General features: G+C 70.2%; 53 protein-coding genes, 1 tRNA gene and 5 pseudogenes. 27 read left to right on the top strand and 32 right to left on the bottom strand.

The annotated features are described in order from the left end of the window. The first annotated feature begins 104 nt into the window (after positions 1-104). A complete protein-coding gene (locus AB0D46_RS02240) occupies positions 105-1,397 on the top strand; it encodes a transposase (protein ID WP_362875335.1) in 1,293 nt (430 codons plus the stop codon). A gap of 58 nt (positions 1,398-1,455) precedes the next feature. Here the strand turns inward: AB0D46_RS02240 and AB0D46_RS02235 are convergent, their stop codons facing one another. The 10 genes from AB0D46_RS02235 to AB0D46_RS02190 form a co-directional block, all read right to left on the bottom strand. Further along, positions 1,456-3,387 (bottom strand): GAF domain-containing protein, encoded by a 1,932-nt coding sequence (locus AB0D46_RS02235; RefSeq protein WP_362875334.1) that lies wholly within the window; start codon positions 3,385-3,387, stop codon positions 1,456-1,458. A 109-nt stretch (positions 3,388-3,496) separates the two neighbouring features. After that, positions 3,497-4,222, bottom strand: coding sequence for a BTAD domain-containing putative transcriptional regulator (locus AB0D46_RS02230; protein ID WP_362875333.1), 726 nt, complete (start codon positions 4,220-4,222; stop codon positions 3,497-3,499). A gap of 102 nt (positions 4,223-4,324) precedes the next feature. Beyond that, complete coding sequence (locus AB0D46_RS02225; RefSeq protein WP_362875332.1) at positions 4,325-5,023, bottom strand: ScbR family autoregulator-binding transcription factor; 699 nt, start codon at positions 5,021-5,023, stop codon at positions 4,325-4,327. A gap of 328 nt (positions 5,024-5,351) precedes the next feature. Continuing rightward, the gene (gene fbaA, locus AB0D46_RS02220) at positions 5,352-6,374 is read right to left on the bottom strand and encodes a class II fructose-bisphosphate aldolase (RefSeq protein ID WP_362875331.1); all 1,023 of its coding nucleotides are present in this window, start codon (positions 6,372-6,374) and stop codon (positions 5,352-5,354) included. Between the two features lie 270 nt (positions 6,375-6,644). Further along, positions 6,645-7,208 carry an orotate phosphoribosyltransferase gene (pyrE, locus tag AB0D46_RS02215; RefSeq protein WP_362875330.1) on the bottom strand — a complete coding sequence of 188 codons (564 nt, stop codon included), beginning with the start codon at positions 7,206-7,208 and terminating at the stop codon, positions 6,645-6,647. 79 nt (positions 7,209-7,287) lie between these two features. Further along, the gene (locus tag AB0D46_RS02210) at positions 7,288-8,076 is read right to left on the bottom strand and encodes an aldose 1-epimerase (protein WP_362875329.1); all 789 of its coding nucleotides are present in this window, start codon (positions 8,074-8,076) and stop codon (positions 7,288-7,290) included. Positions 8,077-8,095: 19 nt separating this feature from the next. After that, positions 8,096-9,007, bottom strand: coding sequence for an SRPBCC family protein (locus AB0D46_RS02205; protein ID WP_362875328.1), 912 nt, complete (start codon positions 9,005-9,007; stop codon positions 8,096-8,098). A gap of 58 nt (positions 9,008-9,065) precedes the next feature. Then, entirely contained in the window at positions 9,066-10,706 is a 1,641-nt protein-coding gene (locus AB0D46_RS02200) for a polyamine aminopropyltransferase (RefSeq protein ID WP_362875327.1), read from the bottom strand. 233 nt (positions 10,707-10,939) lie between these two features. Further along, positions 10,940-11,458: a DUF2617 family protein gene (locus tag AB0D46_RS02195; protein ID WP_362875326.1), complete on the bottom strand. Its 519-nt coding sequence runs from the start codon at positions 11,456-11,458 to the stop codon at positions 10,940-10,942. 206 nt (positions 11,459-11,664) lie between these two features. Further along, the gene (locus AB0D46_RS02190; RefSeq protein ID WP_362875325.1) at positions 11,665-11,931 is read right to left on the bottom strand and encodes a hypothetical protein; all 267 of its coding nucleotides are present in this window, start codon (positions 11,929-11,931) and stop codon (positions 11,665-11,667) included. Between the two features lie 331 nt (positions 11,932-12,262). Here AB0D46_RS02190 and AB0D46_RS02185 point away from each other — a divergent pair, with 331 nt between their 5' ends. Further along, positions 12,263-13,456 (top strand): pyridoxal phosphate-dependent aminotransferase, encoded by a 1,194-nt coding sequence (locus tag AB0D46_RS02185; protein ID WP_362875324.1) that lies wholly within the window; start codon positions 12,263-12,265, stop codon positions 13,454-13,456. Between the two features lie 114 nt (positions 13,457-13,570). On the opposite strand, the gene AB0D46_RS02180 is transcribed toward AB0D46_RS02185, so the two are convergent. Together AB0D46_RS02180 and clpB are read right to left on the bottom strand one after the other, a co-directional pair. Further along, complete coding sequence (locus AB0D46_RS02180) at positions 13,571-14,116, bottom strand: YbjN domain-containing protein (protein WP_362875323.1); 546 nt, start codon at positions 14,114-14,116, stop codon at positions 13,571-13,573. Positions 14,117-14,239: 123 nt separating this feature from the next. Further along, positions 14,240-16,837: an ATP-dependent chaperone ClpB gene (clpB, locus tag AB0D46_RS02175; RefSeq protein WP_362875322.1), complete on the bottom strand. Its 2,598-nt coding sequence runs from the start codon at positions 16,835-16,837 to the stop codon at positions 14,240-14,242. Positions 16,838-16,994: 157 nt separating this feature from the next. On the opposite strand from clpB, the gene AB0D46_RS02170 reads away from it, so the two are divergent. Next, positions 16,995-17,399 (top strand): TIGR03618 family F420-dependent PPOX class oxidoreductase, encoded by a 405-nt coding sequence (locus AB0D46_RS02170; protein WP_362875321.1) that lies wholly within the window; start codon positions 16,995-16,997, stop codon positions 17,397-17,399. 159 nt (positions 17,400-17,558) lie between these two features. Here AB0D46_RS02170 and AB0D46_RS02165 read toward each other — a convergent pair whose 3' ends face one another. Together AB0D46_RS02165 and AB0D46_RS02160 are read right to left on the bottom strand one after the other, a co-directional pair. Beyond that, the gene (locus tag AB0D46_RS02165; protein ID WP_281208138.1) at positions 17,559-17,873 is read right to left on the bottom strand and encodes a (2Fe-2S)-binding protein; all 315 of its coding nucleotides are present in this window, start codon (positions 17,871-17,873) and stop codon (positions 17,559-17,561) included. Next, a complete protein-coding gene (locus tag AB0D46_RS02160) occupies positions 17,873-18,208 on the bottom strand; it encodes a hypothetical protein (RefSeq protein ID WP_362875320.1) in 336 nt (111 codons plus the stop codon). Before AB0D46_RS02160 ends, AB0D46_RS02165 begins: the two co-directional genes overlap by 1 nt. 84 nt (positions 18,209-18,292) lie before the next feature. Here AB0D46_RS02160 and AB0D46_RS02155 point away from each other — a divergent pair, with 84 nt between their 5' ends. Beyond that, complete coding sequence (locus AB0D46_RS02155) at positions 18,293-19,333, top strand: helix-turn-helix transcriptional regulator (RefSeq protein WP_362875319.1); 1,041 nt, start codon at positions 18,293-18,295, stop codon at positions 19,331-19,333. Between the two features lie 133 nt (positions 19,334-19,466). Here AB0D46_RS02155 and AB0D46_RS02150 read toward each other — a convergent pair whose 3' ends face one another. Genes AB0D46_RS02150 through dnaK form a run of 4 tightly spaced genes read right to left on the bottom strand, consistent with a single transcriptional unit; the run spans position 19,467 to position 23,663 of the window. Beyond that, positions 19,467-19,919: a helix-turn-helix domain-containing protein gene (locus AB0D46_RS02150; protein ID WP_362875318.1), complete on the bottom strand. Its 453-nt coding sequence runs from the start codon at positions 19,917-19,919 to the stop codon at positions 19,467-19,469. 1 nt (position 19,920) lies between these two features. Next, a complete protein-coding gene (gene dnaJ, locus AB0D46_RS02145; RefSeq protein ID WP_362875317.1) occupies positions 19,921-21,105 on the bottom strand; it encodes a molecular chaperone DnaJ in 1,185 nt (394 codons plus the stop codon). Between the two features lie 39 nt (positions 21,106-21,144). Beyond that, a complete protein-coding gene (grpE, locus tag AB0D46_RS02140) occupies positions 21,145-21,813 on the bottom strand; it encodes a nucleotide exchange factor GrpE (protein ID WP_362875316.1) in 669 nt (222 codons plus the stop codon). Beyond that, entirely contained in the window at positions 21,813-23,663 is a 1,851-nt protein-coding gene (gene dnaK, locus AB0D46_RS02135; protein WP_362875315.1) for a molecular chaperone DnaK, read from the bottom strand. The genes grpE and dnaK overlap by 1 nt, the downstream gene beginning before the upstream one ends. A 195-nt stretch (positions 23,664-23,858) precedes the next feature. On the opposite strand from dnaK, the gene AB0D46_RS02130 reads away from it, so the two are divergent. Continuing rightward, positions 23,859-24,404, top strand: a complete 546-nt coding sequence (locus AB0D46_RS02130; RefSeq protein WP_362875314.1) for a sugar transferase — start codon at positions 23,859-23,861, stop codon at positions 24,402-24,404. Positions 24,405-24,514: 110 nt separating this feature from the next. Then, a pseudogene (locus AB0D46_RS02125) lies at positions 24,515-26,731 on the top strand ((Fe-S)-binding protein); the annotation flags it as partial. Positions 26,732-27,547: 816 nt separating this feature from the next. Here the strand turns inward: AB0D46_RS02125 and AB0D46_RS02120 are convergent. Continuing rightward, entirely contained in the window at positions 27,548-28,615 is a 1,068-nt protein-coding gene (locus AB0D46_RS02120; protein ID WP_362875313.1) for a hypothetical protein, read from the bottom strand. Positions 28,616-28,848: 233 nt separating this feature from the next. Between AB0D46_RS02120 and AB0D46_RS02115 the strand changes: the two genes are divergently transcribed. Next, positions 28,849-29,763 (top strand): Yip1 family protein, encoded by a 915-nt coding sequence (locus tag AB0D46_RS02115; RefSeq protein ID WP_362875312.1) that lies wholly within the window; start codon positions 28,849-28,851, stop codon positions 29,761-29,763. Positions 29,764-29,836: 73 nt separating this feature from the next. On the opposite strand, the gene AB0D46_RS02110 is transcribed toward AB0D46_RS02115, so the two are convergent. Together AB0D46_RS02110 and dcd are read right to left on the bottom strand one after the other, a co-directional pair. Then, positions 29,837-30,337, bottom strand: coding sequence for a phosphoribosyltransferase (locus tag AB0D46_RS02110; RefSeq protein WP_266935795.1), 501 nt, complete (start codon positions 30,335-30,337; stop codon positions 29,837-29,839). Next, positions 30,334-30,921, bottom strand: coding sequence for a dCTP deaminase (gene dcd / locus AB0D46_RS02105; protein ID WP_362875311.1), 588 nt, complete (start codon positions 30,919-30,921; stop codon positions 30,334-30,336). Before dcd ends, AB0D46_RS02110 begins: the two co-directional genes overlap by 4 nt. A 506-nt stretch (positions 30,922-31,427) precedes the next feature. Here dcd and AB0D46_RS02100 point away from each other — a divergent pair. Continuing rightward, positions 31,428-31,501, top strand: a tRNA-Gly gene (locus tag AB0D46_RS02100). Between the two features lie 254 nt (positions 31,502-31,755). On the opposite strand, the pseudogene AB0D46_RS02095 reads toward AB0D46_RS02100, so the two are convergent. Together AB0D46_RS02095 and AB0D46_RS02090 are read right to left on the bottom strand one after the other, a co-directional pair. Further along, positions 31,756-31,929, bottom strand: a pseudogene (locus AB0D46_RS02095) (ester cyclase); the annotation flags it as partial. Positions 31,930-32,107: 178 nt separating this feature from the next. Then, positions 32,108-33,319: an FAD-dependent oxidoreductase gene (locus AB0D46_RS02090; protein WP_362875310.1), complete on the bottom strand. Its 1,212-nt coding sequence runs from the start codon at positions 33,317-33,319 to the stop codon at positions 32,108-32,110. A 205-nt stretch (positions 33,320-33,524) separates the two neighbouring features. On the opposite strand from AB0D46_RS02090, the gene AB0D46_RS02085 reads away from it, so the two are divergent. Further along, positions 33,525-34,166: a TetR/AcrR family transcriptional regulator gene (locus AB0D46_RS02085; RefSeq protein ID WP_362875309.1), complete on the top strand. Its 642-nt coding sequence runs from the start codon at positions 33,525-33,527 to the stop codon at positions 34,164-34,166. A 388-nt stretch (positions 34,167-34,554) separates the two neighbouring features. Here the strand turns inward: AB0D46_RS02085 and AB0D46_RS02080 are convergent, their stop codons facing one another. The 3 genes from AB0D46_RS02080 to AB0D46_RS02070 are packed head-to-tail and all read right to left on the bottom strand — an operon-like array spanning position 34,555 to position 37,609. Further along, positions 34,555-35,904, bottom strand: coding sequence for an FAD-dependent monooxygenase (locus tag AB0D46_RS02080; RefSeq protein WP_362875308.1), 1,350 nt, complete (start codon positions 35,902-35,904; stop codon positions 34,555-34,557). Continuing rightward, positions 35,901-36,863 carry a prenyltransferase gene (locus AB0D46_RS02075; RefSeq protein ID WP_362875307.1) on the bottom strand — a complete coding sequence of 321 codons (963 nt, stop codon included), beginning with the start codon at positions 36,861-36,863 and terminating at the stop codon, positions 35,901-35,903. The genes AB0D46_RS02080 and AB0D46_RS02075 overlap by 4 nt, the downstream gene beginning before the upstream one ends. Before the next feature lie 5 nt (positions 36,864-36,868). Continuing rightward, positions 36,869-37,609, bottom strand: coding sequence for a methyltransferase (locus AB0D46_RS02070; protein ID WP_362875306.1), 741 nt, complete (start codon positions 37,607-37,609; stop codon positions 36,869-36,871). Positions 37,610-38,250: 641 nt separating this feature from the next. On the opposite strand from AB0D46_RS02070, the gene AB0D46_RS02065 reads away from it, so the two are divergent. The 10 genes and pseudogenes from AB0D46_RS02065 to AB0D46_RS02020 all read left to right on the top strand — a co-directional run bounded on the left by AB0D46_RS02065 (position 38,251) and on the right by AB0D46_RS02020 (position 45,277). Beyond that, positions 38,251-38,700: a hypothetical protein gene (locus tag AB0D46_RS02065; RefSeq protein ID WP_362875305.1), complete on the top strand. Its 450-nt coding sequence runs from the start codon at positions 38,251-38,253 to the stop codon at positions 38,698-38,700. Between the two features lie 332 nt (positions 38,701-39,032). Next, positions 39,033-39,269 (top strand): hypothetical protein, encoded by a 237-nt coding sequence (locus AB0D46_RS02060; RefSeq protein WP_362875304.1) that lies wholly within the window; start codon positions 39,033-39,035, stop codon positions 39,267-39,269. 619 nt (positions 39,270-39,888) lie between these two features. Further along, the gene (locus AB0D46_RS02055; protein ID WP_112446604.1) at positions 39,889-40,092 is read left to right on the top strand and encodes a cold-shock protein; all 204 of its coding nucleotides are present in this window, start codon (positions 39,889-39,891) and stop codon (positions 40,090-40,092) included. A 318-nt stretch (positions 40,093-40,410) separates the two neighbouring features. Then, entirely contained in the window at positions 40,411-41,970 is a 1,560-nt protein-coding gene (locus AB0D46_RS02050; RefSeq protein WP_362875303.1) for a DEAD/DEAH box helicase, read from the top strand. A gap of 46 nt (positions 41,971-42,016) precedes the next feature. Further along, positions 42,017-42,433 carry a CBS domain-containing protein gene (locus AB0D46_RS02045; protein WP_362875302.1) on the top strand — a complete coding sequence of 139 codons (417 nt, stop codon included), beginning with the start codon at positions 42,017-42,019 and terminating at the stop codon, positions 42,431-42,433. Positions 42,434-42,483: 50 nt separating this feature from the next. Then, on the top strand, positions 42,484-42,798 hold the full coding sequence (locus AB0D46_RS02040; RefSeq protein WP_362875301.1) for an SCO5918 family protein: 315 nt from the start codon (positions 42,484-42,486) through the stop codon (positions 42,796-42,798). A gap of 218 nt (positions 42,799-43,016) precedes the next feature. Next, positions 43,017-43,461 (top strand): annotated as a pseudogene (locus AB0D46_RS02035) (alpha/beta hydrolase); the annotation flags it as partial. Positions 43,462-43,577: 116 nt separating this feature from the next. After that, positions 43,578-43,904: an STAS domain-containing protein gene (locus tag AB0D46_RS02030; protein ID WP_362875300.1), complete on the top strand. Its 327-nt coding sequence runs from the start codon at positions 43,578-43,580 to the stop codon at positions 43,902-43,904. A gap of 585 nt (positions 43,905-44,489) precedes the next feature. Then, positions 44,490-44,825 (top strand): helix-turn-helix domain-containing protein, encoded by a 336-nt coding sequence (locus tag AB0D46_RS02025; RefSeq protein ID WP_362875299.1) that lies wholly within the window; start codon positions 44,490-44,492, stop codon positions 44,823-44,825. A gap of 248 nt (positions 44,826-45,073) precedes the next feature. Then, positions 45,074-45,277 carry a cold-shock protein gene (locus AB0D46_RS02020; protein ID WP_008735947.1) on the top strand — a complete coding sequence of 68 codons (204 nt, stop codon included), beginning with the start codon at positions 45,074-45,076 and terminating at the stop codon, positions 45,275-45,277. 304 nt (positions 45,278-45,581) lie between these two features. Here AB0D46_RS02020 and AB0D46_RS02015 read toward each other — a convergent pair whose 3' ends face one another. Then, positions 45,582-45,851: a hypothetical protein gene (locus AB0D46_RS02015; protein WP_362875298.1), complete on the bottom strand. Its 270-nt coding sequence runs from the start codon at positions 45,849-45,851 to the stop codon at positions 45,582-45,584. 1,420 nt (positions 45,852-47,271) lie between these two features. On the opposite strand from AB0D46_RS02015, the gene AB0D46_RS02010 reads away from it, so the two are divergent. Then, complete coding sequence (locus tag AB0D46_RS02010; RefSeq protein ID WP_362875297.1) at positions 47,272-47,610, top strand: MerR family transcriptional regulator; 339 nt, start codon at positions 47,272-47,274, stop codon at positions 47,608-47,610. A gap of 259 nt (positions 47,611-47,869) precedes the next feature. Here the strand turns inward: AB0D46_RS02010 and AB0D46_RS02005 are convergent, their stop codons facing one another. Together AB0D46_RS02005 and AB0D46_RS02000 are read right to left on the bottom strand one after the other, a co-directional pair. Beyond that, complete coding sequence (locus AB0D46_RS02005; RefSeq protein ID WP_362875296.1) at positions 47,870-47,965, bottom strand: SpoIIE family protein phosphatase; 96 nt, start codon at positions 47,963-47,965, stop codon at positions 47,870-47,872. Then, positions 47,937-48,104 (bottom strand): hypothetical protein, encoded by a 168-nt coding sequence (locus tag AB0D46_RS02000; protein WP_362875477.1) that lies wholly within the window; start codon positions 48,102-48,104, stop codon positions 47,937-47,939. Before AB0D46_RS02000 ends, AB0D46_RS02005 begins: the two co-directional genes overlap by 29 nt. 146 nt (positions 48,105-48,250) lie before the next feature. Here AB0D46_RS02000 and AB0D46_RS01995 point away from each other — a divergent pair, with 146 nt between their 5' ends. Beyond that, positions 48,251-48,610 (top strand): PRC-barrel domain containing protein, encoded by a 360-nt coding sequence (locus AB0D46_RS01995; protein ID WP_362875295.1) that lies wholly within the window; start codon positions 48,251-48,253, stop codon positions 48,608-48,610. Positions 48,611-48,679: 69 nt separating this feature from the next. Here the strand turns inward: AB0D46_RS01995 and AB0D46_RS01990 are convergent, their stop codons facing one another. After that, complete coding sequence (locus tag AB0D46_RS01990; protein WP_362875294.1) at positions 48,680-49,465, bottom strand: hemolysin III family protein; 786 nt, start codon at positions 49,463-49,465, stop codon at positions 48,680-48,682. A 219-nt stretch (positions 49,466-49,684) separates the two neighbouring features. On the opposite strand from AB0D46_RS01990, the gene AB0D46_RS01985 reads away from it, so the two are divergent. Further along, positions 49,685-50,245, top strand: coding sequence for a hypothetical protein (locus AB0D46_RS01985; RefSeq protein WP_362875293.1), 561 nt, complete (start codon positions 49,685-49,687; stop codon positions 50,243-50,245). A 148-nt stretch (positions 50,246-50,393) separates the two neighbouring features. Here AB0D46_RS01985 and AB0D46_RS01980 read toward each other — a convergent pair. Then, positions 50,394-50,595, bottom strand: a pseudogene (locus tag AB0D46_RS01980) (site-specific integrase); the annotation flags it as partial. A 466-nt stretch (positions 50,596-51,061) separates the two neighbouring features. Between AB0D46_RS01980 and AB0D46_RS01975 the strand changes: the two are divergent. The 3 genes and pseudogenes from AB0D46_RS01975 to AB0D46_RS01965 all read left to right on the top strand — a co-directional run bounded on the left by AB0D46_RS01975 (position 51,062) and on the right by AB0D46_RS01965 (position 52,293). Further along, positions 51,062-51,265: a cold-shock protein gene (locus tag AB0D46_RS01975; protein ID WP_362875292.1), complete on the top strand. Its 204-nt coding sequence runs from the start codon at positions 51,062-51,064 to the stop codon at positions 51,263-51,265. 394 nt (positions 51,266-51,659) lie between these two features. Continuing rightward, a pseudogene (locus tag AB0D46_RS01970) lies at positions 51,660-51,842 on the top strand (ATP-dependent helicase); the annotation flags it as partial. 46 nt (positions 51,843-51,888) lie between these two features. Further along, positions 51,889-52,293: a CBS domain-containing protein gene (locus AB0D46_RS01965; RefSeq protein ID WP_362875291.1), complete on the top strand. Its 405-nt coding sequence runs from the start codon at positions 51,889-51,891 to the stop codon at positions 52,291-52,293. A gap of 288 nt (positions 52,294-52,581) precedes the next feature. Here AB0D46_RS01965 and AB0D46_RS01960 read toward each other — a convergent pair whose 3' ends face one another. Next, positions 52,582-52,941: a hypothetical protein gene (locus AB0D46_RS01960; RefSeq protein WP_362875290.1), complete on the bottom strand. Its 360-nt coding sequence runs from the start codon at positions 52,939-52,941 to the stop codon at positions 52,582-52,584. Between the two features lie 927 nt (positions 52,942-53,868). Between AB0D46_RS01960 and AB0D46_RS01955 the strand changes: the two genes are divergently transcribed. Next, positions 53,869-54,207, top strand: a complete 339-nt coding sequence (locus AB0D46_RS01955; protein WP_362875289.1) for a MerR family transcriptional regulator — start codon at positions 53,869-53,871, stop codon at positions 54,205-54,207. Between the two features lie 557 nt (positions 54,208-54,764). Next, on the top strand, positions 54,765-55,903 hold a 1,139-nt coding region (locus tag AB0D46_RS01950; RefSeq protein WP_362875288.1), incomplete at its 3' end, for an ice-binding family protein.

The following is a 55,903-nucleotide window of genomic DNA, read 5'->3' as shown; positions in this document are numbered from 1 at the left end:
TCCGGCCAAGTGCGGTGGCCGGCGCACCTCCCCGCGCGGGGGGTCCGCGACGGACGGTGGGGGTGCAGTCGATGCACGCTAGGGGGCATGTCGTGAAAACGATCATGAGTAGTACCGCCGTGGCACCGGGAACCGGCCCGGCCGCGGTGACGAGGCAGACCACCGAAACGGGAACGGGGACGCACGCGGGAACGAGCACGACAACGGGAACGAGAACCACCGGCGCCGGCACGAGCACCGGCCCCGCACTGATCCCCGCCCGCCGGGATCCCGTCCACGAGGCGGCCGAGGACCTCTGTTCCGTCGTCCTGGCCTCGCTGCGCCGCAAGGACCAGCGGGAGAAGGGGCGGCAGTACGTACGGGGTCTGCTCGCCCTGCGGGGCCGCAAGTCGATGCGCGGCATCGCCGGGCAGGTCGGGGGCCCCGCCGCGGAACAGAGCATGCACCACTTCATCTCCGGCTCCACCTGGGACTGGGAGCCCCTGCGCGCCTCCCTCTCGGGGTTCCTGGAGGCGACGACCCCGCTGACCGCGTGGGTGGCCCAGCCGATGGCCATCCCGAAGGGCGGCGACCGTTCGGTGGGCGCGGCGCACCGGTTCGACCCCCACCAGGGGCAGATGTTCCGCGGGCAGCAGGCCTTCGGGACCTGGTTCACGTCGTCCGCCCTGGTGACGCCGGTGGGCTGGCGGATGTTCCTGCCCGACGCGGAGGGACCGCACGGCGTCCTCGACGAGCACGCCGCGCCGGCGGCGTACGAGCAGTGCGCCGCGACGGCCGTCATCGAGACGGTGCGGCACAGCGGGAGCGGCCCGCGCCCGGTGGTGCTCGACATCAGGCAGATCGGGACCCGGTCCACGATGAACCGCTTCGCGGAGGCGGGGCTGCCGGTCATCGCGCGGGCGGCCTCCTCGACCCCGCTGCTCGTCACGGATCCGACCCTGCCGGGGTACGGGGCCGGGCTGCGCGGCGCGCGCGAGATCCTGCAGTCGGTGAAGGGGCTGGCCACGCCGGTGGAGTGGACCGATCCCGATCCGGCGCACCCGGGGGGCCGGCACCGCGGCACCCTGGCCGTCGCCGTGCGGGTGATGATGCCCGACCCGTCGCCGGCCCGACGCCGGCACCTGCTGCTGGTCGGCGAGTGGACCGACCCGCGGCGCCCTCCGACGCAGGTGTGGGTGACCGACCTCGTACGGCTCCCCGTGGGCCCGCTGCTGCGGCTGACCAAGCAGGGGCGTCGGGTGGAGTTCGCCGCGGAGCACGGTGGCCAGGAAGTGGGCCTGCGCGACTTCGCCGGGCGGGCCCTGCCCGGCTGGCACCGGCACGTCACGCTGGCGTCGGTCGCCCACGCGGCCCGCGCGCTGACGGCGGCGGGGACGGCGCACGGTCCGACGCCCTGAGGCCCGTCCGGCCCCCGGCGCCCCACCCGTCACCGACGGCCGGGGCGCCGGGGCGCCGCTACTGCGGCCGGGCGCCCGCCGTGCGGCGGTCGTGCAGGACCGTACGGGCCTTGCGCAGCCGCAGGGCCATCTGGATCTCCAGCGCCCGGCCGGGCTTCTGCCAGTGCGGGCCGAGGAGTTCGGCTATGCGTTCCAACCGCCGGGACACCGTGTTGGGGTGCACGTGCAGGGCCTCGGCCGCGTGCGTGGGGCTGCCGCCGGAGGCGAAGTACGCGTCGAGGGTGCGGGTGAGGCCCGTCATGCGGTCGGTGTCGTACTCCAGGACGGGTCCGATCGTCGACGCGATGAAGGACTCCACGTCGTGGTCGGCGGACAACAGCAGCCCGAGGAAGCCCAGTTCGCGCAGCGAGGCCGTGCCGCCCGCCCCGTCGAGGGCGGTCAGCGCGTCCAGGCAGCGCACGGCCTCCGCGTACACGCGGGCCACCTCGCCCGGCCCGCCGGTGGGGCCGGCCGCACCGGTGGAGACGGCGTGTCCGAGGAGCGGCGACAGTTCCGCGGAGGCCCGGTGCGCGGCGGCGGAGGCGTCCTCGCCCGGCAGGACGAGCACGATGCAGCCCCGGCGCACGCCCTTGAGCCCGCCCATCCGGTAGGCGTACGAGGACGCCCAGGCGACGGCCTTGCCGAGTTCCCCGCCCTCGGGCCGGGCCACGACGACGACGTGGGGCCGGTCGAGGTCGATGCCCAGCCGGCGGGTTCGCTCCAGCAGGTGCAGGTCGACGGAGTGGGGCCGTTCCAGCAGGTCGGCGAGGATTTCGTCGTGGACGGGCCCCTCGGCGGCGGCCGTGCCCCGCTGGATCAGCATCAGCGAGGCCACCGACTGCGCGGCCAGCTGGAGCAGCCGTACGTCCTCCTCGGCGAGCGGCGCCGACGCGCTCAGCAGCAACACCCCGAGGTCCTCGGCGCCGGCGAGGACGGGGGCCAGCCACAGCTCGCCGGGCAGCCGGACGGGCCGCCGGTCGATCTGCGCCTGGAGGGCGCCCTTGGCCACGGACTCCTCGTCCAGGTCGGGCAGTTCACCGGTCGCGGTCAGCGGCCGGCCGCCGGGGTCCCGTACCTGGAGCACGCCGTCGAGCGCGTCGGCGGTGGCCCGGGCGAGGGTGGCCAGGCCGGCCCCGTCGAGCACCAGCCCGGCCAGCCGGGCGTGACACTCCCACAGGTGGCGGACCCGGGTGAGGGCGGTGTTGGTGCGCGAACCGAACGCCTCCAGCTCGGTGACCTCGTCGCGGGTCTGCTCCAGCAGCCGGGCCTTCTCGATGGCGACGGCGGCCAGGTCGGCGAGGGAGAGCAGCACGCCGATCTCGTCGGGGGTGAACTGCCGTACGGCCCGGTCGGATCCGTAGAGCGCGCCGAGCGTGGAGTTCCCGCGCCGCAAGGGGACGGCGATGATGGCGCGCAGCCCCTCCGCCCGCACGACGGCGTCGATGCCGGGGGCGTGCGCGATGGCGCGATCGGCGAGGTAGTCGGCGGTCCACACCGGGGACCGGCGGTCCTGGGCGATGCTGCCCAACCCCTTACCGGTGCCCAGTTCGAGCCCCACGTTCAGGGCGGTGGTCTCGCCCTCGGAGGTGCACACGTACGCCGATCCGTCCGGGCGGGACAGCGACAGCCAGGCCATGTCGAAGCCGAGCAGGCGCCGGGCCCGACGGGTGATCAGGCGCAGCAGCCCGTGGATGTCGTACGGGGAGGTCAGGTCGTGCGCGGTGTCCACGAGGGCGGTGAGGGCGGCCTCGCGCTGCTTGACCCGGATCGCGTCCGCCCGTACGGAGCGGGCCAGCTCCACCGCGCGGGCGAGACCGGCGAGGTGCTCCTCCCCGGCGTCGGCGCAGCGGGCGTCCTCCAGCAGGGCCTCGTACCGGCCCTCCGGGGCGTCCGCCGCGAGCAGTTCCAGCACGGCCAACGCCCCCGGTGCCCCGCCGTCGTCCCCGTTCATCCGTCGCCCCCGTCCGACCAGCCCCTTTGTCCCGCGCCCCGAACCTAGGTTCCGTGCGACGAGGGGTCAAGCAGGGTACGGTTCCGGCCCCTCGGGACGCGACACCACGTCAGCACCGGACGGCGCCGGCCAGGGTCAGCCGGGGTGTCGTGCAGGTCGAACGGAGCGCCTCGACGCGTTCCTCGGCGCTGCGCAGCGCCGCCGGCCAGGGGCAGTCCGGGTGGGGGGCCGTCCTGCCGCCCGGGCCCGCGGGGCCGCGCAGGCCGGCGAGTTCCAGGCGCAGCTCGCGGTACCGGCCGAGGGCGAGTTCCGCTTCGACCCACTGGCCGAGCACGGCGATCCGGTCGGCGTCCAGGACCTCGATGCGGGCGCCGAGCCAAGTGCCGGCGTCGATGCCGTCCAGGGCGGGGCCGGTCCACAGGGCGAGGGCGCGGCGCAGCCGCGGGGCCGCCCGCTCGAAGTCGCCGCGCCCCATGGCGCGGTAGCCGGCGCCGGATTCACGGGCGAAGTCCCGGACGTCGGAGCGACCGCCACCGGTGTCGAGGAGATACCCGCCGGGCTGGGTGGAGAGCACGGCATCGGGAGTACGTACCGAGCCGGCCCCCAGCACCTGCGCGAACCGCTCCCGCAGCTGGCGCACGGCGGTGTGCAGGACGCCGCGGGCGTGCTCGGGGCGGGTGTGGACGGCCAGTTCGTCCGCGAGGACCGCGACGGGCACGACCCGGTCGGGCCACGCGGCGAGGACCGCCAGCACGTGCCGGGACTCCGGCGTGGGGGCCGTGATGGGCACACCGTTCTCGACGACCCGCGGCTCTCCGAGTACCTCAATGTCCACAGTGTTTCTCCCTGGGCAGGCCAGCAGAAAAATAATACCCGGAAGGATCTTTTAGGGAAGAGGTGGCGCGGACCGGAAGGGATGGGCGCGAAGGGCCGGCCGCTAGGCGGAAACCCGGTCCACCGGTTCGGCGGGCTCCGCCGCCCCCACCGGCACACCGCCCGGGCAGCCGTGCGCGCACGCGTGCGCGCCGCGGGGCCCGTGGAGCGCCCGCGCGCCCCGGCGGGGAGCGGTGTCCAGCCGGATCGCCACGGCCGGGACCACGATGCTGGGCATCACGTACGTGTAGAGCTCGGAGACCTGTTCCTCCAGGTCCAGACCCAGGGTGTGGGACATGGTGTTCAACCCGGCGAACGAGCCCACGATCATCCGCGAGGGCACCAGCGGGTCGACGTTCGGCAGCAGCTCGCCGCGCCGCTTCGCGTCCTGCAGCACCCGGACGTGCTCGTCGATCCAGGCGCGGTAGGGGGCCGCCTTGTCCAGGTTGCGGCCCGCCGCCTGGTCCAGGGTGAGCCGGGCGCTGGCGCGCATCAGCACCTCGTGCCGCAGCCGGTGCGAGAACACCATGCCCATGTCCAGGAACTCCTGGGCCTTGTACTCCTGCGGCAGGACCGTCGGCCGGTGCTCGTTCTGCGCGTCGATGACGGCCTGGGCCAGGCCTTCCTTCGAGTCGAAGTGGAAGTAGAGCGCGCCCTTGGTGACCCGGGCGATGTTGACGATGTCCGACAACTTGGCCGCGTCGTAGCCCTGCTCGTCGAAGACCACGGCCGCCGCTTCCAGGATCGCCTGACGCGTGCGCACCGCCCGATCCTGCTTCACCTGGGGTCGCTCTGTCCTCATATGCCGCGTCGCCTCTCCTGCCCCGGCGGATTTACATAACCCCGGGTACGTTTCTCTGAGTAGATTTCACACCATCACGAGGCCCCAGTCCACCGCCGTGTGCCACCTCGGGCGCTCCGGCACCGGGGAAGGACCCGCCCGGCCGCCCCCGCCGGCCCCCGCGCACGCTCCGCACGCAAAGGGGTCCGCCGGTCCGGGACGGACCGGCGGACCCCTTCAGGTCTGCGGTGCTGCTACTGCTTCGGCTGGGTACCGGTGGAGCTGGTTCAGCTTCGTACCGGTAGCGCTACTACTTCAGCTTCGTACCGGTGGAGCGCAGGTCGGCGCAGGCCGCGGTGACGCGCTTGGCCATGCCGGCCTCGGCCAGCTTGCCCCAGGTGCGCGGGTCGTAGGTGGACTTGGTGCCGACCTCGCCGTCGACCTTCAGCACACCGTCGTAGTTGCGGAACATGTGGTCCGCGACCGGCCGGGTGAACGCGTACTGGGTGTCGGTGTCGAGGTTCATCTTCACGACGCCGTTCTCCAGCGCGGTGGCGATCTCCTCGGCCGTGGAGCCCGAACCGCCGTGGAAGACGAAGTCGAACGGCGAGGACTTGCCGTACTTCTCGCCGACACCGACCTGGAGGTCCTTGAGGAGCTCGGGGCGCAGGACGACGTTGCCCGGCTTGTAGACGCCGTGCACGTTGCCGAAGGAGGCGGCCAGCAGGTAGCGGCCCTTCTCGCCCAGGCCCAGGGCCTCGGCGGTGCGCAGCGCGTCATCGACGGTGGTGTACAGCTCGTCGTTGATCTCGTGGCTGACGCCGTCCTCCTCGCCGCCGGTCGGGGTGATCTCGACCTCAAGGATGATCTTCGCGGCGGCGGCCTTGGCGAGCAGCTCCTGGCCGATGGCCAGGTTGTCGGCCAGGGTCTCGGCGGAGCCGTCCCACATGTGCGACTGGAAGAGCGGGTTGAGGCCGCGGGCCACGCGCTCGGCGGAGACCTCCAGGAGCGGACGTACGTACCCGTCCAGCTTGTCCTTCGGGCAGTGGTCGGTGTGCAGCGCGACCGTGATGTCGTACTTGGCGGCGACGACGTGCGCGAACTCCGCCAGGGCGACGGCGCCCGTGACCATGTCCTTGTTGTACTGGCCACCCAGGAACTCCGCACCACCGGTGGAGATCTGGATGATGCCGTCGCTCTCGGCCTCCGCGAAGCCGCGCAGGGCAGCGTGCAGGGTCTGGGTCGAGGTGACATTGATGGCCGGGTAGGCGAACTTGCCTGCCTTCGCCCGGTCGAGCATCTCGTTGTAGACCTCGGGGGTTGCGATGGGCATCTGTCCGCTCCTTGGATGTGCGGGGAGTGTGCTTATTACGGGCCCTGACCTGGGGGCGACGTCATCGTCGCGCCTATCTTTCCAGACTCGGCGCGACACTCCACCCCTCCGGTCGCCCCGGGAAGGGCGAGCCGGACGCGGTGTTTCACGTGAAACACCGCGTCGCTCCGCAAAACAGCAGGTCAGAACCGGAACAGAGGCTTCCCAGGACCTTCGTCACGAGTTGTTCCGAGCCGGTCCCGACCACGATCCGAGATGCCCGCAGGCGGTTCAGCCGAGGCCGAGGTCCCCGAGGCGGTAGCCGGTGAGGTAGGCCAGGCCCGCCTCGGCGATGGCGTCCGCGGCGCCGCGGTCCACGATGGTGGCGACGGCGACGACCTCACCGCCGGCCTCGCGAACGGCCTCGACGGCGGTCAGCGGGGACCCGCCGGTGGTCGAGGTGTCCTCGACGACCAGGCAGCGGCGGCCCTTGACGTCGGTGCCCTCGATGCGACGCTGCATGCCGTGGGCCTTCTGCGCCTTGCGGACGACGAAGGCGTCCAGCCGCTGTCCGCGCGCGGCGGAGGCGTGCAGCATCGAGGTCGCCACCGGGTCGGCGCCCAGGGTCAGACCGCCGACGCAGTCGAAGTCGAGCTCGGCGGTCAGGTCGAGCATGACCTGCCCGACCAGCGGGGCCGCCTGGCCGTCGAGGGTGATCCGGCGGAGGTCGATGTAGTAGTCGGCCTCCTTGCCGGAGGAGAGGGTCACCTTGCCGTGCACGACGGCCTTGTCCTTGATCTGCTGCAGAAGCGCATCGCGTGTGCCTTGCGGCATTACTTCGTTGACGTCAGTCATACCCCGAGCTTAAATGCGCCCCGGGCGCCCCCCGCACGGCCGGCCCGCACGACCGGCCCGCACGCCCCGGCCGTACGGGCTACGCCGGCCGCCGCCACGTCCAGGTGCTGGACATCTCCAGCGGGTCGACCGGCGTGACCAGGTGCGGGAGCGTGTTCAGCCCGTTCGGCGGGCCCGACTGGGGCTCGACGCAGACGGCCTCGGGCTGCTCGTCGTAGATGACCACCCATTCGGCCCGACTGGTGACCTTCAGCTCCAGCTGCCCGGGCCAGGTCAGGGTGACGTCCACGCCGTGGGGCATGCCGAAGCAGTCGTCCCAGGGGCCGGGGAGGGGGTCGATGCGGCGGCCGGTGGGGAGGTGGTCGTCGCCGCGCTCCTCCTGCCAGGCCGGGTCGAAGGCGAGCTGCGCCTCGGGGCCGCCGGCGGTCAGGGTCCGGTTGAACCAGGGGTGCCAGCCGGCCTGGGCCGGGAAGGAGTTCTCGTAGGTCTCCACGCCCAGGGTGAGGGTGAGGGCATCCTCGGACAGCTCGAAGATCTGGGTCACCCGGCCGGCGTACGGCCAGGGGTCGACGAGGTCGAAGGCGAAGGCGGCGCGGGTCTCGGAGACCCCGGCCGGCCGCCAGGACGTGTCCCGGCCCAGGCCGTGGATGGCGTGCGGCGGGTGGTTCAGCGGCAGCTGGTGGACGCTCGCGCCGTCCCGGAACCGGCCGTCCGCGGTGCGGCCGCACCAGGGGACCATCGGGAAGGCGCCGAAGTGCGGCCCCTGCCGCAGCAGCTCCGTCCCGTCGACGCGCAGACTGCTGATCCGGCAGCCGTTCTCCTGATCGATGGTGATGTCGGCGCCGCCGACGCTCAGTTGCGTGCTCATACGGCGACCCTACGGCGAGTCAGCGACGGCGGCGCAACGCCCTTCCGACCACGACGGCCGAGGCGATGGCGAGGGCGGCGGCCGGGGCGACCCAGCGCAGGCCGCCGGCCGCGGCGACGGTGGACGGCGCGGGGACCGGGGCGTACCGGCCGCGCGGCGGCGCGTGGTCCACCTCCTCGGCGCTGCGGCCGATCATCGTGCGGCGGGCGTGCGCGGCTTCGGCGGGCGGCCGGGCGGCCGCGGCGGGACCGGTGGTCCCGGCGAAGTCGCCCTCCAGGAAGGGGTCGACGGACGGGGCCGGCACCTCGGAGTCGAACAGCGAGGCGCTGACCGCGTCGGCCGGCCCGGCGGCGTCACCCGCGCCCCCGGGCCCCTCGGCGTCGGCGGCCTCCTCGGCTTCCTCGGCGTCGGCGGCCTCCTCGGCCTCGGCGACGGGGTCGTGCGGATCGAGGTCGGGGGCCGCGTCGCCCACCCCGACGGCCTCGGCTTCGGTCACGTCGGCGGCCGACTCCGCCGCCAGGTTCGCGCCCACCCGGTCCAGCAGGCGCCGACCGGCGACCGCGGTGGCGTCCGGGGCGAAGGCGGCGGCCCGCCCGTCGGCGGTGGCCCCGCCGGTGAACTCCAGGCGGGTCCCGACCCCGTCCGGGACCAGGGTCAGCCCGAGGGAGAGGGTGACGGTGCCGTGGCCGCGCACCTCGGTGCCCGCGCCCTCGACGGTGAACCGGTCCGGGCCGCCCTCGGCGACGAGCAGCGCCCCCCGGTAGGTCACGGTGTGCCCGCCGACCCGCACCTTGAGCCGCCCGGCCGACGGCCCGGCGGCGGCGTCGGCGTCCCGCTGGAGCCCGGGTACGCAGCGCGCCACGCGGGCCGGGTCGCGCAGCACGGCACGGAGGTCTTCCGCGGGGACCGGAACGAACACCTGATGCTCCATGCGGCCGAGCCTACCGAGGAGAGCCGCCGGTGCACACGGACACGACAGTCGCCGCAGCTCAGGAGTAGCGCGGGTAGGGCAGTGTCGAGGGCGGCAGGCCGTGGATCCGGGTCCGGGCGGCGTCCCGGGCCGCGTCCAGCAGGGCCCGCGTGGACACCGCGCGCAGCGCCGGCGTGTCCCGGTCGACCCGCAGCTCGGGCGTCCGTTCGCGGGAGGCGAGGACGAAGCCCCAGTCCTGCGGCGGCGCCCCGCTGCCGCCGAGCGTCCGGTCGGGTCCACCGGCGAAGCCGGAGAGCCGGCCGCCGGTGCTGTAGGGGGTGGTGAGCAGTCCGGCGGCGCGCAGGGTGGTGTCGACGGTCCAGTACGTACGGGCCCGGTCGGTGAGGGCCCCCGCGTGGACGGCGATCCGCCCGCCGGGGTTCAGGGCCCGCGCGGCGAGCCCGTAGAACTCCTGCGAGTACAGCTTCGTGCTCGGGGTGATGCCGGGGTCGGGCAGGTCGGAGACGATGACGTCGAACCGGTCCCGGGCGGCGGGACCCCGCAACCAGCCGAACGCGTCCTGCGTGACGACGCCGAGGCGGGGGTCCTCGAAGGCCCGCTCGTTGAGCGCGGAGAGCATCGGGTCGGTGCGGGCCAGCCGGACGACGCCGGGGTCGAGCTCGACGACGGTGACGGAGGCGACGTCCCGGTAGCGCAGCACCTCGCGGGCGGCCAGCCCGTCGCCGCCGCCGAGGACCAGGACACGGGCGTGCGGGCCGGTCATCGCCGGGTGGACCAGGGCCTCGTGGTAGCGGTACTCGTCGTAGCCGCTGACCCGCAGCCGGCCGTCGAGGTACAGGTCGAGGGAGCGCGGGGAGCCGCCGGCCGGGCCGGTGAGCACCAGTTCCTGCACGTCGGTCCGGACCGCGACGCGGACCTCTCCGCCGTAGACGGCGCGGCGGGCCACCCGTTCGAAGTCGTCGGCGAGCAGGGTCGCGGAGCCGAGCGCGGCGAGGACGGCAGCGTTGGTGGCGATCAGCAGCCAGCGGCAGCGGGGGCTGAGGTCGCGGCGGAACAGCCACAGGACGAGCCCGCCGCCGGCGAGGGCGTTGACGGTGCCGGTGAGCATGACCCCGTTGAGCTGGCCGAGCATCGGCAGCAGCAGGAACGGGAAGGCGAGGCCGCCGACGAGGGCGCCCACGTAGTCGGCGGCGAACAGGTCGGCGACCGCCCCGCCCGCGTCCTGCCGGCGGATCCGCTGGATCAGCACCATCAACAGCGGGATCTCCGCGCCGATCAGGACGCCGATGGCGAAGGAGAAGCCGACGAGCGCGGTCCGGGACTCGCCCAGCCAGGCGAAGCTCGCGTACAGGGCCATGGCGGAGAACCCGCCGAGCAGGGCGAGCGCGGCCTCGATGGCGGCGAACCCGAGGGCGGGCCGGCCGCGCAGCCGTTTCGCGAGGAGGGAACCGACGCCCATGGCGAAGACCATGACGGACAGCACCACGGAGGCCTGGGTGACCGAGTCACCGATCAGGTAGGAGCCGAGCGCGAGCAGCTCCAGTTCGTACACGAGCCCGCAGGCGGCGCAGACGAAGACGGTGGCCAGGACGAGGAAGCGGCCGGTCCGTGGCTGTACGGGCAGGGCGGCCGGGGCGCTCTGCGCGCCCCGTGGCTCCGGCGCCGGGAGCACCCCGTGGGGGGCGGATCGGTCGATCATGAAGCGAACCGTACGTTACCGCCCACCCACACCCTGTCACCCACATGGGTGTAAGTACCGGTTCAATCCCGCCAGTTGGCGTAACCGCACCCCAATCCGCCCCCCGAGCACGGCACGCGGAGGGCACGCGGAGGGCACGCGGAGGCCGAGCGGACAACACGCGGACGGCGTCCGGACGCCGTGCAGGCGACCCGGACCGAGCCGCCCCACGAGAGCGCGCGGGAGGAAACGCCCTAGACGGGGGCGCCCATGCGGACGCCCACCCGGGTGCGCGTGGCGACGAGCTGCCCCTCCTGGGGGTAGGCGTGCCAGGTCCGCCACCGGACCTGGCCCTCGTGGCGCTGGGCCAGCATGGCGGTGAAGGCGTGCGGGCTGCCGGGGAACGTGCCGGCCAGCCCGTTCGGGTGGTCGGCGACGAGGGCGAGGAGTTCCTGCGCGCGGCCCGCGAAGGAGCCCCGCGAGAGGTTCTCCACGCGGGCGGCGAACTCGTACTCCCAGTCGCCGACCCGCTTGGCCACGCCGAGCGGAAGCGGCGTACTGCTCCCGGGCATGCAGGCGACGGTCTCCGAACAGAGCACCTCCCCCTCCTCCAGGAGCACCTGGTGAGAGGCCCCGAGCAGGCGGAGCTCCACATTCGCGTCCGCGAGCTGGAGGTTCAGTACGGCCAAGGCGGGCAGCCGGTCCCGTCCCAGGGCCCAGGCGAGATCGGCGGCACGCGTGTCGGTGTAGGTGGTCTGGAGGGTCGTGAGCATGAGTCGGCTCCGCAAACGCGCGAGGGAGATGGGCCGGAGCCCGCCAGCGGTAGTCAACGGGTGGGGGGACACCGGCACGGGTCCACAGGAAGTCCAGGGAGGTCCGAGGACTGGTCTACTCAACCGAGGGAATCATGAAAGGCACGGCACTCACAGCGGATTTACCCAACTTGACGGGGTTTACATCCCCCCGGGGGCTACCCAGTTCACGTGTTCACCAGCATGCCGCCCGTACGCCGTAACGCCCGGCCGAACAAGTAGACGCCCGAGGGAAGTTGTCCCCCACGGGCGCCCTGTTCAACACTCGTCGGCGGGCCTTCCCGAAGGATCAGCTGGAGCCGCAACCGCCCCCGCCACCGCAGGAGGACGACGATCCGCCACACGAGGACGACGAGGACCCGCAGGAGGGCCCCGAGTCGGACGAGGACCCGCCGCAGGAGGACACCGCGCCCGTACCGCCGGAGGCCGCCCACCAGCTGTCGGAGCGGTCACCACCCGACCGGCGCGAGGAGGGCCGTGAGGAAGACCGCGCGGAGGACCGCGAGGAGGACCGCGAGGAGGACCGCGCGGAGCGCCGGCGGCAGGCCGCCGCCCGTTTCGCCTTCGAGACCAGGATCCCCGCTACGGCACCTGCCGTCACCACGAACGCCACCACCAGGACAAAGACCAGGACCACGGTCCTCGCCTCCTCTCGGAAGCCCGGTTCCCCGGGGTGCGGGATCCCCTCGTCCCGCATGACGGGGGGATCCCCTCCGGCCGATCGCGCCAAAGCACACTTGAGCAACTCCAGAGCTTCCCCGCAGGATGGCGCCCATGACCGCATCCGCGAGCAGCAGCAGCCGCCCCTTCCTCAACCGCCGCCTGGCGTCCTTCGGCACCACGATCTTCGCGGAGATGTCGGCGCTGGCCGCCCGCACCGGGTCGATCAACCTGGGCCAGGGCTTCCCCGACACCGACGGCCCCGCCGAGATCGCCGAGGCGGCGGTACGGGCCGTCCGCGACGGCCGGGGCAACCAGTACCCGCCGGGTCCGGGCGTCCCGGAGCTCCGTACGGCCGTCGCGGAGCACCAGCGGCGGTTCCACGGGCTGACGTACGACCCGGACACCGAGGTGCTGGTCACGGCGGGTGCGACGGAGGCCATCGCGGCGTCCCTGCTGGCCCTCCTGGAGCCGGGTGACGAGGTCATCGCGCTCGAACCGTTCTACGACTCGTACGCGGCCTGCATCGCGATGGCCGGGGCGGTCCGCGTCCCGCTCACCCTGCGCGCCCCGCACTTCCGCCCCGACCTCGACGCCCTGCGGGACGCGATCACCCCGCGCACCCGGCTGTTGCTCCTGAACACCCCGCACAACCCGACGGGCACGGTCCTCACCCGCGAGGAACTGACCGCGATCGCGGAGCTGGCCGTGGAGCGCGACCTCCTCGTCGTCACGGACGAGGTCTACGAGCACCTGGTCTTCGAGGGCTCGCACATCCCCCTGGCGTCCCTGCCCGGCATGCGCGAGCGCACGGTGACGATCTCCTCCGCCGGCAAGACGTTCTCCTTCACCGGCTGGAAGGTCGGCTGGATCACCGCACCGCCCGCGCTGGTCTCGGCGGTGCGCTCGGCGAAGCAGTTCCTGACGTACGTCGCGTCGGGCCCGTTCCAGTACGCGATCGCCGAGGCCCTGGCGCTGCCGGACGCGTACTACGACACCTTCCGGGCGGACCTCGCGGCCAAGCGCGACCTCCTCGCCGACGGCCTGACGGCGGCCGGTTTCGAGGTCTTCCGCCCGCAGGGCACGTACTTCATCACCACGGACATCTCCCCGCTCGGCGAGAAGGACGGCCTGGCCTTCTGCCGCGCCCTGCCGGAGCGCTGCGGCGTGGTCGCCATCCCGAACCAGGTCTTCTACGACAACACCGAGGCGGGCGCCACCCAGGTCCGCTGGGCCTTCTGCAAGAAGCCGGAGGTCCTCCAGGAGGCCGTGCACCGCCTGGGTCGGTGGGCGGGGTGACGGGGTGACGCGGGCCGCGCGCCTGCGGGAGCGGACGGGTCCGGGCGCGCGGCCGGCCACGCACCGGGTCGTGAATGACCTGGTGCGTGGCCGGGGTGGCGCTGTGTCGGGCGACTAGTTGCCGTCGCCGTCCTCGGGCTTCTCCTCGCCCTCGGCGGAGTCGACTTCCTTCTCCAGACCGAGCTGCTCGAGGAGCCACTTGTCGAACTCGATGGAGGCGCGGACCCAGCTGACCGTGGAGGACACGAAGTGCTCCAGGTTCACGCCGGTGCCGATCAGCATCTGCGCCTCACCGATCAGGCGGACCGAGCCGTCGTCGTGGGTGTGGCTGTAGACCTTCGGCCACAGGGTGCGGCGGTTCCAGTCGTCGATGGACTCCAGCAGCTGCGGCTTGTCCTCGATCGCGTGGGGGCGGTCGTAGAAGGTCCGCACGGAGAAGACCTGCTGCTCGTCCTCGCCGCGGAACATGAAGTACGTGCGGAAGTCCTCCCACGGCGCCGCGAGGTCACCCTCGTCGTCGACGACGTACTTGAGCTCCATCTGCTCCAGGAGCTGCTTGACCAGGTCCTGGTCGGGGACGACGGGGCCCGCCGGTCCAGTGGCCTGCGGATCGGGCTGCTGCCCTCCGAAGTTCGGAATCGAGGCCGGGTCGATGCTCACCGTGTACTTCCCTTCGTGCGGATACAGCCATCCTCCACCATCGCGCCCACCCCGTGTCCACCCCTGCACCCGCGATCCGCTCCGGGCGGACAGGAGTAGGACCGGGGTAAGGGGCGGCGCCCCTTACAGGGCCCGTCCGACCAGCAGGTCTTCGCCGGACACGTCGACGCGTACGGTGTCCCCTTCCCGCACCTCGCCGGACAGGATCTCCTTGGCCAGCCGGTCCCCGATCGCGGTCTGGATCAGGCGGCGCAGCGGCCGGGCGCCGTACGCGGGGTCGTTGCCCTTGTCCGCGAGCCAGGCCAGCGCCTCGGGCGTGATGTCGAGGGTCAGCCGGCGGTCGGCGAGCCGCTGGGCGAGGCGTCCGATCTGGAGCTCGGCGATGTGGGCCAGCTCGTCCCTGCCGAGGGCGGAGAAGACCACCAGGTCGTCGAGCCGGTTGAGGAACTCGGGCTTGAAGGAGGCGCGGACCACGTCCAGGACGCGGGCCTTCTTGTCCTCCGCCGAGGTCGCCGGGTCCGTCAGGAACTGGCTGCCCAGGTTCGAGGTGAGGATGAGGATGGTGTTGCGGAAGTCCACGGTGCGGCCCTGGCCGTCCGTGAGCCGGCCGTCGTCCAGCACCTGGAGCAGGACGTCGAACACCTCCGGGTGCGCCTTCTCGACCTCGTCGAGCAGGACGACGCTGTACGGGCGGCGGCGAACGGCCTCGGTGAGCTGGCCGCCCTCCTCGTAGCCGACGTAGCCGGGCGGGGCGCCGACGAGGCGGGCCACGCTGTGCTTCTCGCCGTACTCCGACATGTCGATGCGGATCATGGCCCGCTCGTCGTCGAAGAGGAAGTCCGCGAGGGCCTTGGCCAGCTCGGTCTTGCCGACGCCGGTGGGGCCGAGGAAGAGGAAGGAGCCGGTCGGGCGGTCCGGGTCGGCGATGCCCGCGCGGGTGCGGCGCACGGCGTCGGAGACGGCCCCTACGGCCTCCTGCTGGCCGATCAGCCGGCGGCCCAGCTCGTCCTCCATGCGGAGCAGCTTCTGGGTCTCGCCCTCCAGCAGCCGACCGGCGGGGATGCCGGTCCAGGCGCCGACCACGTCGGCGATGTCGTCGGGGCCGACCTCGTCCTTGACCATGCTGTCCTTGGCGCCGCCGCCCTTGGACGCGGCCTCCTCCTCGGTGGCCTCGGCCAGCTCGCGCTCCAGCGCGGGGATCTCCCCGTAGAGCAGTTTGGAGGCGGAGTCGAAGTCCCCGTCGCGCTGGGCGCGCTCGGCCTGGCCGCGCAGGTCGTCCAGGCGTTCCTTGAGCTCGCCGACCTGGTTGAGGGACTTCTTCTCCTTCTCCCAGCGGACGGTGAGGCCCCGCAGGTCCTCCTCCTTGTCGGCCAGGTCCTTGCGCAGCCGCTCCAGGCGTTCGCGGGAGGCCGCGTCGGACTCGTTCTTCAGCGCCAGCTCCTCCATGCGCAGCCGGTCCACGGAGCGCTGGAGCTCGTCGATCTCGACGGGCGAGGAGTCGATCTCCATGCGCAGCCGGGACGCGGCCTCGTCGACGAGGTCGATGGCCTTGTCGGGGAGGAAGCGGGAGGTGATGTACCGGTCGGAGAGGGTGGCGGCGGCGACGAGGGCGCTGTCGTTGATGACGACCTTGTGGTGGGCCTCGTAGCGGCCCTTGAGCCCGCGCAGGATCGCGATGGTGTCCTCGACGCTGGGCTCGGCGACCAGCACCTGCTGGAAGCGGCGCTCCAGCGCGGGGTCCTTCTCGATGCGCTCGCGGTACTCGTCCAGCGTGGTCGCGCCGACCATGCGCAGTTCGCCGCGGGCCAGCATCGGCTTGAGCATGTTGCCGGCGTCCATGGCGGAGTCGCCGCCCGCGCCCGCCCCGACGACGGTGTGCAGCTCGTCGATGAAGGTGATGATCTGGCCGTCGCTCGACTTGATCTCCGCGAGCACGGTCTTGAGGCGCTCCTCGAACTCGCCCCGGTACTTGGCGCCGGCGACCATCGCGCCCAGGTCGAGGGAGACGAGGCGCTTGTTCTTCAGGGACTCGGGGACGTCGCCCTTGACGATGCGCTGGGCGAGGCCCTCGACGACGGCGGTCTTGCCGACGCCGGGCTCGCCGATGAGCACCGGGTTGTTCTTCGTCCGGCGCGACAGGACCTGGACGACGCGCCGGATCTCGTGGTCGCGGCCGATGACCGGGTCGAGCTTGCCCTCGCGGGCCGCGGCCGTGAAGTCCGTACCGAACTTCTCCAGGGCCTTGTACTGACCCTCGGGGTCGGGGCTGGTCACCCGCCGTCCTCCTCGTGCGTTCTGGAAGGCGGACAGCAGCTTCTTCGCGGTCGCGCCCTGGGCGGAAAGGACCTCACCGGCCGGTCCGCCCTTGGCGGCGACGGCGATGAGGAGGTGTTCGGTGGAGAGGTACTCGTCCCCGAGCCGGCCTGCCTCGGCGTCGGCCTCGGCCAGTACGGCGAGCAGGTCGCGGCTGGGCTGCGGGGGCGCGACGGTGGAACCCGTGACGCTGGGCAGGGCGGCCAGCAGGCGTTCGGCGCCGGCGCGGACGGCGGCCTGGTCGGCCTCGGTCGCGGCGAGCAGGTCGGTGACGTTCTCGTTGTCCTCGCCGGCGAGCAGCGCCAGCAGCAGGTGCGCGGGGGTCAGGTCGGCGTGACCGTCCTTGACGGCCCTGCTGGTGGCGGCGTTCAGGGCGGCACGGCTCTTGTTGGTCAGCTCGGCGTCCACTTGCGGCTTCTCCTCTCCGACGGGAATGACGGGGTACGTGGTCCGGGACGCGCCCCGGGGCCAACTCTGACAGATTCAGCGTCTGCAAAGTTGAGTCTATTCCACTCAAGCCTGAGCGCGGCCCCTATCGACCGTGCTTCGCACGTACTCTCGGCCCATGTCCCATGACGTACTCAACCCGACGTCCGAGTACCTCGCCTTCTGGCGGGAGCGGCACGTCTGCACCCTGACCACCCCGCGCCCCGACGGCACCCCGCACGTGGTGCCGGTGGGCGTGACGTACGACCCCGAGGCGGGGCTGGCCCGGGTGATCAGCAACAGGCACAGCAAGAAGGTGCGCAACATCCTGGCGTCGCCGGACGGGGCCGCGAGGGTGGCGGTGTGCCAGATGGAGGGGCGGCGCTGGGCCACCCTGGAGGGCCGGGCGGTGATCCGCGCCGACGAGGCGTCGGTCGCCGACGCCGTGGCGCGCTACGCGGAGCGCTACGGGAGGGTCCCCTCGCCCAACCCCGACCGGGTCGTCATGGAGATCACCCTCGACCGGGCCATGGGCCGGGCCTGAAGGACCGATGATCCGGTTGAACCGGTGGTCCGGTTCAGCCGATGGTCCGGTTCAACCACTGGACGCGGACATCACAACGGCGCCATCGTGGTCAGGTCCACGATGGCGCCGTTGTGTGGGGGAAGCGCCTGGGCGATCTGCAACGACGGGGGGATCGCGTCAGGCACTGCGGGGGGTGGCGGCGGTGATATCGGGTTCGAAGAGCTGGTGGTCGCGCTGATCGAGATTGACGAAGACCATGCCGTAGCGAACTTCGCAACGAACGGGCTGCGGTGCGCCCCGGGGGCGGCGCAGGCAGCGGTAGGCACGGACGTCCTCGTCCTCCTCGCGCACGACGACGATCGGCTGGCCGAACAGAGTGACCATCAACGAATCGCCGGTGTGGGGAATGGCGGTGGCGAGATCGATGAACTGCCATCCGGACCGATAGGCGGAGGCCATCTCGCGGCGGAAGTCGCGGTCGTCGGGGGTCATCAGAGCGCCTTCACGGGCACGATGTTCCAGCCGCTGTCCGGCTCTCCGGCGGGCCGGGTGTTCCAGCCGCTGTCGGGTTCACCGGCGGGTGTGTCGTTCCAGCCGCTGTCGGGTTCACCGGCGGGAGCGGCGTTCCAGCCGCTGTCGGCCGGCGCGACGTTCCAACCGCTGTCCGACTTACCCTTCGGCACGATATTCCAGCCGCTGTCACTGGCCAGTGCGTTCCCCGCATCGCCATTGACGGCGCTGACTGCCCCAAATACCGCAACAGCGGAGAAAACAACGGCAAGCGCCGAGCGAAGCATTCTCTTGTACATGGTCGGCTTCGTCCTCACTTGATGGAATCCTCTCCCCCGCACGTCAGACCATGGCTCATTCAGGCACGTTACGGCCACAGGGACGATGCATCATGTTCTTGCATGTTCAGGACCCTGGGGGGTGGAGATTTGCCCATAAACGACACAAACCCGACACATCCCCACCCCGTCACATCCATGTGCGACGAGGGGGCTCGACTTTACGCGGCGGCACTGAGCACCGGCCGGGTACCTCGTAGTGAGGTGGAAAACATCCCCTGCCTGCTCGAATTCGCTCTGCTGCGCCCCGACCCGGATGACGCGAACCAGCTCCGCGCGGTTCCCCCGGCGGTCGCCCTCGCCCAGCGCCTGCATCCCCTCGAGCGGGAGATCCAGGACCGTCGGCGCAGCGCGATCGACCTCACCGATGCATTCGAGCCGTTCCTCACCATCAGTGCGCAGAACCCCGCCAACACGCACGCGATCACCGTGCTGGAGGGATTCGACCAGATCAACGCCGCCCTCGACCTGGCGACGGCCGAGTGCCACACGGAGATGCTGACGGTCCAACCCGGCGGCGCCCGGCCGTCCTACGCCCTGACCGAGGCGCTGGAACGGGACGCCCCGCTCATCGACCGCGGCGTCAGCATCCGCACCCTCTACCAGCACACCGCGCGGCACAGCCAGGGCACGCTCGCCTACGTGGACCGCATCTCCACGGGCAAGGTCGAGATCCGCACCCTCGAAGAACTCATCGAGCGGCTGATCGTGTTCGACCGCACCGTGGCGTTCATCCCCGTCAGCGACGACCGCCGGGTCGCCCTGGAACTGCGCCACCCCGGACTGGTCGACTACCTCATCAAGGTCTTCGAGCAGCTGTGGCGGCGCGCCGTGCCGCTCAGCCAGGAAGTTACCTACACGCACCGGCCCGACGGCATCTCGGGCGTGCAGCGCTCCATCGCGCAGTTGCTGGTCGAGGGGCACGTGGACGAGGCGATCGCCCGGCGCCTGGGGATGAACGTACGGACCTGCCGCGCGCACATCGCCAAGCTGGCCACCGCCCTGGGCAGCGGCAGCCGCGCCCAGCTGGGCTTCCTCATCGCCCGCTCGGGCATCCTGCGCGACTCGACGGGCCCGCCGCCGCCCCCGCTGCCGGAGCTCTGAGGGGCCCCGGGCGGCGCTCCCCGACCCCGAGGGCTCCATCGGGACGGCATATGCCCCGGCGCACGCGGAAGGCCCCGCCGGGAGCGTTCCTGGAGGGGCCTTGCGCGGATGCGGGCCGGGCCGCGCCCGGCGTTCAGCTCAGCGGGCGCTTCGGGCCGGGCCGCCAGACGACCAGGGCACTGCCCGGCTGCGGAGCCTGGTACGGGACCAGGTCGCGCCGGTACGAGGCGTGCACCTGGGCCTCGCGGGCCTGGAGGGCGGCGGCCGCCCCGTCCACGGCCGAGGAGAGTTCGGCGACGCGCTGCTGGAGCGCGGCCACCTGGTTCTCCAGTTCGATGATCCGCTTGATGCCCGCGAGGTTGATGCCCTCGTCCTGGGACAGCGCCTGCACGGTGCGCAGGAGCTCGATGTCCCGGGCCGAATAACGCCGGCCGCGGCCGGCCGTACGGTCCGGGGAGACCAGGCCGAGGCGGTCGTACTGGCGGAGGGTCTGCGGATGCAGGCCCGAGAGCTGGGCGGCCACCGAGATCACGTAGACCGGGGTGTCGTCGGTCAGCTGGTAATGGATCCTTCGGCGGCCGTCCATCTCATGCTCCCTTCACCGACTCGAACAGCTCGGCGCGCGGGTCCTCGGGATCCGTCGCGTCGCGATACATCTCCAGGGCCTCGCGGGCCTTGTCGGACAGCTCCGTCGGGACCGTGACCTCCACCGTGACGAGGAGGTCGCCGCGAGTGCCGTCCTTGCGGACCGCGCCCTTGCCGCGGGCCCGCATCGTACGACCGCCGGGCGTGCCCGGGGGGAGTTTCAGGGTGACTGCCGGACCGTTCAGGGTCGGCACCTTGATCTCGGCGCCGAGGGCGGCCTCCGCGAAGGTCACCGGGACGGTCACCGTGAGGTTGTCGTCCTTGCGGCCGAACACCGGGTGACCGTCGACGTGGACCACCACGTAGAGGTCGCCCGCCGGACCGCCGCGCTCGCCCGGGGTGCCCTTGCCGCGCAGCCGGATCCGCTGGCCGTCGAAGACGCCCGCGGGGATCCTGACCTGCATCGTCCGCGAACTGCGGGCGCGCCCACTGCCCTTGCAGACGTCGCAGGGGGTCTCCGCGATGAGACCGCGGCCCTTGCAGTCCGCGCAGGGGTCGGTCAGCGAGAACCCGCCGCCGCTGCCCCGCGAGACCTGACCGGTGCCGACGCAGGTCGGGCACACCCGGGGGGTGCCGTTCTTGTCGCCGGTACCGGAACACGCCTTGCAGGGCGACTGCGAGGACATCCGCAGCGGGACGGTCGCGCCGTCCACGGCCTCCGTGAAGGAGAGCGTGACCTCCGACTCGATGTCCTGGCCGCGGCGCGGCTGGGTACGGGTGCCCGGACCCTGGCCGGTGCCGCGGTTGAACAGGCCGCCGAAGACGTCGCCCAGGCCGCCGCCGAAGCCGCCGCCCGGACCCCCCTGCGGCTGCTGGCCTCCGAAGAGGTCACCGAGGTCGAAGTTGAACGAACCGCCGGCGCCGCCGGGACCGGGGCGGAAGCCCCCGTTCCCGAACAGCGCGCGGGCCTCGTCGTACTCCTTGCGCTTCTTGGCGTCCCCGAGGATGTCGTTCGCCTCGGAGATCTCCTTGAAGCGCTCCTCGGCCGAGGTGTCGCCCTTGTTGGCGTCCGGGTGGAACTCGCGTGCGAGCTTCCGGTACGCCTTCTTGATCTCGGCCTCGGTCGCGTCCTTCGGGACACCGAGGACCTTGTAGTAGTCCTTCTCGACGAAGTCCTTCGTGCTCATCCCCGGTGGCCCTCCTCTCGGTTCCCTACATGGTGGACGTCAGCCCTTGTCGGGGGCATCCGTGTCCTTGTCGGACGGCGTGTCGCCGTCGGCGGACTCGGACTTGCCCGCGGGTGCCGCGCCCGGCTGGGGCTCGGCGACCGCGACCCGCGCGGGGCGGATCGTCCGCTCGCCGATCCGGTAGCCCGGCTGCAGGATCGCCACGCAGGTGTCCTCGGTGACGTCCGGCGCGTACGAGTGCATCAGGGCCTCGTGGATCGTCGGGTCGAAGGGCTCGCCCTCCTTGCCGAACTGCTGCAACCCCATCTTGGCGGCGGCGCTCTCCAGCGATTCGGACACCGACTTGAAGCCACCGACCAGTTCGCCGTGCTCCCGAGCCCGACCGATGTCGTCCAGGGTCGGGAGGAGCTCCGTGAGGAGGGACGCGACCGCGATCTCCTTGACGGCGATCCGGTCCCGCTCCACGCGACGGCGGTAGTTCTGGTACTCGGCCTGGAGCCGCTGGAGGTCCGCGGTGCGCTCGGAGAGCGCCGTACGGGCCTGGTCCAGCTGCGCCAGCAGGGCCACGTCAGCTGCTGCGGAGTCCCCGGCCGGGGCCGCGGCCTCCTCCTCGGAGGAGGCCGCGGCCTTCGACTCGGCGGCGTCGTCGGGCGTGCCGTCGGCGGGGACTTCGGGCTTCTCGTCGAATCCCGGGGTCTCCTCCGGCATCAGGCAGCGCCACCCTTCGGCTTCTCGTCGTCGACGATCTCGGCGTCGACGACGTCGTCGTCGGCCTTGGCCTGACCGGCGTCACCGGCGGCGGCGCCGCCGGCGGCCTGGGAGGCCTGGGCGTCGGCGTAGATGGCCTGGCCGAGCTTCTGGCTGACCGCGGCGAGCTTCTCCGTCGCCGTGCGGATCTCGGCGGCGTCGTCGCCCTTGAGCTTGTCCTTCAGCTCGGTGACGGCCGTCTCGACCTCGGTCTTGACGTCGGCCGGGACCTTCTCCGCGTTGTCCGCGAGGAACTTCTCCGTCTGGTAGACGAGCTGCTCGCCCTGGTTGCGGGACTCGGCCGCCTCCTTGCGACGGGAGTCCTCGTCCGCGTACTGCTCCGCTTCCTGGCGCATGCGGTCGACCTCGTCCTTGGCGAGCGAGGAGCCGCCGGTGACGGTCATCTTCTGCTCCTTGCCCGTGCCGAGGTCCTTGGCCGTGACGTGCATGATGCCGTTCGCGTCGATGTCGAAGGAGACCTCGATCTGCGGGATGCCACGGGGCGCCGGCGGCAGGCCGGTCAGCTCGAACATGCCGAGCTTCTTGTTGTACGCCGCGATCTCGCGCTCGCCCTGGTAGACCTGGATCTGCACGGACGGCTGGTTGTCCTCGGCCGTCGTGAAGATCTCGGACCGCTTGGTCGGGATCGTGGTGTTGCGCTCGATGAGCTTGGTCATGATGCCGCCCTTGGTTTCGATACCGAGGGACAGCGGGGTCACGTCGAGGAGCAGGACGTCCTTGACCTCACCCTTGAGGACACCGGCCTGGAGGGTCGCGCCTAGGGCGACGACCTCGTCCGGGTTGACGCCCTTGTTCGCGTCCTGACCGCCGGTGAGCTCCTTGACCAGCTCGGCGACGGCCGGCATGCGGGTGGAGCCGCCGACCAGGACCACGTGGTCGATCTCGGACAGCTGGATGCCGGCGTCCTTGATGACGTTGTGGAACGGGTTCTTGCAGCGGTCCAGGAGGTCCGCGGTGAGCTGCTGGAACTGGGCGCGCGTGAGCTTCTCGTCCAGGTGCAGCGGGCCCTCGGCGGAAGCCGTGATGTAGGGCAGGTTGATCGAGGTCTCCGTGGAGGAGGACAGCTCGATCTTCGCCTTCTCGGCGGCCTCGCGCAGGCGCTGGAGCGCCATCTTGTCCTTGGACAGGTCGACGCCGTGACCGTTGGCGAACTGCTTCACCAGGTAGTCGACGACGCGCTGGTCCCAGTCGTCACCACCGAGGTGGTTGTCACCGTTGGTGGCCTTCACCTCGACGACGCCGTCACCGATCTCCAGGAGCGACACGTCGAAGGTGCCGCCACCGAGGTCGAAGACGAGAATGGTCTGGTCGTCCTTGTCGAGGCCGTAGGCCAGGGCGGCGGCGGTCGGCTCGTTGACGATGCGCAGGACGTTCAGACCCGCGATCTCACCGGCCTCCTTCGTCGCCTGACGCTCGGAGTCGTTGAAGTAGGCCGGGACGGTGATGACCGCGTCCGTGACCTTCTCACCCAGGTAGGCCTCGGCGTCGCGCTTCAGCTTCTGCAGGATGAAGGCGCTCATCTGCTGCGGGTTGAAGTCCTTGCCATCCAGGTTGATCTTCCAGTCAGTGCCCATGTGGCGCTTGACGGAACGGATGGTCCGGTCCACGTTCGTGACCGCCTGGCGCTTGGCCACCTCGCCGACGAGGACCTCGCCGTTCTTGGCGAAGGCGACGACGGACGGCGTGGTCCTGGCGCCCTCGGCGTTGGTGATGACGGTGGGCTCGCCGCCTTCGAGAACGCTGACGACGGAGTTGGTGGTGCCCAGGTCGATGCCGACCGCACGTGCCATTTTGATTCCTCCAGCTGACTTGAGTGGAACAGGCTCAAGAATGCCCCACCTTCGCCCGTCCGTCAACAGAGCTGAGCCGAGGCGACTCAACCTTTAGGCCTTCCTTACGCGCAACCCGGCAGCCGCAGGGCCGTGCGGGGGACCGCCGCCGCGCGGCGCGCCGGGCGTGCGCGGGCCGTCCGGCACCGTGCTGGCATGCCTCTGCTCCTCACGCTCCCGGCCCGCCGGTCGGCACGGTGGACCCTGCCCGCCGGGCCGCCCGCCAAGCGGGTGCTCGACCTCGCCGGCGCGACGGCACTACTGGCGGTGACCGTCGTCCCGCTCCTGCTGACCGCCGCCCTGCTGTACGCGGCCGGCCGCGCGGACGTCCTCGTACGCACCCCGGCCGTCGGACTCGGCGGCCGATCCTTTCGCACCTGGCGGCTGCGCACCGCGAACGCCGGGCCGATCGGCGCGGCGGTCCGACGGTGCGCGCTGGACGGGCTGCCGCAGCTGCTCAATGTGGTGCGGGGTGAGATGTCCCTGGTCGGGCCGCGTCCACAAGACGGTACGGACCGACCGGATCGACTTCTCGTACGTCCGGGTATGACCGGATTGTGGCAGGTCAGCGCGCGTTCCGACCTCCCCTGGGAGGAGATGGACCTGCTCGACCGGCACTATGTGGAGAGCCATTGGCTGGGGATGGATCTCGCGATCCTCGCGCAGACCCCTCGGGCGGCCTACCGACAGAGGCAAGCCTGAGCGACACAGATCACCGCACGCTCGTCTACATTGCGGCGCGGGGAATGGGTAACCTCAAGCCTTGACTCAATAAGTTACCGCTTAGTAAGTCCCGCCCGAGGAGCCCTCCCATGCAACTCGCCGCGATCATCGTGTCGCTGGTTCTGACCGTGGTCGGCGTCGCGCTGCTCGCCCGAGCCGTGGCGCAGATCTACCGCTTCGTGAGGCTCGGCCAGCCGGTACCGGCGGGCAGCCGCACGGACCGCCCGAAGGATCGAACGCTCACCCTGGTCAGGGAGTTCCTCGGCCACAGCCGGATGAACCGCTGGGGCATCGTCGGCTTCGCGCACTGGTTCGTCGCGATCGGCTTCCTGACGCTGCCGCCGACCCTCGCCCAGGCGTACGGCCAGCTCTTCCAGGCCGACTGGACGCTGCCGATCATCGGCGGCTTCCTGCCGTTCGAGATGTACATCGAGTTCATCGGCCTGATGACCGTCGTCGGCATCCTCGTGCTGATCGCGATCCGACTGCTCAGCCTGCCCTCGCGGGCCGGTCGCAAGTCGCGCTTCACCGGCTCGAAGGCCTGGCAGGCGTACTTCGTCGAGTACATCATCCTCACGATCGGCCTCGCGATCCTCGCGCTGCGCGGCCTTGAGGGCGCGATCCACCACGTGGACTCGTACGACCCGGCGTACTTCGTCTCGTACCCGCTGGTGCTGGCCTTCAAGGGGCTCTCGCTCGGCGCGCTGCAGAACGCCATCTACTTCACCGCGATGATCAAGATCGGCACCTCGCTGATCTGGATGATCGTCGTCAGCCTCAACACCAACATGGGTGTCGCCTGGCACCGCTTCCTCGGCTTCCCGAACATCTGGTTCAAGCGGAACGCCGACGGCGCCGTCGCGCTGGGCGCGCTGCAGCCGATGACCAGCGGTGGCAAGGAGATCGACTTCGAGGACCCGGGCGAGGACGACTCCTTCGGCGTCTCCCAGGTCGAGCAGTTCTCCTGGAAGGGCATCCTCGACTTCTCCACCTGCACCGAGTGCGGCCGCTGCCAGTCGCAGTGCCCCGCCTGGAACACCGGCAAGCCGCTCTCCCCGAAGCTCCTGATCATGTCGCTGCGCGACCACGCGCACGCCAAGGCCCCGTACCTGCTCGCGGGCGGCGGCAAGGACATGGAGGGCAACGAGAAGGCCACGGCCGAGCAGCTCGCCGGCGTCCCGGCCGCCGCCCTCGCGGAGGCCGAGCGTCCGCTGATCGGCACCGCCGAGGAGAACGGCGTCATCGACCCGGACGTGCTGTGGTCCTGCACGACCTGCGGTGCGTGCGTCGAGCAGTGCCCCGTCGACATCGAGCACATCGACCACATCGTCGACATGCGCCGCTACCAGGTGATGATCGAGAGCGCGTTCCCGTCCGAGGCGGGAACGATGCTCAAGAACCTGGAGAAGAAGGGCAACCCCTGGGGTCTGGCCAAGAAGCAGCGCGTCGAGTGGACGAAGGAGGTCGACTTCGAGGTCCCGATCATCGGGAAGGACGCGGAGGACCTCTCCGAGTTCGACTACCTGTACTGGGTCGGCTGCGCGGGCGCGCTGGAGGACCGGGCGAAGAAGACCACGAAGGCCTTCGCCGAGCTGCTGAACATCGCGGGCGTCAAGTTCGCGATCATGGGCGGCGACGAGAAGTGCACCGGTGACTCCCCCCGCCGCCTGGGCAACGAGCCGCTGTTCCAGCAGCTCGGCCAGGAGAACGTCGCGATGCTGAACATGGCGTTCGGCGAGGACGACGACGACCCGTCGACGAAGAAGCCGAAGTCGGCGAAGCGGATCGTCTCGACCTGCCCGCACTGCTTCAACACCATCGCGAACGAGTACCCCCAGCTCGGCGGCGAGTACGAGGTCATCCACCACACGCAGCTGCTCCAGCACCTGATCGACGAGGGCCGGCTCACGCCGGTGACCCCGGTCGACGGCCTGGTCACGTACCACGACCCCTGCTACCTGGGCCGCCACAACAAGGTCTACACGCCGCCGCGCGAGATCATGTCGTCGGTGCCGGGCCTGCGGCAGCAGGAGATGCACCGCCACAAGGAGCGGGGCTTCTGCTGCGGCGCGGGTGGCGCGCGCATGTGGATGGAGGAGCGGATCGGCAAGCGCATCAACAACGAGCGCGTCGACGAGGCCCTGTCCCTGAACCCGGACATCGTCTCCACCGCCTGCCCGTTCTGCCTGGTGATGCTGACCGACTCGGTCAACGGCAAGAAGAACGACGGCCAGGCCAAGGAATCCGTCCAGGTCGTCGACGTGGCGCAGTTGCTGCTGGAGTCGGTCAAGGCCCCGGAGCCGACGGCGGAGGAACTCGCCGAGGCCGAGGCGCTGGCCGCGCGGGAGGCGGAGGCGGCGGAGGCCGCGGCTGCTGCTGCTGCTGCTGAGAAGGCTGAGGCCGAGGCGAAGGCGAAGGCCGAGGCGGAGGCGGAAGCCAAGGCGAAGGCTGCTGCGGACGCGGAGGCCGAAGCTGCGGCGAAGGCGGAAGTTGCGGCGGAGCCCGCTGAGGTGGCTCCCGCTGCCGAGGCGAAGGCCGAGGCAGAGCCTGCGGCGGAAGCTGCGGCGGAGCCCGAAGCTGGGGCGGCTCCCGCTGCCCAGGCCGAGGACGCGCGCGCTGCCGATCCGGAAGGCACGGACGTGGTCCGGGCCGAGGCCGCCACGGACGCAGCCGAGCCCGTCGCGAAGGCGGAGACGAAGGCCGCGGCCGAGGCCGAGCCTGCCGACAAGGCGGCGGCGGTCGAGCCCGCGGACACGGCCAAGCCCGCCGAGGCGGCGGCCAAGGACGAGGCCAAGCCCGCCGACGAGGCGGAGGTCAAGCCCGAGGACGAGGCCAAGCCCAACGAGGCCAAACCCAACGAGGCGGCGGAAGCCACGACCGAGGGTGACGCCAAGCGCGCGGACGAGGCGGAAGCCGAGCCCGAAGGTGACGCCAAGCCCGCCGACGAGGCGGAAGCCGAGGCCGCGGGCGACGCGGTCAAGGGCGAGGCGGGGGCCACGGGCGGCAAGTAGGCCCCGGGCCCACGGCGCGCGGGTGCAGCGCCGCACGACACGCGAACGGCCGGTCCCCCCTCGGGGACCGGCCGTTCGCGTGCGTCGTCGTGCAGGGCGGGGCGGGGGCGGTCAGCCGCGGCCGCGGCCGCGCCGCAGCATCGCGAAGCCCAGGCTGGCCGCGCCCATCGCGGCCATGCCGCCGCCGGCCGCCACCAGCGCCGGGGTGTCGCCCTTGTGGGCGACTCCCTCCGCGCCGACCCGCGCGCCGTCCTTGGACGCGGTCCGCTCGGAGGACGTCGTCCCGGCGGGCTTGACCACCGGCGCCGTGGTCGGGGTCGGAGCAGTGACGACGTCGGCGGGAGTGCCCGGCTTCGCCTTCTCCACCGTGTACGTCTCGATCAGCTTGCCGGTGCCGAAGTCGTAGACCCAACTGTCGCCGCCGCTCCGGCCGTCGATGGCGACGAACTTGAGCCGCTTGCCGTCCTGGACCAGCTTGTACGTCCAGCCGTCGTGCAGCGCGTTCGGGTGCTTCAGGTCGATCGTGCCCAGCGGGCGCCCGTGCGGCGTGAAGAGCTCCACGCGCTTGCCCTGGGGGCCGGACGCGTGGCCGTGGCCGTCGACGAGCCGCGCGATCCGCCCGTCGGGCAGGGTGACGCGGATCCGGGTCTCCTTCTTGACGTTCGGCCTCGGCTTCACGACCGACTTCTCGACCGGCTTCTCGACGGGCTTCTGGACCGGCTTGCCGCCGCCCTCGACCCACGAGGTCACCCGGCCGTTCCCGTGCAAGGTGATGTGGAGACCGCCGCAGGTGGCGTTCGTCGACCGGCCGTTCTCGGCGGCCAGGCTGCCCGCCTTCCGACCGCCGGCGAATATTTCGGCCTCGAAGCGGTCGTCGCCGACCCGGTAGACCTTCGCGACGGATCCGTCGGCCAGCTTCACGGTGGTGACGTAGCCGCGCGCCGCGACCGGCGGCGTCGTGGACTGCGTGACGGGCGGCACAACGGGCGGCGTGACCGGCGGGGTGACCGGCGGCGGCGCCGTCGGGTCCACGGCCGGCCGCTCGATCCCGGACAGCGCCTCGGCCCCCGGAGCCGTCGCGGAGTCCGCGAAGGCGGATCCGACGGGCACCGCCAGCACGGCGGCGGCTCCCGTCAGGACGGCGGCGGTACGAAGGGTGCTGCGACGGGTGCTGCGCATGGTGCGGGCTCTTTCCTGCTCGTTCGTGACTCCGTTGCGACGACACCGACGAAGCTACGGGCCCGATACATAGGCATTCCGTCGGGAAGGTAACGAACCACCGCAGACTGCCGCACAGCCGCGTAAAACACCCACCCGGGCGTCCCCTAGGGGATGTCACAGCTCAGCCGCAAAGGCCACGTGTTCGGGCGGCCCGGCCACCGACGGTCCGCCGAGCAGGTACTTTCGATCACGTGGCTGGATTCAGGATCGGACGCGGCCGGGACAACAACCGCACCCCGCAACAACCCCCGCAACCCCCGCGGCAGCAGCCGTACGGTCAGCAGCAGCGCCAAGCGCCGCAGGCACCGTACGGTCAGCAGCCCTACCCTCCCGCCGGTCCACCCCCGCAGCAGCAGTGGCCCCAGCAGGGTGCCGCCGGGGGGCATCACGGCGAGCCGGAGTACTTCGACCCGTACGGCCAGCAGCAGCAGGCCCCGTACGCGGCCCCGCACGAGCCCTCGTACGCGAACAACCCGGGGCACACCCAGGCCTTCGTCTTCGGCGAGGACCCGTACAACCAGGGCCCGACCTACCAGGCGGGTTCGGCGGCCGCCGCGCCCGCGGGGCCCCGACTGCACTGGAAGGAGCTCCTGCGCGGCATCGTGATGCGGCCGGGGCCGACCTTCTTCCAGATGCGGGACTACGCCGTCTGGGGTCCGGCGCTGGTCGTCACCTTCCTCTACGGCATGCTCGCGGTCTTCGGCTTCGACAAGGCCCGCGAGGACGCCATCAAGGCGACCCTCACGCAAGCGATCCCGATCGTCCTGACCACGGGGCTGGCCTTCGTCATCTGCGGCCTCATCCTCGGCGCGGTCACCCACACGCTGGCCCGCCAGCTGGGCGGCGACGGGGCCTGGCAGCCGACCGTCGGACTGTCGATGCTGGTCATGACGATCACGGACGCCCCGCGCCTGCTGGTCGCGGTGTTCCTGGGCGGCGACAACATGTTCGTGCAGGTGCTGGGGTGGGTCACCTGGCTCGCGGCCGGCGCGCTCTTCACCTCGCTGATCAGCAAGTCGCACGACCTGCCCTGGCAGAAGGCACTCGGCGCCTCCGCCATCCAACTGGTCGCCCTGCTGTCGATCATCAAGCTGGGCACCCTCTGACCCGCTGACCGCACGTACGACGAGGGGCCCGCCGCGCGGTCAGCGCGGCGGGCCCCTCGTCGTACGTCTCGCCTCAGGCGTCGAGGACCTGGCCCTCGCGCTTGACCACGGGCGGCTCGACCGACCAGGGGAAGTTGATCCACTCGTCGGTCTTCTTCCACACGTACTCGCACTTCACGAGGGAGTGGGACTTCTCGTAGATCACGGCCGACCGGACCTCGGCGACGTGGCCGAGGCAGAAGTCGTGGACCAGCTTGAGCGTCTTGCCGGTGTCGGCGACGTCGTCGGCGATCAGGACCTTCTTGTCCGTGAAGTCGATCGCCTCGGGCACCGGCGCCAGCATGACCGGCATCTCCAGCGTCGTGCCGACGCCGGTGTAGAACTCCACGTTGACGAGGTGGATGTTCTTGCAGTCGAGCGCGTACGCCAGACCACCCGCGACGAAGACCCCGCCGCGGGCGATGCTCAGGATGATGTCGGGCTCGTAGCCGTCGTCGGCGATGGTCTGCGCGAGCTCGCGCACGGCGCGTCCGAACCCCTCGTAGTCGAGGTTCTCGCGTACTCCGTCAGTCATGCGTCGTGCCTCACCTGGGTGCGGTGGAAGTTCTGGAAGGAGCGCGAAGCGGTCGGCCCGCGCTGCCCCTGGTAACGGGACCCGTACCGCTCACTGCCGTACGGGAACTCCGCCGGCGAGCTGAGCCGGAACAGGCAGAGCTGCCCGATCTTCATGCCCGGCCACAGCTTGATCGGCAGGGTGGCGAGGTTCGACAGCTCCAGGGTGACGTGCCCCGAGAAACCGGGGTCGATGAACCCGGCGGTCGAATGCGTCACCAGACCCAGCCGGCCGAGGCTCGACTTCCCCTCCAACCGGGAGGCGATGTCCTCGGGCAGCGAGATGACCTCGTACGTCGACGCGAGCACGAACTCGCCCGGGTGGAGGATGAACGCCTCGTCCCCCTCCGGCTCGACCATGCGGGTCAGATCGGGCTGCTCGACGGCTGGGTCGATGTGGGCGTAACGGTGGTTCTCGAAGACCCGGAAGAACCGGTCGAGACGCACATCGATGCTGGAGGGCTGCACCATCGACTCGTCGAAGGGGTCAATGCGAACCCGTCCGCTGTCGATCTCGGCCCGGATGTCTTTGTCGGAGAGAAGCACGTCCCGAGGATACGCAGAGCGCCCGGGCCACCCCCAATCGAGAGCGAACCCGCGCGCCCCGCCCGGACTCCCGGCCGGCCCCGGACTTCCCGGCGCTCGGCGCGTCAGCGCTTGGCGCCGCCCACGGGCACCGCGTGCCTCAGCCGCGCGCACCGCGGACACCTCAGCAACCGCCCGGGCCCGATCCGACCGGCACCGAGGTGCTGGAGCGGAAACGAGGCGGTACTGAAAACGTGCCCTTCGGCACAACGGACGACGGTGTGCTCCATCGAGTCCCTTTCCCCAACGAGCCGTACTGCGATGAATCGCCACATTAAGGGATGTTCGGGACGCGCTCCAGCCGCCACTCCAACCACCGGACCGCGCCCTAGGCTACGCCCCAACTCCCGCGCCCACGCGCCCTGCAGCACTCGCCGACGCACCACCGCCCCCGCGGGCGAATTCACCGCGGGTCGATCATGAGGTACAGTGTGCAACGGTACGGATCCAGGCAACTGGTCCATATTGCGGATGTAGTTTAATGGTAGAACATGAGCTTCCCAAGCTTATAGCGCGGGTTCGATTCCCGTCATCCGCTCCACCGCAAAGCCCCAGGTCAGCGACCTGGGGCTTTGTTTGTTGCCCAGACCTCTCGGGGCACGCACGCCATGCACGTGCCCCAACTGCGACAACAGGGTGCCGGGTTGCCCGCTGGTGCTGGGCAGTAAGGGGGCATGCCCGATCGTCGGCTCGCTCAGTCGGCGCCTCCCCCTGGCCGGCTCCGGGAAGCATGCCGAGCTGCCGCATCTGCGAGAAGATGTCGACGACCCCCCAGATCTCGGCGATCGTGCCGCCTGCGAAGCGGAAGATGAAGATCTCGTTGTAGGCCACGGATCTTCCGGTCGGCGGAAGGCCCCTGTACTCGCCTCGGTGGGTCCCGGTGACGGTGTTCCTGAAGACGATCCTGTCCCCCTCGGTGATCACGTCCTCGACCCTGACGTGAAGGTCGGGGAACGCCCGAAGGAGCACCTCCCACACTTGCTTGAGTGCCTGCGCCCCATCACACCTGTCGGTATCGGCGCGTGGAACAGCACGTCCGGTTCGACGACCTCGTCGATCGTCTTCGAGATGACCCCCAGATCGCCGCTGTTCACGGCATCGTGGAAACGGCCGAACGTCACCCTGTCGTCCCCTTGCGCCCCGATGCTCACAGCGCGGCCACTGCCACCGGCTCTTCGGCCTGCCCAGCCTGCTTGGCCTGGAGCAGTCGCTGTCGCGTGGCGCCTCCCGAGACGCGGTGCAGGCGGTACGCGCCGGGCTTGCCCGCCTCGTCGGCCAGGTGCTTGACGACGCCCGTGCACACCGCCTCCTTGAGCTTCGCGCCCAGGCGGCCGTCGATGTTGAACCACACCGCGACGTCGGCCCGATTGGCGAACTGGAAGATGCCGTCTGCCCGGCCCAGGCTGATGCACTGGGCGGCGAAGGACTGGTTGAGGGTCTCGGGCCGCTCACCCGCGATCCGGGCCAGCACCGTGTCGGCGGCGCGCGCGCCCATCGGCATCGCGGCCTGGCAACTCATCCGCAGCGGCAGGCCCGACGGCGCCGCCGAGTCCCCGGCGGCGATGATGCGTACGTCGTCCACGCTTGTCAGCGTCTCGTCCGTGAGCAGCCGGCCCAGGGCGTCGGCGCTCAGCCCACTGCGCACGGCCAGGTCCGGTACGCCGAAGCCGACGGTCCAGATGGTCACCTCGCTCGACAGCGTGCGGCCGTCGGCGAGCCGTACGGCGTCGCGGGTCACGGCCGTCACCTTCGCGCCGGGGCCGTCGAGGACGGTCACCCCGAGTTTGGCCAGCCGCTTGGCGACCGAGCGCCGGCCCCGGGGGTGCAGGTACGGGCCGAGCACCCCGCCGCACACCAGCGTCACGGCGCGGCCCGCCTCCGAAAGCTCGGCGGCGGTCTCGATGCCGGTCGGGCCGGCTCCGACGACCGTCACCGCGGCCGTCGCGGGCGCGGCGTCGAGGACCGGCCGCAGCCGCCCGGCCTCCTCGAAGGTGCCGATGGGATAGGCGAACTCGGCCGCCCCGGGCACGCTCGGGTCGGCGCTGCCACTGCCCACCGCGTAGACCAGATAGTCGTAGCCGACCGTGCCGCCGCCCGCCAGCTCCACGGCACGCCCGGCCGAGTCGATCCGGGTCACGCTGTCGACCACCAGCCGTACGCCCTCAGCCAGGACCTCCCGGTAGCCGACGACCGCCGTGTCGGTCCCGCCCACCAGCTGGTGGAGGCGGATGCGGTGGACGAAGTCCGGGCGCGGATTGACCAGCGTCACCGTCACGTCACCGCGCTGCGTCAGACGGTTGGCCGCCATGACGCCCGCGTACCCTCCGCCGATCACGACCACATCGGTGTTCTCGTTCATGGTGCGTCCTCCGCTTCAAGGGGGTTCGGCCTCAAGACACCGACGCCCCGGTTCCTGTGACAGGTACGGCTGTGTGACCTGCCCCACCATCAAGTACACGATTGTGCGGTCACTGCACACCTGTGCAGCGACTGCATGAAGATATACTTACTCCCTGAGGGGGCGTCAAGACCCCAGCGACCCGATCCGGGAGCGAGAGGCCACGATGACCAGTGACGATCCGGTCCGCCGCGGCGGTCGTGAAGCGCAGCGCCGCCGCACCCGCAAGGCGATCGTCGACGCGGCGGTCCGGCTGAGCGCCGACGGAGCGACGCCGTCCATCGACGAGATCGCGGCCGCCGCCGACGTGTCGCGGCGCACGGTCTACGCGTACTTCCCGAGCCTCGACCACCTGCTGATCGACGCGACCGCCGGCGCGCTCAACGAGCCCCCGGTCGAGGAAGCGCTGAACGACCCCGCACTGGCCGGCGACCCCGCGGGCCGGGTGGACGCCCTCATAAGGACGCTGTTGAAGTACTCACCGCAGTCGCTTCCCCTCGGCCGCCGACTGATCCGCCTGACCGTCGATCAACCGGCAGGCGAGACTCCGGAGCCGACCGGGCCGCGCCGCGGCCCCCGCCGGATCCAGTGGCTGGAGCAGGCCTGCGAACCGCTCCGCGACACCCTGAGCCAGGAGTCGTACCAGCGGCTGATCTCGGCCCTGACCATCGTGGTCGGCTGGGAGGCGCAGATCGCCCTGCGCGACGTCCGCGGTCTTGGCCCGGAGGCCGAGGAGGAGGCCATCACCTGGGCGGCGCGCGCCCTGGTGGAGGCAGCGATCAGGGAACACGAGGCGGACAGCCCGTAAGACGACGGGTCCCCACGCCGGCCGGCACCGACAGCGGACCTCGCGGAGAGCAACTGCTACTACGGACTTCGAGGGGCAGGTTCCCGTCCCCGCATGAGGGGTCGTCCCACAACGTGCCAGTCGGGACGGTGAACAGCGGTCAGCAAGGGGGCCGACGAGGCAGTCAGGCCGAAACCGATGCCGACCGTTTCCGCAGGTCAGAGCCCATTTCCATGCTCAGGCACCGGGTGATGCGCCGACGGCATCCGCTCGATAGCGGTCCAAGCCGCCCTCCAGGGCATGCGCGTCCGCCTGCGCCGGTACAGCGGAGTGCCGGAGGCCCAAGAACTCCGAGAGCGCGCGGCTCGCGTTTCGGAGTGACCAGGAGGGACCCGGGCGAACCCCACGTTCACTGAGGTGCTCGGCAGGGGTCTCGAAGGCCCTGCCGTTTGAGCGCTGCAAGGACGACGCGCGGGCGGATGAGTGTGGTGGGCGGATCGCTCAGGCCCGCCACCCGGATCAGGGCGTCCGTGGCAGCTGAGTCGTGTGGTGCCGCACCGTGCAGCCGGGTCACGTATGCGTTGCCCAGACGGGCGGCGAGAGCGCGCACTCCCTTACCTCCGGTGTGCTGCAAATCTCTCGTGGTCGACAGAAACCACGGGCGGTTGATGATCCTGCCGACGTCGCGCACGAAAGCCTGCGAGCTCGGGTCGGTGCCGCGGCCGAGATGGGCTCGCAGGGCCATGACTTCCATCGCGGCCACGGTCATGCCCTGGCTGTAGCTGGGGTTGAGGCTGCACACGGCGTCGCCGAGCACGAGCAGCCGCTCGGGGAAACGGGACAGCCGCTCGTAGCGTCTGCGTACGCTCGCCGGAACGTGGAAGGCGATCGGATCCGTCAGCGGTGTAGCACCGCGAATGCGTTCGTACACCTCGGCGGTGGGCAGAGACCTGCAGAACTCGAGGTATCCGTCCGGGTCGACGGGCGGATGATCACCGAGGATCCCCGTGAGGGACAGGTAGTAGGTGTCGTCGCCGGCGCGGCCGAAGACCGCCCCCCGCGGGTTGGTGCGTGAGGCCAGACACGTAAGGAACTGGGCGCCGTTGAGGGACTTCGAGCTGCGGTACAGGCGCGTGACGTAGGCGAGGCCGATGGCCATGCGGTCCTCGGGCGGCCGTTCGTAGCCCAACTGCTCCAGCCACACGGGCGTGCGCGACCCACGGCCGCAGGTGTCGACGACGAGGTCGGCGCCGAGGCTGAATTCGTCAACGGCCTCTGCGGCTGCTGACCGCAGTCGGACACCGGTCACGCGACCTCGGCACGGGGTGGCCTCCAGTCCGGTCAGCTCGGTCCGCTCCAGGAAGGTGACGCCCGGCCGCGCGACCACCTTGCCGCGGATGTAGTCCTCGAGCACGGGGCGCTGCGTGGTCACCGTCGGCAGACCGGTGCGGGCGGCGCGGAACCGTTCGCCGTTGAAGTACCAGTGCTGCTCGCCCAGGTCTCCCATCGGGAACCGCGCACGTCGCATCTCGTCGAGGATGCCGGGAAACAGTTCCTCGAGGATCATGCAGCCGCGGGCGTGCAGGCCGTGGGCGTGACCCGCATGAGGGGTTCCGCGCCGCGGGTCCCGTACGCCGACGACCTTGTCGCGTTCGACGACGATGACCTCGCGGTAGAAGTCGGACAGCACTCTGGCCGCGAGCGTGCCGCTGATGCTGCCGCCGACCACGACGGCCCGGTCGCCGACCGGGCCGTTCATGACGGGTGTCCGACGATCAGCGCGGCGGCGAGGCCCACGGAGCCGAGGTCGATGGAGAGCAGCACCAGGAACCGGGCCGTACGCAATCTCCGCCCGTACACCCCGTACCAGAGTTGGATCAGGTGCAGGACGACGACCGGAGCGGCGAACACGAGCGTGCCGGGCCTCAGCCGCGTCGCGCCGAACAGCACCGCCAGCAGCACCGCGTGCACCGCCACCAGCATGTGGAGAGCGACGGCGAACCACAGCGGGGGCAGTATGACGGCGAGGGTTTTGCGGCCCACGGCTGCGTCGCCGGACCTGTCGGAGGCGTTGCCGTACGACACGACCAGGAGCAGCCACAGTCCGAACAGCGCGCCCACCAGCAGGGCCTCGCGGCTGACCGTGCCGGCGACGATCCAGTAGGGCGTGATCACCGTCCAGGCACCGGTGACCAGGATCGCCGATTCAAGCCCCAACGGCCGGTAGCTGAGCTTGATGCCGCACGAGTACTGGACGCCCAGGACCTGTACGGCGAACGCGACCGCGATCACCGGCGCGGGTACCCGCCAGTCCAGAATGCCCGCCCCCACCGGGATGGCGAGGACGCCGACGGTCCCGGTGACGAGGGCGAATCCAACGGCCTGGGGCAGGGACAGCTCACCCGTGATCAGAGGTTTCCTGACCCTCGTCACCCGAGGTCTGCCCCGGTAGTTGTGCTCGTCGCTGCCGTCCAAGTACCCGGTGACGTCGTCAGCGGCCGACGCACTCCACTGCACTGCCAGGGTGCCGACCAGCACACAGGCCAGGGCGAACAAGTCCTCTCGGCTCGCGTCGCTGAGGAAGCCCTCCGATCGCAGGAGCAGCAGCCCCAGGGCCCAGCCGTAGATGTAGTGGTACATCCGTGCCTTGCCGAGCCTGAGGTAGCTGACGATCCCCGGCCGGGCACGGATCGACGTGGCGACCGGGGGTGCGTACACGGGGATCACGCGGCCTTCGAGCCGCTGGACCGCGTCACCTCGAGCAGCTGGAACGTGACGGGGGCACCTCCCGCGTGGCGGGTCGCCCGCCGACGTTCGGTGATCCGCGCACCGGATGCAGCGACCAGCTCGGTCAGCCGGCCCGCGTCGCCGAGGCTGTTGAAACCCAGGAACATCCGGCCCCCGGACGTCAGTCGCCCCAGCCCCTCACGGAGATACCGGTCGTGCGCGGCGTAGCTGCGGTCGAAGATCGCGCGCTGTACCCCGCGGGTGTAGACGAAATCGTCCGGAGCGAAGATGACATTGGAGTTCCAGAACACCAGGTCGAACTTCTCGTCGGCGGCCACAGCACTGTAGAGGTCGCTTCGCAGGACCCGCAGGCGATCGCGCACTCCATGGCGGGCCGCGTTGAGCTCGGTGTTTCGCACCGCTGTCGGATTGATGTCAACCGCTGTGACCCGTGAGCACCCCTGCAACGCGGCCACCACAGCCGTCACCCCGGCACCGCAGCCCACTTCCAGGAAGGTTCCACCCACGGGAAACGGCAGCCATTCGGTGAACAGCACAGTTGACGCGGTGTGGGTCGGAGCGAATACCTGGGGAAGAAGCTGCCACTGAAGCCCTGCCATCTCGAACTGCCGGGGCCGCGTTTCTTCGCCGTGCAGCTCCACCATCTGCAGGCCGATCCGAAATGCATTGTCACTCGCCGTCGGCAGGACGGCAGAATCGATTAGAGAATGCGTCACCAAATATCCTTCTCATGTGATCACGCAGCGAAGCCTGCCGTAAGAGGCTGGCCGTGACCCTACGCGCCAACGGAGCGACGGTCCGCAGCACTGCCGCTCCGCACGCCGGGCGCCACTCATGGCAACTTCCGCCGACCGGGTGATCATCGACCCTTGTCGGACCCCTCCGCCCGTCGGCACGGGACACGCCGCCGACCGGCTGCGTCACACCCGAACGAATGACACGACCGCGCGTCGCCCCCCACCAACGAGCCCGCCCATCATCACGTCACGTGAACAACCGGCTGTAGTACCGGACGGCGCCCACCGACGGGCACCCCGTTACCGAGAGCGTTCGAGCAGGCCGATCCGGAAGCAGATGTCCCGAGCACCCGAATGTTGAATACCGGTCCCCTCGAAACCAATTCACCCATTCGACCCCCCAGATTGAAGCTTCGATCTCCTAGGGTGATCACCACCCCCATTCAACGATCGGAGTCCCCTTGCGTCGCCGTTATGCAATTTCTTTGGCCTGCGCCCTACTCACGGTGAGTGCGGCCTCATATGCCCTTGCCGCCGACGTACGGGCCGGCAGCGTCACGGGCGGGACCGTCGACTGCTTCCCCACCGGGGCCCTGACCGCTGTACTCAACGAACGGGGCATGAGCGTCGAGGCCGCGGCCCCCGCCGACGCCCTTCCCGGCGGTGGCGTCCGCTTCGACAAGGTGTCCGGTTCGATGAGCTCGACCTTCCAAGGCAAGCTGGACATGGAGGGCGGCATCTCCCTGGTCGGCAAGGACGGGACTCGGCTCGACGTACTGAAGCCGTCCGGCGAAACCCCGCTAGGTGCTCTGAGCGCGACACCGCAAACGACACGGCCAGGGCAGGCGCCGCAGACGGGAGCACGAGCCGAGGTCGCATACCCCCTGGTGCCCGGAAGCGTCAGTGGCCGTCCCACGAGCCTGACCACTTTCGAGGTCACGGTGGGATCCACGAACTTCGCACTGAAGGAGGCCGGTGCCGCACGTATCAACGATGCCTTCGGTACCACCCTCACGAAGGATGCCACGTTCATGAATTGCACAGCCGTCCTCCAGGGCCGCTTGGGCTGACGCATAACCCATCGAGAACGCCCTGGAGCGGGATTCGTCCACGCACGATGACACCCGCAAGGGCACCCGGACCGACGGACGAATGCTCCCGAGGCTCCCACGGCGCGCCGCCGCTCATCTTTCGCCGGATGCCCATGCCTCGGTGTAGTGGTGGCGCGCCGATCGCCGTACCAGCGCGGACGACAGCACGCCCCCGCTACAACCCCTGGCCTGGGCAGTCCTCCTCCGCCACTCTGAACAGCAGAACAAGTCGCCACCCTCTCGCCCGAAATAGCGGACCCCATGCCCCCCGCCCGTTTGCCGCCCCGCCGAAGTCCCGTTGCGACGCGCACGTGCCGCACCCGGACTCCGACAGCGCCGGAGCCGTGGAAGCCGTCCTGACCACATGGCTCTACGGCCGCCTGGCCGACGCGAAATCCCTCAACCCGGTGTTCTGCGACGAGGTGGCCCGTCTCCTGGCCGTCTTCGTACTGCGTGGCGGCAAGCGTCTGCGCGCCTTCATTCTCCTGGTGGGGATGGCGCGCCGCGGGCCGATCCGCCGAATACCCGGGTGCCCGGTCCGACCGTAAGCCGGCTGGGGACGACGTCCGTGAGGGCAAGCCCACCTACCTCGCCGCAATCGCCCTGCAACTCGCCGAACGCACCGGGAGCCACCATGCGCCACGCGTTCTCCGACGTTCACTCGGGAGGACTGCGTATCGGCACGCCCGCTCCGGGTACCCGGGCCGCCTCCGCGACAACGACTTCGCGTTCGTTGTCGGACAGGACTTCGCCACCGCGAGGAGCGCTCCAGCGGTCCGCCACGTCGGGACCCGTCCTCGATACGCCCCCGACCAGCCAACTTCGCTGCCACCTCCCGCAGCGGGCGGCCAGCACCCAAAAAACGCTGCGGTCAGGGGGAATCAATATCTGTCGCCGCAACCTAAGGATTTAATGGATCCAGCGGGGAGGGTTTCTACCGCAACGCGGCGGCCGCAAATATTCCACGCACACGGGCCGCTGCAGCGTGCTACTGTCGATCTCGGTTGCAGTTTTGGTACCCAAGAACTTCAAGTGCCTCCAGACCGGAATTCATTCCACTGGAAGCGCTTTGTATTTCCCGGCTCTTTTGCCGGGCGGGGCATCATCGCGGCGACACGGCGTCCGCACAGTGCAGTCGCCGATGCATTGCCCCAAAGGAGATATGACATGGCTGCTGGTACCGTCAAGTGGTTCAACGCGGAAAAGGGTTTCGGCTTCATTGAGCAGGACGGTGGCGGCCCTGACGTGTTCGCCCACTACTCGAACATCGCCGCCCAGGGCTTCCGCGAGCTGAACGAGGGCCAGAAGGTCACCTTCGACATCGCGCAGGGCCAGAAGGGCCCGACGGCCGAGAACATCGTTCCCGCCTGACGCTGACACGCATTCTGCAGCTGGGGCCCGCATCCCTCGGGGTGCGGGCCCCAGCTGCACGCATTTCCCGCGGTGAGTTCACCCGCGGTATCGATCATGGAGACACTCGGCCGACCGGCCCTTTCGGAGCCGAACCCGAGTTGATTGTTTTTGGTTGTCGCGCCCGTCTGGCGCCACCTTTTTTCAGCGTCTGAGCCGTACAGATTCCTGTCCGCCAGATCCGCTTTCGCATCAAATTCGGCCCGTTCTCGCAATTCCCTGCGCCGCTCCTACGCTGCGGGAATTCCTTGATACGTGCCGCATCAAGGAAGGTTCCGCATGAACCCCACACGTACGAACGAGCGCTCCTCCCGCACCCGCAGCCGCACCGGCGGCCCCGCTTTCGGCTCCGGCGCCGGCTCCGGTTCGAGCCGGGGCAGCAGCCGCTTCGGCTCTTCGCCCCAGAGCCGCTCCGGAGCTCCGACCCGCTCCGGTGGTCCGAGCCGCTCCGGTGGTCCGAGCCGCTCGGGCGGCTATGGTCGTCGGCCCGCCGCGATCCAGGGCGAGTTCGCCCCGCCGAAGACGATCACCCCCGCGCTGCCCGCCGTCGAGGCCTTCGCCGACCTCGCCATGCCGGCCCCGCTGCTCGCCACGCTCGGACGTGAGGGCATGGCCACGCCGTTCCCGATCCAGGCCGCCACGCTCCCCAATACCCTCGTGGGCCGCGACGTTCTCGGCCGTGGCCGTACCGGCTCCGGCAAGACCCTGGCCTTCGGCCTCGCGCTGCTGGCCCGTACGGCCGGCCAGAGCGCCGAGTCGGGTCAGCCGCTCGCACTGGTCCTCGTACCGACGCGCGAACTCGCCCAGCAGGTGACGGCCGCGCTCGCCCCCTACGCCCGGGCGGTCAAGCTGCGCCTGGCCACCGTGGTGGGCGGCATGCCCATCTACCGGCAGGCACAGGCGCTGCGCGCCGGGGCCGAAGTGGTCGTCGCCACGCCCGGCCGGCTCAAGGACCTCATCGACCGCGGCGACTGCCGGCTGAACCAGGTCGCGATCACCGTGCTCGACGAGGCCGACCAGATGGCCGACATGGGCTTCATGCCGCAGGTCACCGCCCTGCTGGACCAGGTGCGGCCCGAGGGCCAGCGGATGCTGTTCTCCGCCACCCTCGACCGGAACGTCGACCTGCTGGTGCGCCGCTACCTGACCGACCCCGTCGTGCACTCCGTCGACCCCTCGCAGGGCGCGGTCACCACGATGGAACACCACGTCCTGCACGTCCAGAACTTCGACAAGCAGGCCGCCACGACCGAGATCGCCGCCCGCGAGGGCCGCGTGATCATGTTCCTGGACACCAAGCACGCCGTGGACAGGCTCACCGAGCACCTGTTGAGCAGCGGAGTCCGCGCCGCGGCCCTGCACGGCGGAAAGTCCCAGCCCCAGCGCACCCGTACCCTCACGCAGTTCAAGAGCGGGCACGTCAGCGTCCTCGTGGCCACGAACGTCGCGGCCCGCGGCATCCACGTCGACAACCTCGACCTCGTCGTGAACGTGGACCCGCCGACCGACCCCAAGGACTACCTGCACCGCGGCGGCCGCACCGCCCGCGCCGGCGAGTCCGGCAGCGTCGTCACCCTGGTGCTGCCCAACCAGCGCCGCGAGATGGCACGCCTGATGACGGCCGCCGGCATCAGCCCGCAGACCGCCCAGGTCCACTCGGGCGACGAGGCCCTGACCCGCATCACCGGCGCCCAGGCACCCTCCGGCATTCCGGTCACCATCACCGCACCGGTGTCCGAGCGGCCCAAGCGCGGCACGGCCTCCCGCGGCCGGCGCGGGCCCGCCTCGGCTGCACGGCGCGCGAGCGCGCGGCAGTCCGCCTTCGATGCGGCGGCCTGAGCACAACTTGATCAGGAAACTGACCCATCTCTGCAGGAGGCAGATCTTGTCGCTGGTCCAGATGCAGCCCCGCCCGGCGCATGCCGATGTTCATGCCGACCTCGTCCTCCGGACGGTGGACGACGCCATGGAAGCGGCCGGTCCGCAGGTTTGCGACGACATGACCGTCGAGGTGGCCCTGGCCGTCATGGCCGGCTCCCGCGCGGACCATCTGCTCATCTGCGACGAGGACGGCCTCTGCACCGGCCTGATCACGCGGGAGCAGTTCCGTGCCATCCGCGACAGCGCCGCGTACACCGACCGGCTCCGGCTGCGCGATGTTCTCGGCGACCGCGGTCCGTTCGCCTCACCCGTGACCACGATGGCCGAGGCCGAGCACGCGATGCGCTACCGCCGGCTCGACGCCCTGCCCGTGGTCGCCGAACAGGGCGGCGCCCTGGGCGTCCTCGTCCTCGCACGCTGAAATCACCGCACCGTGGTCGGACCGTTCTCCCCTTCTCCCTGTGAGGCATCATGCGCTGTGTCATCGCCCGCTTCCCGTTCGACCTGACCAAGAGCGGTGTCCTGGAGTCCATGAAGGGCATCAAGCCGGAGCAGGTCATCGGCGAGTCCGTGATCATCGGTCGCCGTACCTACCCCGTCAAGCAGGTCGGCCAGGTCCTCACCCGCCAGGACCGCCGTGACTTCAGTGCCGGCGAGGTCCTGCGCGCCATGACCCAGCTCGGCTTCACCTGTCGCGGAGGCCTTCCGCGAACCGCCGTGGCCACGCGCGTGCTCAACCCCCTCGAGCGGGCCTCCGCGATGCTCGGCACCCCCGTGACCGCCTGACCAGTGGGCCCGGCGCGCGCCGCCACCCGAACAGCGAAGAGGGCCCGACCGGCACGCGCCGCTCGGGCCCTTCCGCGTACCCACGGGAAAGCGCGATGGGTGGACTGCACTCCGGGCGGCTCCTGCCGGCCGAGGACGCGTGTGAAGACGGTGGGCAGGGCGTGGGGTGATCCGAGGGGTCGCAGGGTAGGCGAGTGGCTCCTGGGAAGCGGAAGTAGATGGGCATCGAGCGCAGGAACAACGTGACCTGACCGGCAATCCGCAGGGCCGGACGGTGGTATTGGCGCACGGGTTCGGCTGTGATCAGAACATGTGGCGGCTGACCGTACCCGCCGCGACGCGCTCCACCTGCGCGACGCGGTGTTCGTGGGGCACTCGGTCAGCGCGATGGTCGGTGTACTGGCAGCCGGGATGGCTCCGGAGCGGATCGGGGCGCTGGTGATGGTCGCCCCCTCCCCGCGGTACATCGACGACGACGGCTACCGGGGCGGGTTCAGCGCCGAGGACATCAACGAACTGCTGGACTCCCTGGAATCGAACTACCTGGGCTGGTCGGCCGCGATGGCACCGGTGATCATGGGGAACGCGGAGCGGCCCGAGCTCGGTGAGGAGCTGACCAACAGCTTCTGCGCCACCGACCCGGAGATGGCACGCGTCTTCGCCCACGTCGAACGCGGCCTTCGCCGGCTTGCGACCGGTCTGCTGGACGGCTTCGGCGACGGCCTCGACGACGACACCGCCCTCCTCGCCCTCGGCGTCCCCACGACGAAGAACCCGCAATGACACCGCTGACCGTCACCGCCCGGAACTCCCCGACCGGCCCCGTCCTGCAGATCATCGGTGAACTCGACTGCACCACCGCTCCCGACCTACGTGAGCTCCTCGCCACGCTCGCCCTCGAACCGGGCCAACTCCTCGTCCTGGACCTCACCCGCATGGAATTCTGCGACTCCAGCGGCATCAGCGCCCTGATCGCCGCCCGCAACCACGTACAGGCCGCCCAAGCCGACATCGCACTCGCCGCCGTACCCGTCCACACCCTGCGCGTCCTGCGCGTCATCGGCCTGGACCAGGTCTTCCGCCTCCTGCCCGGCACCGGCTCCTGACCGCCGGGACTCCGCGCGGAGAGACCCTGGATCGGCTACCCGACCGCGGTCTCGCGCCTATCCGCCGGTCCGACGGGGCAGGAGGGCCCGTACGATTTTCCCGCCTTCGGGCGTGGACGTGGCGATGGTGGCACGGGCGAGGTCGTTGACCATGTGCCAGCCGAAACCGCCGGTGCCGTCGACCAGGTCGGGGATCTGTAGTCGGTGTCCGGCCTTGCCTGCCCGGCCATCGTTCCCCGACCCACGACTGTTCAACCTGACGGAATCCGATTACCTCAGGGACACGCACTCAAAAATCTATCTCGGCTGGAGTAGACATTGGGCGGGGGCGTGGTTACGGTTTCTCTCGTAAGCCAGCGAGACAGCCCAGAGAGACAGCAGGGCCTGGTAGAGACGAACTGCCGGGCAGCAGTACCCGCAGTTGCAGTGCCTGGCCTTTCGGTCGGGTCAGCGGAAACAGAAGGCCGGCGCAGTCTCAGGGCCGGCAGATGGTGTAACCGTTCCTTCGGGGCCGTGGTGCCGTACGCACCAGGGCCCCTCCCCACGTTCTGACCCATTCCTCCATCTGTTTCGCAGTGAGGTGCGATGACAGCAGACGACTCGTTCAGCCGTCTCGACGACGACGGCTACCCCGCCTACACGATGGGCCGGGCCGCAGAGATGCTCGGTACCACCCAGGCCTTCCTCCGCGCCATTGGAGAGGCCCGCCTGATCACCCCGCTGCGTTCCGAGGGCGGCCACCGCCGCTACTCCCGCTCCCAGTTGCGCATTGCCGCCCGCGCTCGGGAACTCGTCGACCACGGCACTCCCATTGAGGCCGCCTGTCGGATCGTGATGCTGGAGATCCGACTTGAGGAAGCTCAGCGCGTCAACGCCGAGCACTCCCCCGCGTCCGAAGGGCGCCCGCGCACGGCGGCCTGAGGTGGACGTGCCCGCCGGTCGCGGCGGGCACTCCCGCCCGCCTGTGTCGGAGGTATGACGCACCTCGCTCCCTATGGTGACGGGCCGCTGGGGGCGTGTAGCGTCTGCGTCAGCTGTCGTGGTTCGGAAGTCCCCTCAGCCCACGCCTTGGTGTGGGCGTTTTGCTGTGCAGTGCCGCAGGAACCAGGACGATCACCTCCGCCTTCCGCATGGAGCGGGAGGCGTCCATCGACTGGAAGGCATGAGACATGGCTACGGGAACTGTGAAGTGGTTCAACGCTGAAAAGGGCTTCGGCTTCATCGCCCAGGACGGCGGCGGCCCGGACGTCTTCGCCCACTACTCCGCGATCAACTCCTCGGGCTTCCGCGAGCTCCAGGAGGGCCAGGTCGTCACGTTCGACGTCACCCAGGGCCAGAAGGGCCCCCAGGCCGAGAACATCAACCCGGCCTAACCCTCCCCCCACCCCGCCCGCGCGGCCGCCGCGACCGGCGCTCGCGGCTGTCCGTACAGCTCGCAGGAGCGCGAGCAGCGGACGTCTGCCATGTCGGCGGGATCCGAGGAGTACTGGATCAGGGCCGCGCAGCGTTCGCCGCGCGGCCCTGATCCGCGTCTGGAGCCGGACCGGCGGCGGCCCGTCCCGGGGGAGGGTCGCGGTGATCGCCTTGCCCGTACCGGCCCGAGCCCGGGCAATGGTGACGTCTTGGGCCAGACGTTGGATCATGCGCCAGCCGAAACCGCCGACAGCGAGCCGTGGATCACGCGAGTACCTGCGTTCGAACCGACGCGGCTGCGGCGTCATCAGGATGGGCGTCCCCCGCCAAGTGCAGCTGCCGCAGCGTGCTTTCCGTCTCGCGCCAGAGGTGCTCGGCAGAGACCAGACGCTGCCACAGCGGGTCGGGACAGCAGGGGACGGTGGCGCCGCGGGCCGCCCACTCCTCGGCCAGCCGGGCGTACAGGGGCGTGCTCTCGTCCGGGACCTCTCCACCGGCCTGCCCACCGGCGTGCGCCGGACTACGGGAAGGCAACCGGCGCAGCTGTTCCGGGAGACGGGCAGCGGCTCTGCGCTTACCGCTGCCGGCCTGAGCACCGCGGTCGAGATATACCCAATGATCATCCGTCACGTTCGTCAAAACGATTCTTCCACCCCGTTGGACACCGTTTCCGGTTGGCCGCAACAGCCCCTCCCCCTCATCCGCTCCCTGGAGCGACCGGGATCGGCACACGCTCGCCGCAGTGGCGCGGCGAACTCGGCGGCGCGCCCGGTGTCCAGGTCCAGCTCAGCAGTCTCCAGGAGCGGCCGTGTTCGATCCCGATTACCTCCTCACCAACCAAGAGCAAATCTATGTCGGCTGGAGTAGACATTGGTCGGTGACGTGGTTATGGTTTCTCTCGTAGCCCAGCGAGACAGCAGGGCCTGGCAGAGACGAACTGCCGGCAGTAGTACACGCGGTACCCGTAGTTGCAGTGCGCAGGACGGTGCGGTGGTGGAGTTCCGAAGCCAGGGTTGTTGCAGGACGGCGACGGGACTGACGACCGGACCGGGTGGCCCGCAGTGATCAGGGGCCACCACGAGCAGAACCCAGCAGTGAAGTGAGTGAAGCAGTACCTCGGTGAAGGCGTCGGCTGCGGGCGCGCGCATCGGGAAGTTCGGCAGTGGGGTGCTAAGCCAGAGCAGACGCAGGACGGGCGACGGGGCTGGCTGCCGAAACGTGGCGCTGGGGCAGGCCACGAGCAGTAAAAGCGGTTCGCAGTACAGCAGTAGGTCTCACCCTTGCAGTACCCGTAGTTGCAGTGCGCAGGACGGTGCGGTGGTGGAGTTTCGAAGCCAGGGCTGGTGCAGGACGGCGACGGGACTGACGACCGGACCGGGTGGCCCGCCGTGATCAGGGGCCACCACGAGCAGTACCGCAGTTGACGCGGTGGCAGTACCTGTAGGTGCAGTACCCAGCAGTGAAGGCAGTGAGCAGCACCTTGGTGGAGGCGTCGAATGCAGGCGCGGCCACCAGGAAGTTCGGCAGTGGGGTTCCAAGCCAGAGCAGACGCAGGACAGGCGACGGGGCTGGCTGCCGAAGCGGCGCCGGGTCAGGCCGCGAGCAGTACAAGCGAAGCAGTACAAGCGGTACGCGGTATCAGCAGTAAGCATCACCAGCAGTACGCAGTCCCCCGCTTGGTAAGTAGTTGATCACCGAGGGAAGAACGGAGGAGCTTGGCGCCATCAGGATCGCCCGGGCCGGCAGGTTGAAGCCCGGGTACCGCAGGACATCGTCAGTGAGGTGGTCTCCGGTCAAGCAACCGCGATCCCCGCACCCCCGACAGCCTTTCGGTCGGGTCAGCGGACACAGAAGGCCGGCGCAGTATCAGGGCCGGCAGATGGTGTAGTAGTTCCTTCGGGGCCCTGGTGCCATAGGCACCAGGGCCCCTCCACGCGTTCCAGAAACAGGTGCAATGACAGCAGACGACTCGTTCGGCCGTCTCGACGACGACGATTACCCCGCCTACACCATGGGCCGGGCTGCCGCGATGCTCGGCACCACCCAAGGTTTTCTCCGCGCCCTGGGCGAGGCCCGCCTCATCACCCCGCTCCGCTCGGCCGGTGGTCACCGCCGCTACTCCCGCTACCAGCTGCGCATCGCCGCCCGCGCCCGCGAACTCGTCGACCACGGCACCCCGATCGACTCCGCCTGCCGGATCATCATCCTGGAAGACCAGCTCGAAGAAGCCCAGCGCATCAACGCCGAGTACCGCCGAGCCGCCGACTCTTCGGCTCCACCGACCTCAGCCTGAGGTGATCGTCCCCGTCGGCATCGGCGGGCTCACGATCTTCTCGGCCCGCAGCCTTGACTCTGGACGGAGTGCTACTGGGGCGCCGAGGCTTCTGCGAGGTCCGCCCCGGCGTCAGCGCTGCGCGTGGCCGGGTGCGTACCGTGCCAGTCCAGGCACATGACCGTCGCGTCGTCCTGGAGGCGCCCGCCATGAGCGCGCAAGACCTCTGCGACCAGGGCGCGGGAGGCCTCACGTGGGTGGGGATCGCCTGTGCCCACGATCAGGGAGAGCAGGCGACATCCCCGGCGCGGCGCTCGAGCATGCCGTCGGTGAGCATCACGAGCCGGTCACCCGGCCGCAGATCCAGCCGCTGCACCGGGGAAGAGCCGGTGCTGAATCTCGGCCGCCAGGTTCAGGGGACGGGTACGGCGACCCCACTGGTGGACGTCGGTGAAGGACCGGTTGGCGATGACGATGTGGGCCCGGGCGTGTGCGGTCGCAGCGATCTGCCTCATCCCGTCGTCGTCGGGCGTAGCGCGCCCGCCCGGAATGCTCGGCGCAATCGGTTGCGCGGCAAGCAGGGGGGCATGTGGTCGGGCAGGCGCGAACCGGTGGTGCACCGAGCCACGACGCCCGGTCACCGAGGACGAGGAGACGGACTGTGAGCAGAGTGTGGATGTACGCGCAGGACAGCAGTTACACGTCCGGGCAGTCACTGGTGGGATTCACCGTGGAAGCCGCTGACGGTGTCATCGGGCACGTCGACCGGCAGCAGGATCAGCCGGGCATGCAGCACCTGGTGGTCGACACCGGCGTGTGGGTGTTCGGCAGGAGCGTCCTGATCCCGGCCGGCGCCGTCACCCGCATCGATACGGCGGCGCGGGTGGTGAGGGTCTCGGCCACGCAGGAAGAGATCAAGGCCGCGCCCCGGTTCACGACGGACAGCGAAACAGGCGACCACACCTACCTGTCCGCGGTCGGCGACTACTACGTCTCCCTCCGCCGCCCGCTCGCGCCCTGACCCGAAGCCGGTCGGCAACTCACCGGCCCCCACACGAATGGACGGGCATGCATCGACACGTCGTCGTGCTCAGTGGGCAGCGAGGGAGACGGCGATGTAGTGCGCGGTGAAAGCCGCCACGGTCAGGGCGTGGAACACCTCGTGGTAGCCGAACCAGCGGGGTGAGGGGTCGGGGCGCCGCAGGGCGTACACGACCGCGCCCGCGCTGTAGAGCAGCCCGCCGGTCACGACCAAGGTGAGTACGGCCGCGCCGCCGCTGTGCAGGAAGTCGGGCAGGTAACGCACCGGCGCCCAGCCCAGGGCCAGGTAGCAGGGCGTGTACAGCCAGCGGGGAGCGCCGATCCACAGGACCCGGAAGGCGATGCCGGCCAGAGCGCCCGTCCACACGATCCACAGGAGCACGGACCGCTGGTCAGGGGCGAGGAGGAGCACGGCGAGCGGGGTGCAGGTGCCGGCGATGATCAGGAAGATGTTGGCGTGGTCCAGGCGGCGCAGGACGGCCTCGCCGAGTGGCCCCCAGGTGCCGAGGTGGTAGACGGCGCTCGTCCCGAACAGCAGCCAGGCGGTGACGGCGTACACGGCGGCGGCCGCGGTGGCCTGCGGTGTTCCGGCCGTGCAGATGAGGACGATGCCTGCGGACAGCGACGCGGGGACCATGCCGGCGTGGAGCCAGCCCCGTAGCTTCGGCTTGATCGGTTCCACCAGATCGGCCGCCCGCTCGAACAGATCGGAAGCCGGCTGGGAGGCCTCACTTCCTCCATCCGTCGGTACGGAGACAGCACTGCCGACTTCGGCGTCGTCCCGGGACATGGCTTCCCGTCCTGACTCGGACTGTTGGGCATCACTGGCAACCATGAGTTCATGCTAGGAGCTGACCCGGAGCAGCATCACGTGAGGTGTGCCGCAGGACGCCGACGCGGCATCGCCGGCCGCAGCTGGTTCAGCCGCTTCACGGTCCGACCCTCTCAGTCTTCCGCCAACTGGGGCCGTGGAACTCGTGTAATTCGGCGGGCCAGGGGAACGATCTGGGCTTCCGCACGAGCCTCTCCGCTCTCCGACGTCCAAGGACCGCCGATGCTTCCCGAGTTCCGCTCCCACGCGTCCGCCCCCCTGTCCCATCAGCTGGAACAGCGGCTGGGGCTGGACCCACGTCTCGAAGCCGGCCGCATCGACGTAGAGCGCGTCGGGAACATCGCAGTCGTCGCATCGGCCCACTCCGACGGATACGTGGCCACCGCTCACCTCCTCGGTCTGCTGGCCGCGCTCCCCGCCCCCACCGCGTCCGGAGAGAACTTCTGGTCGGAACTGTGGAGGTCCTCGGGCTCCCTCTACCTGCTGCCCGCCAACATCAAGGCCTGCGTGCTGAGTTCGCTGGCCGGCGAAGGCACCGGTCTGGCCGGGCAGATCCTCTCGGCCTTCAACGAGATGACCCCGCCCCAGCGCATCGCAGCCGGGGAGGTCATCGGCCAGGCCCTCGCCGAGTCCGACCACCTCCCCGACCTCAAAACGCAGGTCATCGGAGAGCTGTGGCTCCGCGACCTCGAACTCACCGCCTGGCGCGTCCTGCACGCGGACCACAAATCAGCCGATCCGGCGAAGCGGGAGGCCTTCTTCGACGCATGGACGAGCGTCTGATCCGCAAGATCACCCGTACCGTTCGGCCCCGACGGGGCCCACGGAACCAGTGAGGGGAGGAGTCCTGACGCCTCCCTCCCCTCATCCAGCGACCGTCAGGCGCCCCTCGCCCCTCGCCCCTCGCCGCCCGCCGCACGACTCCCTTGTCGCGGGCCGCTCGCACCCGGGCGTCGATGCCCCCGGCGACCTCCTGCTGACGTTCGTCGTCGGAGTGCTGGTAGGTCATCGCGGCCTTCTCCGAGGACTGGCCGGCGCGGACCATCGTGTCCTTGGGGGTCGCGACGGACTGGGTGGAGAGGGTGCGGCCGGTGGGGCCGCAGGTCGTAGAAGCGGAAGCCCTTCGGCAGTCCTTGCAGTTACGCGCCATGGATTCCCAAGCTTATGGCGCGGGTTCGATTTCCGTCATCCGCTCTTCCAAGAAGGCCAGGTCAGCGACCTGGCTTCTTCGTTGTCCCGCCCTTTCGGCTCTCGCCACGCGATCGGCGGGTCGCAGCCGGCGGACGCACTTGCTCCCGAAACGCTGTGCTCGGAGGGAATCAATATCTGTTGCCGCGGTCAGAGAGTTTTATGGACCCTGCGGAGAGGGTTTTCCCGCACCGCACATGATGGCGATATTCAACGCACCCAAACCCCCGCAGCGTGCTACTGTCGATCTCGGTTGCAGTTTTGGTACCCAAAAACTTCAAGCGCCCCGGTCGGCCCCCGCGCCCCAATCGAGCGCTTCATATTTCCGGATCTTTCCGGCGGGACATCATCGCGGCGACACGGTATCCGTACAGTGCGGATTCTGCGTACTGCCCCCCAAGGAGATTCGACATGGCATCTGGCACCGTGAAGTGGTTCAACGCGGCAAAGGGTTTCGGATTCATCGAGCAGGACGGTAGCGGGGACGACGTCTTCGCCCACTTCTCGAACATCGCCGCCCAGGGCTTCCGCGAGCTGCAGGAGGGCCAGAAGGTCACCTTCGACATCGCGCAGAGCCAGAAGGGCCAAACGGCCGAGAACATCGTTCCCGCCTGACGCTGACGCGCCTTTCGCAGCTGGGGCCCGCATCCCTCGGGGTGCGGGCCCCAGCTGCACATATTTTCCCCGCAGTGATGTCACCTGCGGGACCTGCGGGACGCCGCATTCAGGGTCACATCCTCCTCGGATCTCCACCCTCGACTTTTTCTGTTCCGCGTCCACCTGACGCCTCCCCATCTCAGTGCCTGCGACCGCACGGAGTCCCTGTCGGCCGGAGTCGCTTTCGCATTCATTCGGTCCGTTCTTGTGATTCCCTGCGCTGCGATCCGCCGCGGGAATTCCTTGTTACGTGCCGCATCAAGGAAGGTTCTCAATGAACCGCACACGTACGAACGACCGCTCCTCTCGCACCCGCAGCGCACCGGCGGCCCCGCTTTCGGCACTGCCACCGGTTCGGAGCGGGGCCCTGAACCGGATCACCGGCGCCCGCACCCCCTCCGGCATCCCCGTGGTCATCACCGCACCCGTCGTCGAACGCGCCAAGCGCAGCGCGGCCTCCCGGGGAAGGCGCCGGCCCGCTTCGACCGTCCGGCGCGTGAGCGTGCGGCAGTCCTCCTTCGATGCGGCGGCCTGAGAAGCACGTGATCAGGAAACTGACCCATCTCTGCAGGAGGTACGTTGTGACGCTGGTCCAGATGCAGCCCCGCTCGACGAACGCCAACCCCGTGCACCGGACGGTGGACGACGCGATGGAGGCGGCCGGTCCGCAGGTCTGTGACGACATGACGGTCGAGGTGGCCATGGCCGTCATGGCCAGTGCCCGCGCGGGTCATCTGGTCGTCTGCGACGAGGACGGCCTGTGCACCGGGCTGATCACCCGGGCCAGGCTCGCCGGCGTCCGCGACGGCGCGGCGTACACGGACCGGGTCCGTCTCCGCGACGTCCTCGGCGACCGCGGACCGTTCACCTCGCCCACGACCGCGATGGCCGAAGCCGAGCACGCGATGCGCTACCGCCGGCTCGATGCCCTACCGGTCGTCGACGAGCAGGGCAGCGCTCTGGGCGTCCTCGCGCTTGCCCGCTGAACCGCCTCACCACGGCACGACCCACTCGGCAGGACCGCCGTGACCCCAGCGCCGAAAGTGGTCCGGGCCATGACCCTGCTCGGGTTCACCTGCCGCGGCCCCGGGCAGCCGTGCCCAGGTCTGTCCTCAGCCCGCTCCAGCAGGCTTCCGCGATGCTCGGCATCCGGGTGACCGTCCGACCGACAGGACCCGCGCAAGCAAGCCGGCACCCGAACGCTGAAGAGGGCTCGACCGACACATGCCGGTCGGGCCCTCCCGCGTACCCGGGGTTTCCCGCGCGCTGTCGGGTCAGTGGTCGGAGTAGCTGAAGTCGCCCATGGTCCAGGCGCTGACATCCGCGATCGAGACGCGGTACATCCCGCCCGTCTCCGGGATCCCCACCGTGCCCTGAAGGATGCGGGCCACATGGAAGTGCAGATGAGTGGGCGGCCCCTCGTGGGGTGCCGCGGCGGTGAAGATGGCGGCGAACTCGCCCAAGCGGGCGGAATCCGTCAGGACCTCCGACACCCGCTGCCTCCACACGGGTTCGGGTGCCAGCCGACCGGTGATGACAGCGCCACCGGTGACCACGGTCAGGGACATCTGATTGCTCTGCCCGGACTCCACCAGGGCGGCGACGTCAACGAGCAGCTCGTCAGGCTTCGACATGGGAGCCGATTTTATGCACTGGTCGTCCCGACCGCTCGACCGGGAGCACTACCGAGCGAGAAGAGCACTCACCGTCTACCCGCCGAAGGGCCGACGGGTGGCAGCGGTCGCCCGGGCCCTGTGCCCGCATCCCCTGACCGGCTGTGCGGGCCGCTCCGCGCATCTGAGCCGACCGTGCAGGTCTAGCTCTCCCCGGAGGGCGCGAAAATCTATGACGGCCGGAGTAGACATTGCGCGGTGGCGTGGTTATGGTTCTTCTCGTAGCCCAGAGAGACAGCAGGGCCCGGCAGAGACGAACTGCCGGGCAGAAGTACCCGCAGTTGCAGTGCGCATGACGGTGCGGTGGTGGAGTTCCGAAGCCAGGGTTGTTGCAGGACGGCGACGGGGCTGACGACCGGACCGGGTGGCCCGCAGTCATCAGGGGCCGCCGAGAGCAGTACAGCAGTCCGCACAGTCGCAGTACTCGTCAGTGCGGTGCGCAGTAGTAGGTGAGCAGCACCTCGGTGAAGGCGTCGACTGCGGGCGCGCGCACCGGGAAGTTCGGCAGTGGGGTTCCAAGCCAGAGCAGATGCAGGACGGGCGACGGGGCTGGCTGCCGAAGAGTGGCGCCGGGTCGGGCCACCAGCAGTACGCAGTACCAGCAGTACCAGCAGTAAGTAGTTGATCACAGAGGGAAGAACGGAGGAGCAGAGCGCCATCAGGATCGCCCGGGCGGAGCCTTGAGCCCGGGTACCGCAGGACATCGATAGTGAGGTGGTCTCCGGTCGAGCAACCGCGATCCCCGCGCTCCCGACAGCATCTCGGTCGGGTAGGCGGAAACACAGGGTCGGCGCAGTATCAGGGCCGACAGATGGTGTAGTAGTTCCTTCGGGGCCCTGGTGCCATACGGCACCAGGGCCCCTCCGCGCGTTCCCCGAGAGAGGTTCAATGACAGCAGACGACTCGTTCGGTCGTCTCGACGACGACGATTACCCCGCCTACACCATGGGCCGGGCCGCAGACATGCTCGGCACCACCCAGGGCTTCCTCCGCGCCATCGGAGAGGCCCGCCTGATCACCCCGCTCCGCTCAGAGGGCGGCCACCGCCGCTACTCCCGCTACCAGCTGCGCATCGCGGCGCGTGCCCGGGAACTCGTCGACCAGGGCACCCCCATCGAGGCGGCCTGCCGGATCGTCATCCTGGAGGACCAGCTCGAAGACGCGCAGCGCATCAACGCCGAATACCGCCGCGCCGCCGCAGCGTCCGACCCGTCGTCCCCGACCTAGACCCCGGCCTGAGGCGCGGGCGCCCGTCGACCTCGACGGGCCGCGCCCCGGGGGCGTTCGCGGCGGCGCTCGGGCTTCCGTCGTGCCGACGGCATTTCGCTCCGCGAGGTCCAGGCCGTCGGTCCCCGGGCCGGCCGGGGCCGGGGTCCGGTCCTCACGTTCCTCCGCACACAGGATGTGGACAGTGGAGCCCCGCGCCCGGCGATCGGGGACGAGCCGACCGCCACGCCCGCCCCTGCGGGTACGCGAGATCGCCTGACTGGCGGTACGACTCCGCGTCGGCGATCGGATTCCTGTGGGCAGGTGTTCGGTGCTCCCCCGTGTGAGTGAGTCGCGCCCTGACCATTCGGGTGGAACGTCGGATCATCGATCATGTGAGTCGGATTATTTTCATTCCGATTTCCCCCACGGAATGTGCTTGTATTAATCCCCCCTCCGCACCTCACTCATCATTGGTGCGTGAAATTTCCTGCGTAATATGCGGCAGCGACACACCAGGGCCTCCGAGCGAACGGAAGCGCCCGGTACGCCACGCCCCCACAGGAAATGGCCTCTTGATGAAGCTGAAAATCCAAGCGGCTCAGCGCCGCACTCTGTCCGGCTGGGTGTCCTCGGCCGTCGCCGTAACGGTTGCCGCTGTAATGGTCGCCGGATTGCCGACGCAGGCCATGGCCATCGCGACTCCCGTACCGCTGGGCACCACCGCCAGCTACTCCGTTCTGGCCGGTCAGGGAGTCACGAACACCGGCAACTCGGTGCTCGACCACGACCTCGGGACGCACCCGAACCCGGCCATCACCGGATTCCCGCCCGGACTGGTGCTCGGCGCGGTGCTCCCCGCGACTGCTGCGGCCCTTCAGGCCAAGAGCGATCTGATCGTGGCGTACAACAACGCGGCCGGCCAGTTGGGCGGACAGGCACCGGACTTCCCGCTCGCGGCGGGAATCGGCGGGGGTCAGGAGCTGCTTCCCGGCGTGCACAGGGCCACATCGGGAGTCGGACTCACGGGCGACCTGGTCCTGAACGCCGGGGGGAACCCCAACTCGGTCTGGGTGTTCCAGATTCCGGAAGCCCTGACCACGGCGTCCAGCAGCCGGATCCTCCTCACGAACGGCGCTTCGCCGTGCAACGTGTTCTGGCAGATCGGAAGTTCGGCGACCCTCGGCACCACATCCACTTTCGTGGGCACCATCATGGCCCTGACCTCCATCTTCGTGAACCAGGGGGCGAACATCGAGGGCCGGGCACTGGCCCGTAACGGCGAAGTGACCCTCAACAACAACAGGATCTTCCTCGGCGGGTGCGCCACCGGCGGTACGACGACCGGTACGACCACCGGCACCACCACGGGCACCACCACCGGAACGACCACGGGCACGACCACCGGCACCACCACCACCGGTACGACCACCGGTACGACCACCGGCACGCCGACCGCCGGCACGACGACCGGCACCACCGTGGGTCTGATCGGTGGCGGCCTCCTGGGCGGACCGATCGTCGACCTCGTGTCCGGCGGCACCTCGGGGAACATCGCCGGCAACACGGCCGGGAACACCGCGGGCAACACGGCCGGGAACACGACCGGCGGGAACGTCACCGGCGGGAACGTCGGCGGGCCCGGCGGACCGGGCCACGGCGGACCGGGCCACGGGCACGAGGGGAGGCCCGGTAAGCCGGACCACGGCCACGGCCA

The organism is Streptomyces sp. NPDC048383 (assembly GCF_040651775.1).
Classification (GTDB): domain Bacteria; phylum Actinomycetota; class Actinomycetes; order Streptomycetales; family Streptomycetaceae; genus Streptomyces.
This window is presented reverse-complemented; position numbering and strand designations above follow the sequence as displayed.

Bases quoted from the DNA above. Each gene is read 5' to 3' on its own strand.
- AB0D46_RS02240 (WP_362875335.1), top strand. From the start codon at position 105: ATGAGTAGTACCGCCGTGGCACCGGGAACCGGCCCGGCCGCGGTGACG.
- AB0D46_RS02235 (WP_362875334.1), bottom strand. From the start codon at position 3,387: ATGAACGGGGACGACGGCGGGGCACCGGGGGCGTTGGCCGTGCTGGAA.
- fbaA (WP_362875331.1), bottom strand. From the start codon at position 6,374: ATGCCCATCGCAACCCCCGAGGTCTACAACGAGATGCTCGACCGGGCG.
- pyrE (WP_362875330.1), bottom strand. From the start codon at position 7,208: ATGACTGACGTCAACGAAGTAATGCCGCAAGGCACACGCGATGCGCTT.
- AB0D46_RS02210 (WP_362875329.1), bottom strand. From the start codon at position 8,076: ATGAGCACGCAACTGAGCGTCGGCGGCGCCGACATCACCATCGATCAG.
- AB0D46_RS02205 (WP_362875328.1), bottom strand. From the start codon at position 9,007: ATGGAGCATCAGGTGTTCGTTCCGGTCCCCGCGGAAGACCTCCGTGCC.
- AB0D46_RS02200 (WP_362875327.1), bottom strand. From the start codon at position 10,706: ATGATCGACCGATCCGCCCCCCACGGGGTGCTCCCGGCGCCGGAGCCA.
- AB0D46_RS02195 (WP_362875326.1), bottom strand. From the start codon at position 11,458: ATGCTCACGACCCTCCAGACCACCTACACCGACACGCGTGCCGCCGAT.
- AB0D46_RS02185 (WP_362875324.1), top strand. From the start codon at position 12,263: ATGGCGCCCATGACCGCATCCGCGAGCAGCAGCAGCCGCCCCTTCCTC.
- AB0D46_RS02170 (WP_362875321.1), top strand. From the start codon at position 16,995: ATGTCCCATGACGTACTCAACCCGACGTCCGAGTACCTCGCCTTCTGG.
- AB0D46_RS02165 (WP_281208138.1), bottom strand. From the start codon at position 17,873: ATGACCCCCGACGACCGCGACTTCCGCCGCGAGATGGCCTCCGCCTAT.
- AB0D46_RS02155 (WP_362875319.1), top strand. From the start codon at position 18,293: ATGTTCAGGACCCTGGGGGGTGGAGATTTGCCCATAAACGACACAAAC.
- AB0D46_RS02150 (WP_362875318.1), bottom strand. From the start codon at position 19,919: ATGGACGGCCGCCGAAGGATCCATTACCAGCTGACCGACGACACCCCG.
- dnaJ (WP_362875317.1), bottom strand. From the start codon at position 21,105: ATGAGCACGAAGGACTTCGTCGAGAAGGACTACTACAAGGTCCTCGGT.
- grpE (WP_362875316.1), bottom strand. From the start codon at position 21,813: ATGCCGGAGGAGACCCCGGGATTCGACGAGAAGCCCGAAGTCCCCGCC.
- dnaK (WP_362875315.1), bottom strand. From the start codon at position 23,663: ATGGCACGTGCGGTCGGCATCGACCTGGGCACCACCAACTCCGTCGTC.
- AB0D46_RS02130 (WP_362875314.1), top strand. From the start codon at position 23,859: ATGCCTCTGCTCCTCACGCTCCCGGCCCGCCGGTCGGCACGGTGGACC.
- AB0D46_RS02120 (WP_362875313.1), bottom strand. From the start codon at position 28,615: ATGCGCAGCACCCGTCGCAGCACCCTTCGTACCGCCGCCGTCCTGACG.
- AB0D46_RS02110 (WP_266935795.1), bottom strand. From the start codon at position 30,337: ATGACTGACGGAGTACGCGAGAACCTCGACTACGAGGGGTTCGGACGC.
- AB0D46_RS02090 (WP_362875310.1), bottom strand. From the start codon at position 33,319: ATGAACGAGAACACCGATGTGGTCGTGATCGGCGGAGGGTACGCGGGC.
- AB0D46_RS02085 (WP_362875309.1), top strand. From the start codon at position 33,525: ATGACCAGTGACGATCCGGTCCGCCGCGGCGGTCGTGAAGCGCAGCGC.
- AB0D46_RS02080 (WP_362875308.1), bottom strand. From the start codon at position 35,904: ATGAACGGCCCGGTCGGCGACCGGGCCGTCGTGGTCGGCGGCAGCATC.
- AB0D46_RS02065 (WP_362875305.1), top strand. From the start codon at position 38,251: ATGAGCGTCGAGGCCGCGGCCCCCGCCGACGCCCTTCCCGGCGGTGGC.
- AB0D46_RS02055 (WP_112446604.1), top strand. From the start codon at position 39,889: ATGGCTGCTGGTACCGTCAAGTGGTTCAACGCGGAAAAGGGTTTCGGC.
- AB0D46_RS02050 (WP_362875303.1), top strand. From the start codon at position 40,411: ATGAACCCCACACGTACGAACGAGCGCTCCTCCCGCACCCGCAGCCGC.
- AB0D46_RS02040 (WP_362875301.1), top strand. From the start codon at position 42,484: ATGCGCTGTGTCATCGCCCGCTTCCCGTTCGACCTGACCAAGAGCGGT.
- AB0D46_RS02030 (WP_362875300.1), top strand. From the start codon at position 43,578: ATGACACCGCTGACCGTCACCGCCCGGAACTCCCCGACCGGCCCCGTC.
- AB0D46_RS02025 (WP_362875299.1), top strand. From the start codon at position 44,490: ATGACAGCAGACGACTCGTTCAGCCGTCTCGACGACGACGGCTACCCC.
- AB0D46_RS02020 (WP_008735947.1), top strand. From the start codon at position 45,074: ATGGCTACGGGAACTGTGAAGTGGTTCAACGCTGAAAAGGGCTTCGGC.
- AB0D46_RS02010 (WP_362875297.1), top strand. From the start codon at position 47,272: ATGACAGCAGACGACTCGTTCGGCCGTCTCGACGACGACGATTACCCC.
- AB0D46_RS02000 (WP_362875477.1), bottom strand. From the start codon at position 48,104: ATGAGGCAGATCGCTGCGACCGCACACGCCCGGGCCCACATCGTCATC.
- AB0D46_RS01990 (WP_362875294.1), bottom strand. From the start codon at position 49,465: ATGGTTGCCAGTGATGCCCAACAGTCCGAGTCAGGACGGGAAGCCATG.
- AB0D46_RS01985 (WP_362875293.1), top strand. From the start codon at position 49,685: ATGCTTCCCGAGTTCCGCTCCCACGCGTCCGCCCCCCTGTCCCATCAG.
- AB0D46_RS01975 (WP_362875292.1), top strand. From the start codon at position 51,062: ATGGCATCTGGCACCGTGAAGTGGTTCAACGCGGCAAAGGGTTTCGGA.
- AB0D46_RS01960 (WP_362875290.1), bottom strand. From the start codon at position 52,941: ATGTCGAAGCCTGACGAGCTGCTCGTTGACGTCGCCGCCCTGGTGGAG.
- AB0D46_RS01955 (WP_362875289.1), top strand. From the start codon at position 53,869: ATGACAGCAGACGACTCGTTCGGTCGTCTCGACGACGACGATTACCCC.